Origin of the sequence: Acidovorax sp. PRC11 (assembly GCF_031844105.1) — a bacterium.
Classification (GTDB): Bacteria; Pseudomonadota; Gammaproteobacteria; order Burkholderiales; family Burkholderiaceae_C; genus Paracidovorax.
Map to the genome: position 1 here is coordinate 1 of NZ_JAUZUQ010000029.1, position 51,954 is coordinate 51,954.

51 protein-coding genes are annotated in these 51,954 nt (G+C 69.2%); 12 read left to right on the top strand and 39 right to left on the bottom strand.

The window, feature by feature from the left end:
• On the bottom strand, window positions 1-609 hold a 609-nt coding region (locus Q9R47_RS21955), incomplete at its 3' end, for an MCP four helix bundle domain-containing protein (protein ID WP_311235243.1).
• Between the two features lie 403 nt (window positions 610-1,012).
• Between Q9R47_RS21955 and Q9R47_RS21960 the strand changes: the two genes are divergently transcribed.
• The 3 genes from Q9R47_RS21960 (at window position 1,013) to arsC (ending at window position 3,194) form a co-directional block, all read left to right on the top strand.
• Window positions 1,013-1,339 (top strand): metalloregulator ArsR/SmtB family transcription factor, encoded by a 327-nt coding sequence (locus Q9R47_RS21960; RefSeq protein WP_311235244.1) that lies wholly within the window; start codon window positions 1,013-1,015, stop codon window positions 1,337-1,339.
• Window positions 1,340-1,428: 89 nt separating this feature from the next.
• A complete protein-coding gene (locus tag Q9R47_RS21965) occupies window positions 1,429-2,715 on the top strand; it encodes an arsenic transporter (RefSeq protein WP_311235245.1) in 1,287 nt (428 codons plus the stop codon).
• A 47-nt stretch (window positions 2,716-2,762) separates the two neighbouring features.
• Window positions 2,763-3,194 carry an arsenate reductase (glutaredoxin) gene (gene arsC / locus Q9R47_RS21970; protein WP_311235246.1) on the top strand — a complete coding sequence of 144 codons (432 nt, stop codon included), beginning with the start codon at window positions 2,763-2,765 and terminating at the stop codon, window positions 3,192-3,194.
• 57 nt (window positions 3,195-3,251) lie between these two features.
• Here the strand turns inward: arsC and metC are convergent, their stop codons facing one another.
• The 3 genes from metC to Q9R47_RS21985 all read right to left on the bottom strand — a co-directional run bounded on the left by metC (window position 3,252) and on the right by Q9R47_RS21985 (window position 6,781).
• Window positions 3,252-4,460 carry a cystathionine beta-lyase gene (gene metC / locus Q9R47_RS21975; RefSeq protein ID WP_311235247.1) on the bottom strand — a complete coding sequence of 403 codons (1,209 nt, stop codon included), beginning with the start codon at window positions 4,458-4,460 and terminating at the stop codon, window positions 3,252-3,254.
• Window positions 4,461-4,475: 15 nt separating this feature from the next.
• Window positions 4,476-6,089 (bottom strand): rhodanese-like domain-containing protein, encoded by a 1,614-nt coding sequence (locus tag Q9R47_RS21980; protein ID WP_311235248.1) that lies wholly within the window; start codon window positions 6,087-6,089, stop codon window positions 4,476-4,478.
• Between the two features lie 101 nt (window positions 6,090-6,190).
• A complete protein-coding gene (locus Q9R47_RS21985; protein ID WP_311235249.1) occupies window positions 6,191-6,781 on the bottom strand; it encodes a cysteine dioxygenase family protein in 591 nt (196 codons plus the stop codon).
• Between the two features lie 96 nt (window positions 6,782-6,877).
• On the opposite strand from Q9R47_RS21985, the gene Q9R47_RS21990 reads away from it, so the two are divergent.
• From Q9R47_RS21990 to Q9R47_RS22000, 3 genes are all read left to right on the top strand, one after another.
• Entirely contained in the window at window positions 6,878-7,762 is an 885-nt protein-coding gene (locus Q9R47_RS21990; protein WP_311235250.1) for a LysR substrate-binding domain-containing protein, read from the top strand.
• 113 nt (window positions 7,763-7,875) lie between these two features.
• The gene (locus Q9R47_RS21995) at window positions 7,876-8,895 is read left to right on the top strand and encodes a tripartite tricarboxylate transporter substrate binding protein (protein WP_311235251.1); all 1,020 of its coding nucleotides are present in this window, start codon (window positions 7,876-7,878) and stop codon (window positions 8,893-8,895) included.
• Between the two features lie 40 nt (window positions 8,896-8,935).
• Window positions 8,936-9,766 carry a creatininase family protein gene (locus tag Q9R47_RS22000; RefSeq protein ID WP_311235252.1) on the top strand — a complete coding sequence of 277 codons (831 nt, stop codon included), beginning with the start codon at window positions 8,936-8,938 and terminating at the stop codon, window positions 9,764-9,766.
• Between the two features lie 61 nt (window positions 9,767-9,827).
• Here Q9R47_RS22000 and Q9R47_RS22005 read toward each other — a convergent pair whose 3' ends face one another.
• From Q9R47_RS22005 to Q9R47_RS22040, 8 genes are all read right to left on the bottom strand, one after another.
• Window positions 9,828-10,502: a histidine phosphatase family protein gene (locus Q9R47_RS22005; protein WP_311235253.1), complete on the bottom strand. Its 675-nt coding sequence runs from the start codon at window positions 10,500-10,502 to the stop codon at window positions 9,828-9,830.
• Window positions 10,503-10,615: 113 nt separating this feature from the next.
• Window positions 10,616-11,635, bottom strand: a complete 1,020-nt coding sequence (locus Q9R47_RS22010; RefSeq protein ID WP_311235254.1) for a threonine dehydratase — start codon at window positions 11,633-11,635, stop codon at window positions 10,616-10,618.
• Window positions 11,632-12,288 (bottom strand): LysE family translocator, encoded by a 657-nt coding sequence (locus Q9R47_RS22015; RefSeq protein WP_311235255.1) that lies wholly within the window; start codon window positions 12,286-12,288, stop codon window positions 11,632-11,634. The genes Q9R47_RS22010 and Q9R47_RS22015 overlap by 4 nt, the downstream gene beginning before the upstream one ends.
• Window positions 12,285-13,022, bottom strand: coding sequence for a VOC family protein (locus Q9R47_RS22020; protein ID WP_311235256.1), 738 nt, complete (start codon window positions 13,020-13,022; stop codon window positions 12,285-12,287). The genes Q9R47_RS22015 and Q9R47_RS22020 overlap by 4 nt, the downstream gene beginning before the upstream one ends.
• The gene (locus tag Q9R47_RS22025; protein WP_311235257.1) at window positions 13,019-13,903 is read right to left on the bottom strand and encodes a PhzF family phenazine biosynthesis protein; all 885 of its coding nucleotides are present in this window, start codon (window positions 13,901-13,903) and stop codon (window positions 13,019-13,021) included. The genes Q9R47_RS22020 and Q9R47_RS22025 overlap by 4 nt, the downstream gene beginning before the upstream one ends.
• 158 nt (window positions 13,904-14,061) lie before the next feature.
• Window positions 14,062-14,682, bottom strand: a complete 621-nt coding sequence (locus Q9R47_RS22030) for a glutathione S-transferase (protein WP_311235258.1) — start codon at window positions 14,680-14,682, stop codon at window positions 14,062-14,064.
• Window positions 14,683-14,686: 4 nt separating this feature from the next.
• Window positions 14,687-15,883 (bottom strand): PLP-dependent aminotransferase family protein, encoded by a 1,197-nt coding sequence (locus Q9R47_RS22035; protein ID WP_311235259.1) that lies wholly within the window; start codon window positions 15,881-15,883, stop codon window positions 14,687-14,689.
• 142 nt (window positions 15,884-16,025) lie between these two features.
• Entirely contained in the window at window positions 16,026-16,625 is a 600-nt protein-coding gene (locus Q9R47_RS22040) for a LysE family translocator (RefSeq protein ID WP_311235260.1), read from the bottom strand.
• Between the two features lie 181 nt (window positions 16,626-16,806).
• Between Q9R47_RS22040 and Q9R47_RS22045 the strand changes: the two genes are divergently transcribed.
• A complete protein-coding gene (locus tag Q9R47_RS22045) occupies window positions 16,807-18,279 on the top strand; it encodes a PLP-dependent aminotransferase family protein (RefSeq protein WP_311235261.1) in 1,473 nt (490 codons plus the stop codon).
• A gap of 46 nt (window positions 18,280-18,325) precedes the next feature.
• On the opposite strand, the gene Q9R47_RS22050 is transcribed toward Q9R47_RS22045, so the two are convergent.
• The 5 genes from Q9R47_RS22050 to Q9R47_RS22070 form a co-directional block, all read right to left on the bottom strand.
• Window positions 18,326-19,552, bottom strand: coding sequence for an HDOD domain-containing protein (locus Q9R47_RS22050; protein ID WP_311235262.1), 1,227 nt, complete (start codon window positions 19,550-19,552; stop codon window positions 18,326-18,328).
• Window positions 19,553-19,624: 72 nt separating this feature from the next.
• Window positions 19,625-20,911 carry a flagellar hook-associated protein FlgL gene (gene flgL, locus Q9R47_RS22055; RefSeq protein ID WP_311235263.1) on the bottom strand — a complete coding sequence of 429 codons (1,287 nt, stop codon included), beginning with the start codon at window positions 20,909-20,911 and terminating at the stop codon, window positions 19,625-19,627.
• Window positions 20,912-20,953: 42 nt separating this feature from the next.
• On the bottom strand, window positions 20,954-22,885 hold the full coding sequence (gene flgK / locus Q9R47_RS22060) for a flagellar hook-associated protein FlgK (protein ID WP_311235264.1): 1,932 nt from the start codon (window positions 22,883-22,885) through the stop codon (window positions 20,954-20,956).
• Window positions 22,886-22,901: 16 nt separating this feature from the next.
• Window positions 22,902-23,804 carry a flagellar assembly peptidoglycan hydrolase FlgJ gene (gene flgJ / locus Q9R47_RS22065; protein ID WP_311235265.1) on the bottom strand — a complete coding sequence of 301 codons (903 nt, stop codon included), beginning with the start codon at window positions 23,802-23,804 and terminating at the stop codon, window positions 22,902-22,904.
• A 48-nt stretch (window positions 23,805-23,852) separates the two neighbouring features.
• Entirely contained in the window at window positions 23,853-25,019 is a 1,167-nt protein-coding gene (locus Q9R47_RS22070) for a flagellar basal body P-ring protein FlgI (protein WP_311235266.1), read from the bottom strand.
• Window positions 25,020-25,126: 107 nt separating this feature from the next.
• On the opposite strand from Q9R47_RS22070, the gene Q9R47_RS22075 reads away from it, so the two are divergent.
• Together Q9R47_RS22075 and Q9R47_RS22080 are read left to right on the top strand one after the other, a co-directional pair.
• The gene (locus Q9R47_RS22075) at window positions 25,127-25,600 is read left to right on the top strand and encodes a helix-turn-helix domain-containing protein (RefSeq protein ID WP_311235267.1); all 474 of its coding nucleotides are present in this window, start codon (window positions 25,127-25,129) and stop codon (window positions 25,598-25,600) included.
• Window positions 25,597-25,788, top strand: a complete 192-nt coding sequence (locus tag Q9R47_RS22080; protein WP_187185473.1) for a HipA N-terminal domain-containing protein — start codon at window positions 25,597-25,599, stop codon at window positions 25,786-25,788. Before Q9R47_RS22075 ends, Q9R47_RS22080 begins: the two co-directional genes overlap by 4 nt.
• A 214-nt stretch (window positions 25,789-26,002) precedes the next feature.
• Here Q9R47_RS22080 and Q9R47_RS22085 read toward each other — a convergent pair whose 3' ends face one another.
• The 7 genes from Q9R47_RS22085 to flgB form a co-directional block, all read right to left on the bottom strand.
• Window positions 26,003-26,716, bottom strand: coding sequence for a flagellar basal body L-ring protein FlgH (locus Q9R47_RS22085; protein ID WP_311235268.1), 714 nt, complete (start codon window positions 26,714-26,716; stop codon window positions 26,003-26,005).
• A 41-nt stretch (window positions 26,717-26,757) separates the two neighbouring features.
• A complete protein-coding gene (gene flgG / locus Q9R47_RS22090) occupies window positions 26,758-27,540 on the bottom strand; it encodes a flagellar basal-body rod protein FlgG (protein ID WP_311235269.1) in 783 nt (260 codons plus the stop codon).
• A 72-nt stretch (window positions 27,541-27,612) separates the two neighbouring features.
• Window positions 27,613-28,353, bottom strand: a complete 741-nt coding sequence (flgF, locus tag Q9R47_RS22095) for a flagellar basal-body rod protein FlgF (RefSeq protein WP_311235270.1) — start codon at window positions 28,351-28,353, stop codon at window positions 27,613-27,615.
• A 64-nt stretch (window positions 28,354-28,417) separates the two neighbouring features.
• Window positions 28,418-29,695: a flagellar hook protein FlgE gene (gene flgE / locus Q9R47_RS22100; RefSeq protein WP_311235271.1), complete on the bottom strand. Its 1,278-nt coding sequence runs from the start codon at window positions 29,693-29,695 to the stop codon at window positions 28,418-28,420.
• A gap of 61 nt (window positions 29,696-29,756) precedes the next feature.
• Window positions 29,757-30,407 (bottom strand): flagellar hook capping FlgD N-terminal domain-containing protein, encoded by a 651-nt coding sequence (locus Q9R47_RS22105; RefSeq protein ID WP_311235272.1) that lies wholly within the window; start codon window positions 30,405-30,407, stop codon window positions 29,757-29,759.
• A gap of 24 nt (window positions 30,408-30,431) precedes the next feature.
• Window positions 30,432-30,836 (bottom strand): flagellar basal body rod protein FlgC, encoded by a 405-nt coding sequence (flgC, locus tag Q9R47_RS22110; RefSeq protein ID WP_201498970.1) that lies wholly within the window; start codon window positions 30,834-30,836, stop codon window positions 30,432-30,434.
• A 55-nt stretch (window positions 30,837-30,891) separates the two neighbouring features.
• The gene (gene flgB / locus Q9R47_RS22115) at window positions 30,892-31,335 is read right to left on the bottom strand and encodes a flagellar basal body rod protein FlgB (protein WP_311235273.1); all 444 of its coding nucleotides are present in this window, start codon (window positions 31,333-31,335) and stop codon (window positions 30,892-30,894) included.
• Window positions 31,336-31,586: 251 nt separating this feature from the next.
• Between flgB and flgA the strand changes: the two genes are divergently transcribed.
• From flgA to Q9R47_RS22130, 3 genes are all read left to right on the top strand, one after another.
• Window positions 31,587-32,387 carry a flagellar basal body P-ring formation chaperone FlgA gene (gene flgA, locus Q9R47_RS22120; protein WP_311235274.1) on the top strand — a complete coding sequence of 267 codons (801 nt, stop codon included), beginning with the start codon at window positions 31,587-31,589 and terminating at the stop codon, window positions 32,385-32,387.
• A gap of 92 nt (window positions 32,388-32,479) precedes the next feature.
• Complete coding sequence (gene flgM, locus Q9R47_RS22125; RefSeq protein WP_311235275.1) at window positions 32,480-32,821, top strand: flagellar biosynthesis anti-sigma factor FlgM; 342 nt, start codon at window positions 32,480-32,482, stop codon at window positions 32,819-32,821.
• A gap of 83 nt (window positions 32,822-32,904) precedes the next feature.
• Window positions 32,905-33,306 (top strand): hypothetical protein, encoded by a 402-nt coding sequence (locus Q9R47_RS22130; protein ID WP_311235276.1) that lies wholly within the window; start codon window positions 32,905-32,907, stop codon window positions 33,304-33,306.
• A gap of 109 nt (window positions 33,307-33,415) precedes the next feature.
• Here Q9R47_RS22130 and Q9R47_RS22135 read toward each other — a convergent pair whose 3' ends face one another.
• From Q9R47_RS22135 to Q9R47_RS22205, 15 genes are all read right to left on the bottom strand, one after another.
• Window positions 33,416-34,132 (bottom strand): RNA polymerase sigma factor FliA, encoded by a 717-nt coding sequence (locus Q9R47_RS22135; protein WP_311235277.1) that lies wholly within the window; start codon window positions 34,130-34,132, stop codon window positions 33,416-33,418.
• A gap of 4 nt (window positions 34,133-34,136) precedes the next feature.
• Window positions 34,137-34,934 carry a hypothetical protein gene (locus tag Q9R47_RS22140; RefSeq protein ID WP_311235278.1) on the bottom strand — a complete coding sequence of 266 codons (798 nt, stop codon included), beginning with the start codon at window positions 34,932-34,934 and terminating at the stop codon, window positions 34,137-34,139.
• Entirely contained in the window at window positions 34,927-36,477 is a 1,551-nt protein-coding gene (gene flhF, locus Q9R47_RS22145; RefSeq protein ID WP_311235279.1) for a flagellar biosynthesis protein FlhF, read from the bottom strand. The genes Q9R47_RS22140 and flhF overlap by 8 nt, the downstream gene beginning before the upstream one ends.
• Window positions 36,474-38,555, bottom strand: a complete 2,082-nt coding sequence (gene flhA / locus Q9R47_RS22150; RefSeq protein WP_311235280.1) for a flagellar biosynthesis protein FlhA — start codon at window positions 38,553-38,555, stop codon at window positions 36,474-36,476. Before flhA ends, flhF begins: the two co-directional genes overlap by 4 nt.
• Entirely contained in the window at window positions 38,552-39,724 is a 1,173-nt protein-coding gene (locus Q9R47_RS22155; protein ID WP_311235281.1) for an EscU/YscU/HrcU family type III secretion system export apparatus switch protein, read from the bottom strand. The genes flhA and Q9R47_RS22155 overlap by 4 nt, the downstream gene beginning before the upstream one ends.
• Before the next feature lie 111 nt (window positions 39,725-39,835).
• Window positions 39,836-40,492 carry a protein phosphatase CheZ gene (locus Q9R47_RS22160; protein ID WP_311235282.1) on the bottom strand — a complete coding sequence of 219 codons (657 nt, stop codon included), beginning with the start codon at window positions 40,490-40,492 and terminating at the stop codon, window positions 39,836-39,838.
• Between the two features lie 2 nt (window positions 40,493-40,494).
• Window positions 40,495-40,881, bottom strand: a complete 387-nt coding sequence (gene cheY / locus Q9R47_RS22165; RefSeq protein ID WP_011797421.1) for a chemotaxis response regulator CheY — start codon at window positions 40,879-40,881, stop codon at window positions 40,495-40,497.
• 65 nt (window positions 40,882-40,946) lie between these two features.
• Window positions 40,947-41,885 (bottom strand): flagellar motor protein MotB, encoded by a 939-nt coding sequence (gene motB, locus Q9R47_RS22170; RefSeq protein ID WP_311235283.1) that lies wholly within the window; start codon window positions 41,883-41,885, stop codon window positions 40,947-40,949.
• A gap of 29 nt (window positions 41,886-41,914) precedes the next feature.
• Window positions 41,915-42,775: a flagellar motor stator protein MotA gene (motA, locus tag Q9R47_RS22175; RefSeq protein ID WP_311235284.1), complete on the bottom strand. Its 861-nt coding sequence runs from the start codon at window positions 42,773-42,775 to the stop codon at window positions 41,915-41,917.
• A gap of 149 nt (window positions 42,776-42,924) precedes the next feature.
• The gene (locus Q9R47_RS22180; RefSeq protein WP_311235285.1) at window positions 42,925-46,734 is read right to left on the bottom strand and encodes a glycosyltransferase; all 3,810 of its coding nucleotides are present in this window, start codon (window positions 46,732-46,734) and stop codon (window positions 42,925-42,927) included.
• Window positions 46,735-47,019: 285 nt separating this feature from the next.
• Window positions 47,020-48,174 carry a dTDP-4-amino-4,6-dideoxygalactose transaminase gene (gene rffA, locus Q9R47_RS22185; protein ID WP_311235286.1) on the bottom strand — a complete coding sequence of 385 codons (1,155 nt, stop codon included), beginning with the start codon at window positions 48,172-48,174 and terminating at the stop codon, window positions 47,020-47,022.
• A 34-nt stretch (window positions 48,175-48,208) separates the two neighbouring features.
• On the bottom strand, window positions 48,209-49,663 hold the full coding sequence (locus tag Q9R47_RS22190; protein WP_311235287.1) for an FAD-dependent oxidoreductase: 1,455 nt from the start codon (window positions 49,661-49,663) through the stop codon (window positions 48,209-48,211).
• Between the two features lie 31 nt (window positions 49,664-49,694).
• Window positions 49,695-50,489, bottom strand: coding sequence for a class I SAM-dependent methyltransferase (locus tag Q9R47_RS22195; RefSeq protein ID WP_311235288.1), 795 nt, complete (start codon window positions 50,487-50,489; stop codon window positions 49,695-49,697).
• Between the two features lie 24 nt (window positions 50,490-50,513).
• Window positions 50,514-51,170, bottom strand: coding sequence for a class I SAM-dependent methyltransferase (locus tag Q9R47_RS22200; protein WP_311235289.1), 657 nt, complete (start codon window positions 51,168-51,170; stop codon window positions 50,514-50,516).
• On the bottom strand, window positions 51,157-51,873 hold the full coding sequence (locus Q9R47_RS22205) for a WbqC family protein (RefSeq protein ID WP_311235290.1): 717 nt from the start codon (window positions 51,871-51,873) through the stop codon (window positions 51,157-51,159). The genes Q9R47_RS22200 and Q9R47_RS22205 overlap by 14 nt, the downstream gene beginning before the upstream one ends.
• Between the last annotated feature and the right edge of the window lie 81 nt (window positions 51,874-51,954).

Here is a 51,954-nt window from a genome sequence, read left to right on the forward strand (position 1 = left end):
GATCGCAGCGGACAGCACCGCCAGCACGATCATCGTGTTGCCGGCGGCGTTGGCCTCCTTGCTGGAGGACTCGGCCATGTCCGTGGTCATCTTGCGCTGGTAGGCGATCATGTCCTCCACGGCCTGGAAGTAGGTGTTCTGCGCGGTGCGCATCTCACCCATCACTACCGTGCGCGCATTCGCCATGTCGTTGGCCAGCCCGAGCTTCGCGGCCTTGTCCACGGTGCCGAGGAACTGCGGCCGGGCTTCGGAGATGCGGCCCATGAGCGCGCGGCCTTGGGTGGAAACCACCCGCTGCTGCAGCGCGGCCATGATCTGCGAGGTGTCGGAGACCACGCCATCGAGCCGCTTCTTCTCCTCGGCCATGGCGGCCTCGTCTTCCAGCAGTGCCAGATTGCGGACAGCACGGGCGACGACGTTGGTGTTGTCCTTGACCTGCTGGAGTTGCAGCAGGATGTCCAGCCGGTCCTGCGACAGGGCATGCAGGGTCTTGCCGGTCGTGTCGAGCTGGAACCGGCCGTAGGCAGCGACCATGAAGCTGATGCCGATGACGATGGCGAAACCGATGCCGAGCATGGCGCCCAGCCGGATGTTTTTCAGGAAATGCACGTGTCCTCCCGGGGAATACGTTTTGTTAAGGATTTCCGGAAAGTTATCACCACGATAGACGCTGCTTATTGAATTTTTTAATGTGGTTGAACCTTCCGAACTAGAGAATAAAAACGCTCAACTTTTCCCGCAAGGACAGGGAAAACCCGAGAACGCGGCGCAACAAGGCATTGCAGCTCATGCGCGAGGAAAGTGCATGGCCCCTGCAGGGGGCAAATGCGAGGTCTGCGGAAAATGCGGCCGTGGCGGAAGCGCCCAGGTGTCGACCCCCGACAGGTCATGTACCCCACTGCAGGGGGGACATGACGGAAGTCGTTGATTTCAAAAGCGTTTATCGGTTCCTTGGCCGGTAGCCACTGCGATCACGCTTGCCATTCGTCAATAATTCAACCATAGTTGAAATATGGAAGAAAAAATCGCCATCCGATCGCTTCTGGCCCTGGCCCAGACCGTCCGCCTGCGGGCGTTCCGCGCGCTGGTCGTGGCGGGCACAGGGGGCATGACGCCCGGCGCCCTGACCCAGGCGTTGGATGTGCCCGCCACCAGCCTGTCGTTCCATCTGAAAGAGCTGGCCAACGCGGGCCTGGTGTCCCAGGAACGGCAGGGGCGCAACCTCATCTACCGTGCCGCCTTCGACCAGATGAACGGCCTCATGGCCTACCTTACCGAAAACTGTTGCGGTGGCGGGTCGTGCGCGGTGGTCGATGGCCCATCCGCTTGCGGATGCTGACCTGCATTTACGCGCCCCGTCGATTCCTTGCCCTGCCTTTGCGCACCACGCAGGCGTAGCCGTGCCCCGTCCCGTTTCCTGAACGTCCCATGCTCCCCGCCGCCCTGATCTTCATTGCCACGCTCGTCCTCGTCATCTGGCAGCCGCGGGGCCTGGGCATCGGCTGGAGTGCTTCGCTGGGAGCGGTCGCCGCGCTGCTCTCCGGCGCCGTGCACCTCTCGGACATTCCCGTGGTGTGGGCCATCGTGTGGAATGCCACGGCCACCTTCGTGGCGGTGATCCTCATCAGCCTGCTGCTCGATGAAGCGGGCTTCTTCGAATGGGCGGCTTTGCACATGGCGCGCTGGGGCGGTGGCCAGGGGCGGCGGCTGTTCGCGCTCATCGTGCTGTTGGGCGCTGCCGTGTCGGCGCTGTTCGCCAACGATGGCGCTGCGCTGATCCTGACCCCCATCGTCATGGCCATGCTGGTGGCGCTGGGCTTCTCGCCCGCGGCCACGCTGGCTTTCGTGATGGCCGCGGGCTTCATCGCCGATACGGCGAGCCTGCCGTTGGTGGTTTCCAACCTGGTCAACATCGTGTCGGCCGATTACTTCGAGATCGGCTTCAACCGCTACGCATCGGTGATGGTGCCGGTGAACATCGCCGCCGTGCTGTCGAGCCTCGTCGTGCTGCTGCTGGCCTTCGGGCGCGATGTCCCGGCCCGGTACGACGCATCGCAGCTCAAGGTGCCAGCCGATGCCATCCGTGATCCGCAGACGTTCCGGGCCGGGTGGGTGGTGCTGTGCCTCCTGCTGGTGGGATTCTTCGGTCTGGAGCCGCTGGGCGTTCCGGTCAGCGCCGTGGCGGCCGCCGGAGCGGCCGTGCTGCTGGCGGTCGCGTGGCGGGGCCGGGTGATCAACACCAGTGACGTGCTGCGTGGTGCACCGTGGCAGATCGTCGTCTTCTCGCTGGGCATGTACCTCGTGGTCTACGGGTTGCGCAACGCAGGGCTCACGGCCCATCTTGCGGCCCTGCTCGACCAGCTCGCGGGCATGGGCATCTGGGGGGCAGCGCTGGGTACCGGCTTCCTTGCCGCGGGTCTTTCCTCGGTGATGAACAACATGCCCACGGTGCTGGTGGGTGCGCTGGCCATCGATGCATCGCATGCCGGCGGCGCGGTGAAGGAGGCCATGGTCTACGCCAACGTGATCGGCTGCGACCTGGGCCCCAAGATCACGCCCATCGGCAGCCTGGCCACGCTGCTGTGGCTGCATGTGCTTGCCAAAAAGGGCACCCGCATCGCCTGGGGCTACTACTTCAAGGTGGGCACCGCCATGACCCTGCCCGTGCTGGTCATCACCTTGGCAGCCCTCGCCATCCGCCTGGGGGCGGGCTGAGGCCCATGCTCGCCAGCCATCCTTCTCCCTTCGCGAGGATCACTCCCATGAGCAATGTCACGATCTACCACAACCCCGACTGCGGCACCTCGCGCAACGTGCTCGCGCTCATCCGCAACAGCGGCGTGGAGCCCACGGTCATCGAATACATGAAGACCCCGCCCGACCGGGCCACGCTGGAGCGCCTGATCGCCGCCATGGGCACCCCCGTGCGCGATGTGCTGCGCGAGAAGGGCACGCCCTACGCGGAACTGGGCCTGGCCGACCCGAAGTGGAGCGATGCGCAGTTGATCGACTGCATGCTGCAGCACCCGATCCTCATCAACCGGCCCATCGTGGTGACGCCCGTCGGCACGCGCCTGTGCCGCCCGTCGGAAGCGGTGCTGGACATCCTGCCCGACCCGCAGCAGGGTGCGTTCTCCAAGGAAGACGGCGAACCCGTTATCGACGCGAAAGGCCAGCGTGTCCAGAAATCCTGACCTGCCGAACATCGATCCGGTACGGCTGCGTCCGATCGACCTGCAGCGCCCCCGGCATCAGGGATTGCCGGGGCTGCTCGCATGGAAGGCCTGCCCGAGATCGTCCAGCAGGTCCTGCGGATCCTCCAGCCCCACATGCAGGCGCACGACCGGCCCTCGGCCGCTCCAGTCGGTGACCGTGCGGGCGGTGGCCATCGCGGCCTGGTTGACCAGGCTTTCGTAGCCGCCCCACGAGGCCCCGAGGCCGAAGAGCGCCAGCCCGTCGATGAAGCGGTCCACCTGCGCGGCCGGGGTGCCCGGCTGCCACTCGAACGAGACGAGGCCGTTGGTGCCGTCGCAGTCGCGCCGCCACAGGGCGTGGCCCGGGTCCTCCGGCAGGGCCGGGCAGAACACCTGGCGCACCTGCGGCTGCGCCTGCAGCCAGCGGGCCACCTGCAGCGCATGGCGCTCGTGCATCTGCAGCCGTGCCGACAGGGAGCGCATGCCGCGCAGCACGAGCCAGGCGTCGTCGGGGCTCACCGCCATGCCGAAGGCGTCGCAGCGATCCGCGAGCGGCTGCCACGCCGCCTCGGTGGTGGAGACGGTGCCCATCATCACGTCCGAATGGCCCGAAAGGTATTTGGTGGCGGCCATCACGGACACGTCCGCCCCCAGCGCGAGCGGGCGGTACTGCAGGCCCGATCCCCAGGTGTTGTCCGCCACCAGCAGCGCGCCGTGGGCATGGGCGATGCGTGCCAGTTCCGGCAGGTCGCACATCTCGTAGACGAGCGAAGCGGGGCATTCGGCATACACCATGCGCGTGTCCGGCCGCAGGCCCTGTTCGATGCCGCGGCCGTCCGCCGCGAAGAAGCTGCAGGCGATGCCGTAGGGTTCGAGGAAGCTGCGTGCGAGGTGCCGCACGGGCTCGTACACGCCGTCGGAGAGCAGCACGTGGTCGCCGGGCCGCAGGTACGACAGGAACACCATGCCGACCGCCGCCAGCCCCGTGGGAAAGAGCCGCGTGCGGTGCGCGCCTTCGAGTTCGCTCACCGCGTCTTCCAGCGCGAAGGCGGTCGGCGTGCCGCGCGCACCGTAGGTGAACACGCGCTCGCTGCCGCGGCGCGCCCGCAGGTCGCGCTGCTGCGCGGTGTTTTCGAACAGCACGGTGCTCGCGCGCACGATCGGCGGATTGACCGCGCCGCCGCCGGCATAGCGCGGCGCCTTGCCGCTGTGCAGCAGCCGGGTCTGCGGGCCCGGGGCCTTGTTCTTCTTCGCGGGGGCGTCCATATGGCGCGGCTCCGTTCAGGCCTGGCTGCCGGCCGCTGCATCTGCCGGAGCGTCCGGCAGGCGGAAGGCGTTCAGTTCGTCGGCATCGAGCTGCGCGACGAGACCGGTCTCCCATTCCAGGTAGCGGCGCGCCGCCTCCTTGTTGCCGTCGTGGCGGTCGTGCACGAAGAAGAGGTGGTCGATGCAGTCCGCGTCGCCGGGCAGATCGGGCGTGGCCTCCACGCGCCCGCCTGCGGCCTGCCAGGCCGCGAGGCCGCCTTCGAGCAGCAGCGGGGGCTGCGCGGTGCGGCAGTCGGCGAGCGCCCAGGCGGCCAGCGCGGGCTCGTCGGCGACCACGGCGATCTGGCGCGCCTCGCCGGCCAGGTCCCGTTCCAGGCGCGGCCGGATGGACCAGCGCGCGCCCGGGATGTGCGCCGCGCGGAAGGCCATGCCGGGGCGCAGGTCCACGAGCGCGATGTCGCCGCGCTCCAGGCGCGCGGCGAGCTCCTGCGCGGTGATCCGGCCCAGCGGCGGGGCCTCCGGGGTTTCGGCAGCGGCCGGCGCCGCCAGCGCGAGGCCGCTCTCCAGTCCGCCGGCGAGCACGCTCGCGTCGTGGCCCATCTGGCGCAGCCAGCTCGCCACGGTGGGCGCGCGCGTGCCGTCGGCGTCGAACAGCACCAGCCGCGCACCGCGCACGCCCACGTACTGGTCGAGCGCCTGCATCAGCTGGCCGCCCGGCGTGTGCTGCGCGCCCGGCAGGCTGCCGCGCGCGAATTCCTCGGGCGTGCGCACGTCGCAGAGGAACAGCGTGCGCCGCGGGTCCGCCGCCCAGCCGCGCACGGTCTCCGCATCCACGGTGGGCACGCCGAAGCGCGCGGCCAGCCGCTGCGCCGCTTCGCGCAGCGTGGCGCTGCCGGAACCGTCGGGGTAGCGGCGCATGCCGCCGTGCTCCAGCACATGGTCCGTAAGGTACCAGCCCTGCGTGCCGTTCTCCAGCGCATAGACCGGGTTGGGAATGCCCAGATTGATCAGCGTCTGGGCGCCGATGATCGAGCGGGTCCGGCCCGCGCAATTGATCACGATGGGTGTGGTGTCGTCGGGCACGAGCGAACGCACGCGGTAGGGCAGCTCGCCGTTGGGGCAGCAGGTGGCCGTGGGGATGTTCATCTTGCGGAACTCCGCCACGGGCCGGCCGTCCAGCACCGCCACGGGCGTGCCGGCGTCCAGCATCGCCGCGAGCTGTGCCGCGCTCACGCGGGGCGTGTGGTAGGCGCGCTCGGCCAGCTCCCCGAAGGTCTTGGAGGGCAGGTTGACGCCCGCGAACAGCACGTGGCCCGCGGCCTTCCAGCCCGGCGCGCCGCCGTCCAGCACCGACACCCGGGTGTAGCCCAGCGCCTGCAGCCGCTCGGCCGCACGCCAGGCGACGCTCTCCGGCGCTGGGGCGCCGTCGTCGTACACCACCACGCGCACGCCGGTGCGCGGCACCAGGCGCCGCACGTCCAGTTCCAGCCGGCTCCAGGGCAGCGGCGTGGCGTAGAACAGATGGGCTTCGCCGTACTGGCCGTGTTCCCGCACGTCGAGCAGGGCGATTTCCTCGCCGTCGTGCAGCCAGGTCTTGAGCAGGGAAGGGGCGATGCGTTCGATCGTCATGGAGTGCGTGGCCGCACCGCGCCGGGCGGCGCCTCGCGGCGGCCGCACGGTCCGGATCGGCAATGAAAGGGTGGGGAAGGGAAGGAGGTGCCGGCGCCGGGTCAGCGGCGCGTCTGCACGCCGATGCCCATGGTCGTGCAGGTGCCCTGCTCGAGGTCGTAGCTGGTGCGCTGCGTGAGCGTTTCGAGCGCGCGGCCGTACATGTGCAGGTGGCGGATGACCTGCTCGCCCTCGATCTGCACCGAATGGATGTCCTCCGGCATCAGCGCCACGCCCCGGCCCGGCGCCACCAGCACGCGGCCGCTCTCGCGCAGCGTGCCGACACCGGGCACGGAGCCGTCGTCGGTGCGCTCGTAGAGGCGGTTCACCTCGGTACCCTCCACGGCCGCGATGCAGGCCCAGGTGGTGTGGTTGTGCGGCACGATGAGCTTGCCGGGCCGCATCACGTTCAGGTAGAGCGCGTAGCTCTGGTCCGGGTCTTCGGCGATGAGGTAGCGGGCCTGGGTTTCGCCGGCCTCGGGCGCGGGATAGTCGGCCGCCTGCCAGAGTTCGGGGCGGGCCGCGATGCCTTCCAGGGACGCCAGCACGGCGTCCAGCGCGGGCCGCGTGGGCTCCCGGCCGCCGAGCGCCTCCTTCATGCGGCCGATGGCGTCGCCGACGGCCTGCGTGCGCTGTTCGCGGATGGTTTCCATGGGGAGTCTCCTTGTGTGTCGTGCAGGCACTCTAGCCGCCGCGGAATGCCCGAACAATCCCGCCCGCGCGAGAAAAACCATCAGTACCATTAATGGATGACCACGCTCGACCTCGAACTGCTGCGCTCGCTCGTGGCCATCGTGCAGCACGAGAGCTTCGGCGCCGCGGCCGTGCAGCTCGACCGCACGCAGTCGGCCATCACGCAGCAGATGCAGCGGCTGGAGGAGCAGATCGGGCACCCGCTCTTCGAGAAGCGCGGCCGGCAGAAGCGGCTCACGGACCACGGCGAGCGGCTGCTGGTGTACGCGCGCCACCTGCTGGCCCTCAACGACGAGGCGCTGCGGCACCTGCAGCAGGGCCACCTGGAAGGCACGCTGCGCATTGGCGCGCCGCACGACGTGGCCGACACGATGCTGCCCTCGCTGCTGTCGGAGGTGGTGCGCCATTCGCCGATGCTGCAGCTGGACGTGCACGTGGGGCGCAGCCCCTTCCTCATGGAATCGCTCAAGCGCGGCGAGATCGACATGGCGATCTCCAACCGGCTCGATGCCGACCTGGAGGGCGTGCTGCTGCGCAGCTCGCCGACCGTGTGGCTCTGCGGGGCCGCCTACGTGCACGATCCCGGGCGGCCGCTGCCGATGATCATGGCCGACGGCCCGAGCATCTTCCGGCGGCTGGCCGAAGAAGCATTGGACGATGCCGGCGTGCCCTGGGTGGCGCGCTACACCTCCAGCAGCCTCATCGGCATCCGGGCGGCGCTGCGCGCGGGGCTGGGCGTGACGGCGCGCGGCGTCGAGCAGCTCGACGGCGAACTGCGCGTGCTGGGCCCGGCCGAAGGGCTGCCGGCCCTGCCGGACGTGGTCTACCGCCTCTACGTGCGCAGCCGCGTGGTGAATCCGCTCACGCGGCGGGTGTTCGCGCTGATCCGCGACCGGCTGGAGGGCGGCGGGCCGCTGCCGGCGCCTGCGCACGCCCGCTGAGCCGGCGGGCCGGCCGCATCCATCAGAAAAGCTTATCGGATTTCCTGGGCGGGTACCTCGATCCGCCGGCACGTGGCTGACATCATGAATCCAACCACACCAGGAGACCCGCCATGTTCCGTATCCCCGATTCCCGATCGTCCCGCCTGTGCCGCGCCGCCACCGGCCTCGTGCTGGGGCTGGCCTGCGCCCTGGCCGCCACGGCGCATGCGCAGGTGCTGCCGAAGGCCGGCGACTTCCCGAACCAGCCGATCCGCCTCGTCTCGCCGTTCCCGCCGGGCGGCGGCAACGACTTCCACATGCGGCTGGTGAGCAACGAACTCGCGGCCATCACCGGGCAGCCGGCCGTGGCGGAGAACCGCGCCGGCGCGGGCGGGAACATCGGCGCGAAGTACGTGGCAGACAGCAAGGCGGACGGCTACACGGTGCTGCTGTCGCAGGTGTCCACCATGGCGGTGAACCCGGCGCTCTACCGCGCTCCCGGCTTCGATCCGCTCAAAAGCTTCGTGCCGGTCACCCAGGTGAACGCGGCGCCGCTCGCGATCGTCGTGGCCGCCAACTCGCCGATCAAGACGATGGCCGACCTGCGCGCGAAGGCGCGGGCCGACGGCGAACGGCTGACCTACGCCACGCCCGGCAACGGCACGCTCTCGCACCTCGTGGGCGTGGTGCTGGAGAAGGACGCCGGCATCGCGCTCACGCACGTGCCCTACCGCGGCGCGGGCCCGGCGCTGGCCGACCTGATGGGCGGGCAGGTCGCGCTCATGATCACCTCCACTTCTTCCGTGGCCAGCCACATCCAGCAGGGCATGGTGCGCGCGATCGCCGTCACCAGCCCGCGCCGCATCGGCGTGTTCAAGACCGTGCCGACGCTGGAAGAGCTGGGCATGAAGAACATGACCTACGAGGACTGGTACGGCTTCTTCGTGCCGGCCGGCACCCCGCCCGAACGCGTGGCGTACCTGCACGAGGCCATCACGCGCGCGCTCAAGAGCCCTGCGGTGGACCGGAAGATCGTGGAGGCCGGCGGCGAGGCCGTGGCCGGCACGCCCGAACAGCTGGCGGCGCAATTGCGGGAGGATCTGCAGCGATGGGCGCGGGTGGTGAAGCTGTCGGGCGCCTCGGTAGACTAGCGGCGGGGTGCCGGGAGCGGCGATGCCCTACCATCCCTCCATGGCGTATCCCTCCCGTTTCTGGGCTGAACTGTCCACCCGTGATTTCTCCGAGGCGCAGGCCTCGGGCCTGGCGGCGCGCACCGTGGCGGTGCTGCCGGTGGCGGCCGTCGAGCAGCACGGGCCGCACCTGCCGCTCGGTGTGGATGCCACGCTGCTGCATGGCGTGATCGATGCCGCGCTGCCGCTGCTGCCGGCGGATCTGCCGGTGCTGTTCCTGCCGCCGCAGGACGTGGGCTTCAGCACCGAGCACACGTCGTTTCCCGGAACGCTCACGCTGTCGCCGGCCACGGTGATCGCGCTCTGGAGCGAGCTGGGCGCCTGCGTGGCGCGCGCGGGCGTGAAGAAGCTGCTGCTCTTCAACGGCCACGGCGGGCAGGTGAGCGTGATGGACATCGTGGCGCGCGAGCTGCGCCAGCGCCACGGCCTGCTGGTCTACAGCGCGAGCTGGTTCAGCCTGCCGCTGCCCCAGGCGGTGCAGGGGCTGTTCAGCGCCGAGGAGCACCGCTTCGGCATCCACGCCGGGCAGATCGAGACCTCGATGATGCTGCACCTCGCGCCGGGCACCGTGCGCATGGCGCATGCCAAGAACTTCCGCTCCACCTCGCAGGACCGGGCGGAGCGCTATGCCCTGCTGGGCAACGGCCGCAGCGCGAAGATGGGCTGGGCGATCGAGGACTACCACCCGTCGGGCGCGGTGGGCGATGCGGCCGGCGCCACGGCCGAGAAAGGCCGCGCCGTGGTCGAGGCCGCAGCGGCCCAGCTGGCGGTGCTGCTCGGCGAGATCCACGACCTGCCGGACGGCACGCTGGCTGCCCCGCCCGGGCGGTGATGCGGCGCCGGGCCGCGGCGTGGGTCGGGCGCGGCCCGGGCCGTGGCCTGCTTCCGCCCGCTCAGGCGTGCGTCGCCCAGCCCGCGTGCTCGGGCGTGTCGAGGTGCGGCAGCGCGTTGAAGGTCTGCAGCATCAGCCGCTTCGGGGCGATGCTGAATTCGGTCACCGCGGTATTGCGGATGCGCATGTTGAGCGCGATCGTCACCTCCGGCGGGGTGGAGAGCACCGCGCCCACCGCCGTGGAGATCGGCCCGCCGCTGGAGACCAGCAGCACGTTCTGGCCCGCGTGGTGGCGCCGGACGTGGTCCAGCACCGTGCGCACGCCGTCCGAGAAACCCGTCCAGCTCGGCATGCCGGCCGGGCTGATGGTGCCGCCCATCCATTGCGCGAGCGCATCGCAGAGCAGGCGGAAATGCTGCCGGTACAGCTCGGGCGTGTCGGCGGGCGGCAGGGGCTGGGGATGGATGGCCGCGATCAGGGCGGCGCTGTCGTATTCGTTGAGCGTGGGCAGGGCCTGCAGCGGCTCGGGGGCCGCCTGCAACCCTTCGGCGATGCCCGCCAGCGTCTGCGCATGGCGGCTCAGGGTGCCGGTGTAGACGGCATCGAAGCGCATGCCGCGCTCGCGCCAGTAGGCGCCCAGCCGCGCCGCCTGCTCGTGGCCGCGGGCGCTGAGCTGGTCGTAGTCCTGGGCGCCGAAGGAGGCCTGCGCATGGCGCACGAGGTAGAGGGTTCCCATGCACGGCAATGTGGCAGAGCGGCCGGCCGCGCCGTGTCGCGGCAGCGACGGGGTGTCGCGGAGGCGCCGCAATCCGTGTCTCCGGCCTTCGCCGCCGGAGGGCCGCGCCTCCGTCAGTGGCCGGCCGCGGCCAGCACGCCCGCGAACGCCTGCGCGTCCACGTTGCCGCCCGTGAGCGGCAGCCCGACCACCTGGCCCGCGATGCGGCCCTGCTCCTGCAGCGCGGCGGCCAGGGCGGCGGCGCCCGCGCCCTCGGCCACGTTGTGCGTGTCGGCGAACAGCGCGCGCATGGCGGCTGCCACCTCGTCGTCGGTCACGCGCACCACGCGGTCCAGCCCGGGCGCGAGGATGGCCAGCGCCTCCGGGTCCGCCACGCGGCAGGCCATGCCGTCCGCGAGCAGCGTGGAGACGGGCGCCTCCACCACGCGGCCGGCCGCGATCGAGTCCGCATAGGTGGTGGCGTGGGCGCTCACCACGCCCACGATGCGCACGCCGTGCCCCAGCGCCCGCTTGGCGGCGAGGGCCGAGCAGGCGCCGGAGCCCTGGCCGATGGGCACGTAGGCCACGTCCATGCGCGGCACCGCGCGCAGGAACTCCCACCAGTAGGTGGCCACGCCGCGCAGCAGGTCGGCGTGGAAGCTCGGCACCATGTGCGCGCCGCGCTCGGCCGCCAGCTGCATGGCATGCTCGCGCGCTTCCTGGAAATCCTGGCCGTGCTCGATGAGCGACACGCCCAGGGCGCGCATGGCGGCGTTCTTCTCCACCGAGTTGCCATGCGGCACGACGATGGTGCAGGCCACGCCGTGGCGGCGCGCGGCCCAGCCCATGCTCTGGCCGTGGTTGCCGCGGGTGGCGCTGATCACCTCGCGCGGCATGTCCCCGCGGCGCGCGAGCTGGTCGAAATAGGTGAGGCCTCCACGGATCTTGAACGCGCCCACGGGCGTGTGGTTCTCGTGCTTGATCCAGCATTCGGCGCCCAGGCGCTCGCCGAGCAGCGCCCAGCGGTACTGCGGCGTGGGAGCGAACTCGGCATAGACCACGTCCGCCGCGGCCTCGATGTCGGCGAGGCCCGGCAGCGCCGCGTGGGTGCGGGCGGATGCATCGAGCGCGGAAGCGGGCAGGGCGGCGTTCATGGCGTGGCCTTTCGTTCGGTGAAGAGGATCTTGAGGGCGAGCACGCCGAGCACCGTGCCCATGAGGTAGCGCTGCGCGCGCATCCAGCCGGCGCTGCGGTGCAGGAAGCGGGCGACGCGCGCGGCGAACAGCACCAGCAGGGCATTGACCAGCGCGCTGATGGCGATCTGCAGGGTCCCCAGAGTGAAGGTCTGCGCGAGCCACAGGCCGCGCTCCGGATGCAGGAACTGCGGGAAGAACGCGACGTAGAACATCGCCACCTTCGGGTTCAGCGCGCTCGTGAGAAAGCCCATGAGGACGAGCTTGCGCGGCCCGTCGTGCGGCAGGTCGCGCGCCTCGAACGGCGCGCTGCCCCCGGGCTTCACGGCCTGCCATGCCATCCACAGCAGGTAGGCCGCGCCCGCGATGCGCAGCACGTCGAAGGCGAGCGGCACGGCCACCAGCAGGGCCGACAGGCCCAGCGCCGTGGCCAGCAGGTGTACGCCGAAGCCGGCCACCACGCCCGCGAGCGAGAGCAGGCCGGCGCGCGGCCCCTGGGTGAGGCTGCGCGAGACGCAATAGACCATGTTGGGGCCGGGCGTGAGCACGAGCACCAGCGCCGCGAGCGCGAAGAGCAGGAGTTCCTGCGGGGTGAAGGCGAGGGCGGACATCATGGGCGGTTCTCCGAAGGCAGGGTTGCGCAGGTGACGGTGCCGAGCGGCGTGGCGAAGGTCGCCACGAGGCGCGGCGAAGGCGACCGGGCGGCGGGCGCGCGCAGCAGCCCCTGCACGCCCGCCGCGGCGCACGCGCTCTGCAGCGCCGCCGCATCGGGGTGCTCCAGCGCCAGCGACAGCAGGGTGACGCCGCTGTCCGGCAGGCTGTGGCACGGATGGCGCTCGCCCCACTGGATCAGCGTGGGCAGGCAGCCGTCCATCAGCCGGGCGCCATCGGGCCGCACGGTGATGCGCCACTCCAGCAGGCCGAACGGCGTGGGGCGCCCGGCGGTGATGACCTCGCCCCGGTCCACGCCGCGCGCGGCCAGCGCGGCGTGCGCGGCGGCGATGTCGGGCACCGAGGCCACCCAGTGCACCAGTTGCGGGCCGTGCCGCGCCACCTGCGCGCGCAGGGCTTCGTCGTCCATGTCGAACCATCGTTGGCGGCCCGGCGGCAGCGTGGGCCGGGCCTGCGGATCGATCGCGATGATCTCCAGGTAGGCGCGCGGGTGCGCGGGGCCGGAGACGTTCAGCAGCCGGTTGTGCGTGCCCATGAGCGGGTGCGCGCCGCCGGCCGCCGGCTCCACCCCCAGGGTCCGGCGGCACCAGCGGCTGCCCTCGTCCAGCGAAGCGGCCACCACCACGAGGTGGTCGAGGCACGCGGCCTGGGCCGGATCGAACGTCGAAGGGCTCACAGCAGCACCTGCCCGTCCACGCAGGTGACGGAGCCGCCGCCCACCCAGATGTGCTCGCCGTCCTGCTCGACGTGCACGCGCCCCGCGCGGCCCAGGGCGGTCCCCTGGCTGGCGATGTAGCGCGGCGGCGCGAGGTGGGCGCCGATCAGCCATTGCGCGAGCGCGGCGTTCAGGCTGCCCGTCACCGGGTCTTCGGCCAGGCCGTTGTTGCCGGGGAAGAAGGCGCGCACCTCGAAGTCCGGCAGGTCCGCGCCCGCCGGCGCATGGCTGCCGATCACGCCGACCTTGCCGCGCGGGCCCACCACGCCGACGTCGAGCGCGCCGAGCACGGCCCCGTCGGGGCGCAGCGCGAGCACCGCCTCGGCCGAGGCAAGCAGCACGCCGCGCCAGTTCGGGCCGTTGTCGCACCAGGCATGGCCCACGATGTCGGTGCGCGCGATCCCCAGCCCGCGGGCGATCCGTTCCACGTCGGCTTCGTCCAGCGGGCCGCTTTTGAGCAGCGGCGGGGCCGCGAAGGCCAGCCGGTGGCCGTCCTGCCGCAGCGTCACCGCGCCCACGCCGCATTCCTGCACGATGCGGCCCGGCGTGCGCGGCTGCCCGCCGGCCTCCAGCCAGGCATGGCAGCTGCCGAGCGTGGGATGGCCCGCGAAGGGCAGCTCCCGGCCGGGGCAGAAGATGCGCACCCGGTAATCGGCGCCCGCCGCGCGGCCTTCCTCGCTGGGCGGCAGCAGGAAGGTGGCTTCGGAGAGGTTGGTCCAGTTCGTGAAATGCTGCATCTCCTCGGTGGAGAGGCCCTCGCCGTCGAGCACCACGGCCAGCGGATTGCCGAGGTAGGGGCGTTCGGTGAAGACGTCGACTTGCTTGAACGGGCGCTGGCGCATGGGGGCTCCTCGGAAAGAAACGGACAGACAACGAAAGAAAAGCGGCCGTGCGACTGGACGCCTCTGGCCCGGCACGGGCGCGGCCCTCCCCGGCGGCCGTCCTGGCCGCCGTGCGATGCGGGAGCTGGCGCCCGGCCGGAGGGCCGGATGCCAGCGCGTCAGGCGAGCGGCTGGTCCAGCACGCCCAGGGCGCCGCTGCGCGCGCGCAGCGCGGCGAACCAGCGCTCCAGGTGCGGCCGGGCGGGGCGGTCCTGCGGCAGTCCCCACCAGCGGTGGATCTCGCAGCCCACGGGGATGTCCGCCATGGTGAAGCGGTCGCCCGCCAGGTAGGCATGCCGGGCCAGGTGCGCGTCGAGCAGTTCCATCAGCGGCTCGGTGGCCGCCACCGAGCGGGCGATCGCCGCCGGGTCGCGCTGCGCCGCGGGCGTGCGGACCCACTGCAGGAACGCGTCGCGGCCGGCCGGGTTGAGCGTGGTCTGCTGCCAGTCCATCCACTGCTCGGCGAGGAAGCGCGTGGGCAGGTCCTCGGGGTACAGGTCACCCGGCGCATGGCGCGCGCAGAGGTAGCGCACGATGGTGTTCGATTCCCAGAGCGTGGTGCCCTCGTTCTCGATGAGCGGCACGAGGCCGTTGGGATTGAGCGAGAGGAACTGCGCTTCGCGCACGAGCCCGAACTGGCCGCCCGCGTCGGTGCGCTGCAGCTCCAGCGACAGCTCCTGCGCGGCCCACACGACCTTGCGCACGTTGATGGACGATGTCCGTCCCCAGAGCCGCAACATCGCGTCAGGCCTCCACGGCCTGCGGCAGGCGCGCGCGGATGGCGGCCGCCAGCGCGGCGATGCCGTCCTGGATCTGCTGCGCGCTCGCGGTGACGAACGACAGGCGCAGCGTGCGCGTGTCGGGGTTGTCCGCATAGAAGGCCGCGCCGGGCACGAAGGCCACGTTGCGCTCCACCGCCTCGGGCAGCAGCTCCAGCGCGCTCATGCCTTCCGGCAGGCGCGCCCAGAGGAACATGCCGCCGTCGGGCCGGTTCCAGGTCACGCCCAGGCCCTGCATTTCCCGGTCCATCGCGGACAGCATCGCGTCGCGCTGCTGCTTGTAGAGCGCGCGGATGGTGGGCACGTGGCGGTCCAGGAAGCCGCCCTTCATCACTTCGGACACCATGCGCTGGTTGAAGCCCGGCGTGTGCAGGTCGGCCGCCTGCTTGGCCTGCAGCAGCTTGGGGTAGAGCGCGTGCGGCGCCACCAGGAAGCCCAGGCGCAGGCCGGGGGCCAGCACCTTCGAGAACGAGCCCAGGTAGATGCAGCCTTCCGGATTGCGCGCGGTGAGCGGCAGCGGCGGGGCCTGGTCGAACCACAGATCGCCGTAGGGGTTGTCCTCCACCAGCGGCAGGCCCAGCTCGGCGGCCTTGGCGGAGATCGCCACGCGGCGCGCCTCGCTCATCGTGCGGCCCGTGGGGTTCTGGAAGTTGGGCAGCAGGTACATGAAGCGCGCGCGGCCATCGCCCGTGCCGGCCTTGGCGGCGAGGTCGTCCACCAGCGGGCCCTCGTCGTCGCTCGCCACGCTGTGCACGTCGGGCTCCATGGGCGTGAAGGCCTGCAGCGCGCCGAGGTACGTCGGGGTCTCCACGAGCACGCGGCTGCCCGCGTCGATGAGCACCTTGGCCACCAGGTCGAGGCCCTGCTGCGAGCCGGTGGTGATCAGGATCTGGTCGGGCGACACGTCCCAGGGCAGGAAGTCGGCCACGGCCTCGCGCAGCGGCAGATAGCCCTCGCTCGCCGCGTACTGCAGCGCCGAGGCGCCGTCCTGGCCCAGCACCGCCGCGCACGCCTGCGCGAAATCGTTGACCGGGAAGGTCTTGGGGGAGGGCAGGCCGCCCGCCAGGCTGATGATGCCGGGCTTCTCGGTCACTTTCAGGATCTCGCGGATCACCGAGGGGTTCATCTTGGCGGCGCGTTGGGCCAGGGTCCAGGTCGTCATGGAAATCATCTCCTGCGGCACGCCCCGGAAGGAAAGGGGCCGTGCCTCGTGCGTGTCGTCGTTATCGAAAAAAGCCGTCGTGCGGCCGGTCGGAGGGGCAAGGGGTGGGCCCCGCCAGGAAAAGAGCTTAACTGCGCGGCGCTCAAGCCGTCACCATCCAGGCGGCGGTGGCCGCCAGCACCGCCGCCATGCCGCGGTTGAACCACAGCAGGCGGTGGCCGCGGGCCAGCCACTGGCGCAGCAGCGCACCGGTGGCGGCATAGAGGAAGTTGCTCGCGAGGGCGAACGCCACCATCACCGGCACCACCACGGCCAGGCGCGGCAGGCTGTCGGGCCGGCCGGCCACCCAGCCCGCCACGATGGTGAGCGCCAGCAGCCAGGCCTTGATGTTCACGAACTGCAGGGCCGCGCCCGCCCAGAAGCCGATGTCCATGCGGGCCGCGTCGGCGTCGGCGAGCCGGCCGCTGCGCGAGAGCTTCCAGGCCAGCCAGAGCAGGTAGGCGATGCCCACCGCCTTGATGGCGGTGCGCAGTGCCGGGGCGGCCACCACCAGCCCGCCGACGCCCGCGGCGCACACCAGCAGCAGCGCCGTCCAGCCGAGCGGCACCGCGCACACGAAGCGCATCGCCGGGCGCAGGCCGCGGTTCGCCGCGATGGCGGTGGACAGCGTGGTGTTGGGGCCGGGCGAGAAGCTCATGGCGGCCGCCAGGATCAGAAGCGCGGTGAATTCGACCAAAGGCATGGGCAGGGACGGGATGGCGGGGTGGATACGGTGTGGCGTGTGGACCACTGTAGGCAGAATTCCGATACAGTACCGATACAGACAGCTGCACAAGCTCATGCGCTGTGCTGGTGCGAGGGCCGACACAGTTCCGGCCTGCGTTCTCCCGCACCCTCCCGCCCGATCCCTGGAAAGAACCCGCATGCTCACCCGCACGCCCGAACGCACCCTGACCGAGCAGCTCGCCGATCGTTTCGCGGAGCGCATCCGCAGCCGGCTGCTGCCGGTCGGGGCGCGGCTGCCCTCGGTGCGCGAGTGCGCCCGGCAGCAGGGCGTGAGCACCCACACCGTGGTGGCCGCCTACGACCAGCTGCTCGCGCAGGGCCTCGTGGAGGCCCGCCGCCAGCGCGGCTTCTTCGTGCGCGACGCGGTGCAGAAGTCCCCATCCTCCCTGCCGGGTCCGGCCGCGGGCACGGCGCCCGGCAAGGGCAGCGGCCCGGCCGGCGGCGGCTCGCCCCTGGGCGCCGCCGTGCTGCCGATGTCGGGCTCGCGCATCAACGCGACCACGCTGATCCGGGGCATGTTCCACCAGGCGTCGTCCAAGCCGCAGCCCGGCGCCGGCGTGTTCCCGCCGGGCTGGCTGGAGGATGCCCGCTTCATGCCCGCCGCGGTGCGCCGCGTCACCGCGGGCCGCGCCCTGCAGGACGGATCGCTGGTCTACGGCGAGCCGCGCGGCGACGCCGGCCTGCGCTCGGCGCTGGCGCGGCGCCTCGCGGACCTCAACGTGCCCGTGGAGCCGGAGCGGATCATCACCACCGTCGGCGCCACCCACGCGCTGGACATCGTCAGCCGCACGCTGCTGAAGGCCGGCGACCCGGTGATGGTGGAGGAGCCCGGCTGGTCGGTGGAGTTCGCGCGGCTCGACGCGCTCGGCATGCGCGTGCTGCCCGTGCCGCGCGGACCGCTCGGGCCGGACCTGGACGTGATGGCGCGCTACTGCGAGGCCCACGCACCCAAGCTGTTCGTGAGCGTGAGCGTGCTGCACAACCCCACGGGCTACAGCCTCTCGCCCGGCCACGCGCACCGCATCCTGCAGCTCGCCCACCGGCACGGCTTCCACATCGTCGAGGACGACACCTACGGCCACATCGCGCCGGACCATGCCACGCGGCTGTCCGCGCTCGACGGCCTGCGCCGCACCATCTACGTGAACGGCTTCGCGAAGATCCTCGCCCCCAACTGGCGCGTGGGCTACCTCGCCGCGCCGCCCGAGCTGGTCGAGCGGCTGCTGGACACCAAGCTGCTGTCCACCCTCACCACGCCTTCCATCCTGGAAAAGGCCCTGGCGCTGTGCATCGAGCAGGGGCAGCTGCGGCGCCATGCCGAGCGCATGCGCCTGCGGCTGGCCCAGGCGCGCGCGCGCAGCGTGCAGGTGGCGCTGGAGGCCGGCCAGCGTTTCGCGGCCGAGCCCGCGGGCATGTTCGGCTGGGTGGAGACGGGCGTGGACACCGACATGCTCGCCCAGCGCATGCTCGACGAGGGCTACCTCATCGCCCCGGGCGCGCTGTTCCACGCCACGCGCCGGCCGTGCACGCTCATGCGCATCAACTTCACGACCACGCAGGATCCGGCGTTCTGGAAGGCGTTCCGGCGGGCCGCGGGCACGCAGGGCTGACCGCCACCCAGGCGCGGCGCGGCCTGCGGACACGCCGCCGCGGAGGTCAGCGGCCCGGCCGCTCCACTTCCAGGTCCGAGATCACGCGCAGCAGCGCGCGGTTCACCTCTTCCAGGTCCAGCTCCTGGGCCTCGCAGAGCTGGCGGACCGCGGCGGCATCCTCCGATTCGAGCGCGCAGGCCATCTCCAGGCTCGCGGCGTACGGGCCGGTGTGCAGCACGGCCGCGTCGTAGATGCGTTCGGAGAGCGGAAGGCGCCGCAGCACGGTGCCGAGCGGCTCGGAGAGCAGTTCGCCGAGCTGCGAGAGCAGGCCGCAGAGGTACACCTCGCGGCGCAGGTCGTTCTCCACGCCGGCATCGAGCAGCCGCTCGGTCAGGTGCGCGCGGATCACCATGGATTCGCGGATGGGCTGCAGGTTGGGGTCGGTGCTCGCGTGCGGCAGCTGGTCTCCCAGCCAGCGCTGCAGCGAGCCGTAGCCCATCATCACGAGGCCGCGCCGCAGCGAATCCACGCCCGTGCGCAGGCCGAGCGCGGCCGAGTTGGTGTAGATCATGAAGCGGTAGGCGAGCACCGGATCCTCGCCGAGGATCTGCTCGAACGCCTCCAGCGACTGTTCCGCATCGATCGCCCGCATGAGCTTGAGCACCGTGGCGTGCGCCGGCTGCGGCTGCTGGTGGCGCAGGCTGTAGAGCACGTCTTCCGACGGCCAGCCCGCGATCGCGAGCGCGCCGTGCCGGTCCAGGCAATGCTCCATGAGCGGACGGCTCGCGACGTTCTCGTACATCTGCCCCGCGATCACCGGGCTGGGTTCGGCGGCCGCCCCGCGGATCGCGCCGCCGGCCGCGCGCAGCGCCGCCATGGCGTCGGCGGCGGAGAGCGTGAGCAGGCTGTTGTCGAAGCACGAGGCCACCTCGGCGGGCGGCAGGCGTTCCAGCGGGCCGCGCCACACCAGCTTCAGGCCCCGCTGGTGCGCGGCGCGCACACGGGTGAACAGGTCGGCGTCGGCGAGCCAGGCGTCGGGCACGCTGATCCAGGGCGAGCCGCGCGGCGCCTGCGCGAGCAGGTCGATGAGCAGCTGCGGGCTCTGCGGCGACAGCAGCAGCGGCGGCGAGGACGCGCTCCAGAGCTCCTGCAGCGTGCGCAGCAGGTGGGGCGCATCGACCACCGCCTCGCCCGCGGTGTGCACGTGCAGCTGCACGGCCGTGAGGCGGCGCGCCGCGTTCCAGAGGGGACGGTATCCGAGGATCAGGCTGCCGAGGACGGATTGGACCATGTGTGGGCTTTGCGGTGCGGCCGGGCCCGGCGGAGTGCGCGGGACCCAGGTTCCCCGCTTGTCTCGTTCGGCTTAGCCGATGTAATTGAACAGCGACAGCTTCTGCACCTGCGCATAGGACTGCAGCGCCGCCTGGTAGCCGGTCTGGTTGTTCTGGAAATCGGAGATGCCCTTGATCATATCGAGATCCTCCGCGCGCGAGCGGTCGGCCTCGAGCTGGTCCGCGCGCTTGTCCTGGTCGCCCGTGATGCGGTCGGCGCGGTTGAGCAGTTCGCCCGCGTAGCCGCGCATGTTGTGGATGCGCTCCAGGCCGATGTCGATGTTGTTCAGCGCCTGCCCCACGGCCTGCGCGGCGGCGTTGCTGTTGCTGGCACTGCCGATGTCGCGCACGGCCTGGTCGATGCTGCTGAAGATGCTGGCGCTCGGCTTGAGGGAGATCGTGTCGCCGTTGGCTGGCGAGAAGTTGTAGGTGCCGTCGGCCTGCCTGGTGGGCGTGCCGGTGATGTTGAACGTCACCCCCGGAATGCCGGTCACCGCGATCGACACGGGCTTGTCCGTCGGGAAGTCCGGCACCGTGACGGGCGCGGACGCCACCCCCGTCGTGGTGTTGGTGATCGTGTAGGTGGCCGTGGTGGTGCCGGCCGTGGCGCCGGGGCCCACGCCGCTGAAGACGATCTGGTAGTCGTTGCCCGTCACGAGCGCGGTGTTCACCGCCTTCACGCCATCGGTGGTCAGCGCGCGGCCGTTGGGGATGTCGCTCACCGATGCGGTGTAGACGCCGTCGCGCTTGGGCTGGAACATGAAGGCGGATTCGCCGTCCAGCGCCATCGGCAGCGAGGTGGCCGATCCCGAGGCCTGGCCGGGCAGCCCCGCGAAGCTGTAGTCGGGACTGCCGGACTGCGGTCCCAGGAAGGGTGCGAGGGCGCTGCCCAGCGCGCCCAGCAGCGGCAGGCCGTTCGTGTCCTTGCGGTTGACCATGTCGGAGAGCTGCTCGCGCAGCCCCTGCACCTGGTTCATGATGGTCTTGCGGTCCTCGGGCTTGAGCGAACCACCGCCCGCGCTCACGATCAGCTGGCGCAGCTCCTGCACGATGTCCACCGCCTGGCCCAGCGTGGATTCGGCCTGGGTGACGGTGTTGCGGGCGTTCTCCAGGGCCCGCTGCTCGCTCTGCACGCGCGAGATGCGCGTGATCGCGCGTTCGGCCTGGGCCGCGGCCACCGGGTCGTCGCTCGCGCGCACCACGCGCTTGCCGGAGGTAAGGTTCTCCTGCAGGTTGGAGAGCGCGGTCTGGCGCTGCGACAGGTTGCGCAGTGCGTTTTCGTACTGGTTGGCGCTGGCGGTGCGGTAGAAGGTGCTCATGGCGTGCTCCGGGGGGCCGGGGGCGTTGTGGCGCGGGCGGCGTCAGCGGCCCATCGTCTGGATCAGGTTGTCGAAAATGCTCTGCGCGATCTGCAGCACCTTGGCCGAGGCCTGGTAGGCCTGCTGGTACTGGATCAGCTTGGCGGCCTCCTCGTCCAGGTTCACGCCCGCCACGGCGGAGCGGTCGCGTTCGAGGTTGGTGGAGATCGTGGAAGAGACGTCCGAGGCGTACTTCGCGTTCTGCATGCGCGTGCCCACCTGGGCCATGAGCCCGGCGTAACCGTCGCTCATCGTGGCGTCATCGAACATCTTCAGGTCGCCGAGCGCATCGATCGCCGAGGCGTTGCCGGCATTGCGCTTGTAGGCGTCGCCGTATTGCGCGTCCAGCGCGTTGCCCACCTTCACGGTGTCGCCGGTGCCCGGCGTGCCCTTGAGGGTGATCTGCCAGCCGTCGATGGTGATGGGCTGGCCCGGCGTGTAGGCGAGGCCCGTGGTGCCGGTGGCCGGCACCGTCGACCCGGTCACGCCGTAGGTGGTCGGAGGGCCTGCGGTGAAGGTGAGGGTGACGCCGTTCGGTGTCGGGGGGGGCGTGTAGGGGCTGGTGGCCGCCTTCACGGAGCTGAGCTGCAGCGAGCCGGCGTTCGCCGCGCCCATGGCGGCGTTGACGGGGCTCGCGGCGGCGAGATCGCGCGGCGACAGCACCTTGGCCTCGATGTCCCGGGCCGCGCTGCTGAACGGCCGGAACATCACGCGCTCGCCGGCCCCGCCCGCGGCGGTCAGGTTGAACGTGAGGCCGTCGATCTGCTGGCTGGACAGGTCCGCCAGGCTGGTGAAGCCGGTGGCCTTGCCGTCGGAAAGGCGCACCACCTGGCCGGCGGGCGGCGTGGTGAAGCGCACCTCGTAGTCGGAGGCCGCGAACTTCGTCGAGTCCGAGAACGCCACGGTGCCGGCCGCCGAGCCGCTGGTGTAGCCCGGCATGCTGGCGGGCACGGTGAACAGGTCCTTGCCGGCCTGCCCGTCCAGCGTGAGGCCGAGCTTGTGCTGCGCGTTCATCGTCATGCCGATGGCCTGCGCCATGCGGCCCAGCAGGTTGCGGCCCTCGGCCAGGTCGTTGTTGTGGAAGCGCAGCAGGCCGGAGAGCTCGCCGCCGCCGAGCATGCCGTCGTCCAGCTCGATGGGTTTGATGCCGGGCGGGCTGAAATACACCTTGAGCTGGCCGCTGCCCGGGAACATGCTCGATTCCTGCACGTCCAGCGGCGTGGCCGTCGTGCCCAGCACCAGCGGCTGGCTGCCCGCCACGAACAGGCCCACCGTGCCGTCGTCAGCCGCCACCTGGGTGGTCTGCACGTAGCGGTTGATCTCGCGGATGATCTGGTCGCGCTGGTCCAGCAGGTCGTTGGGCGTCTGCCCATTGCCTTTCACGCGTGCGATCTGCTCGTTCACGCTCGCCATCTGCTTGGCCAGGGCGTTGAGCGCGTTCACGTCGCCCGTGAGCTGTTCCTTCACCGTGTACTGGATCTCGTCCAGCCGCCCGGCCGACGAGCGCATGCGCGCGGCGGTCTCGTCCATGCGGGTGATGGAGACCGTGCGCGCGGTCATGTCCATGGGCGAGGCCACCACGTCCTTGAACGAGTTGAGCATGTCGGTGATGGCCGCGCCCAGCCCGCTGGTGCCGCCGCCGAACACGTCCTGCATCTGCGACAGCCGCTCCGCGCGGGTCTTGTCGGCAGACTGCACGGAATCCGCCGCTGCCGCCTGCCGCGTCAGCAGCTCGTTGTGGTTGCGCAGGATGGTCTGCACGTCCACGCCCTGGCCGATGTAGCCGCCACCCGTGAACTGCCCCTGCACGGTCTGCAGCGACAGCGTCTGCCGCGAGTAGCCCGCGGTGTTGACGTTGGCGATGTTGTGGCCCGCGGTCTGCAGGGCCACCTGGTTGGCGAGGAGCGCGCGCGCTCCGACGTTCAGCAGGCTCATAGGTGTTCACACGCCTTCATGCCGAGGGCCCCACGCGCAGCGTGCTGTGGATGGCCCGGCTCAGCTTGTGCGCGTATTCGGGGTCGGTGGCGTAGCCGGCCTTCTGCAGCTCGGCCGCGTAGGCCACGGCCGAATGCGTCTTGCTGCGGGCCTTCTCGTAGCGCGGGTTGTCGTTGATCAGGCGCGCGTAGTCCTTGAAGGAGTCCTCGTAGGAGTCGTAGGCGCGGAACTTGGCCGTCACCTTGCGCGGCGTGCCGTTGACGTATTCGGTGGTGGTGATTTCCGCCACCTTGCCCGTCCAGCCCTTGCCGGCCTTGATGCCGAACAGGTTGAACGAATTGCTGCCGTCCCTGCTGCGGATCTCGCTCTTGCCCCAGCCCGTCTCGTGGCCGGCCTGGCCGAGCATGAAGCTCGCGGGAATGCCGCTCTCCTGCGCCACGCGCTCGGCGGCCTCGCGGTGGTGCTGCACGAAGCCGTCGCGGCCCTTGGGGGCCGGCGCATACGCGTTCGCCGCCGCGGCGGCGCGGGCCGCGGAGGGGGCCTGCAGGCTCAGCGTGGACGGCGGGGAAAACGCCGGCGCGGCCTCCTGGCCGCTGCCGATCTGGCGGGTGAGCTGGCGCTGGATGGCTTCGGAGAGGCCGCCCGGCAGGCCCGACATCTGCACCGAGAACTGCTGGTCGAGCATGTCCTGGCCCAGGTTGCCCTGCTCGCCCTCCATCAGGCCCGACTTCATCGTCGCCTCGCGCATGCTCTTGATCATCTCGCGCATGAACAGCGACTCGAACTGCTTGGCCGCTTCCTTGGCGGCCTTCGGGTCGTTGCTTCCGGCCTGGAACTTCAGCGCGTCCAGCGAGCGGGCGTCCACCGCCAGCGCGTTGGAGGCCGTGGCGGGGGCGGAGGAGGTCAGGCTGAGCGACATGGTGGTCTCCCGGCGGTCAGGCGGAGGCGGAGGCGGACGCGGCGGCCATCAGATGACCTCCAGCTCGGCGTTGAGTGCGCCCGCGGCCTTGATGGCCTGCAGGATGGCCAGCAGGTCCTGCGGCGTGGCGCCCAGCGTGTTGAGCGCGCGCACCACGTCGGCGAGCTGCGGCGACGGCGGCATCTGGATGATGTTGCCCGGCTCCTGCTTCACCGTGATGTCGCTCTTCTGCGCGACCACCGTCTGGCCCTGCGACAGCGGATTGGGCTGGCTGATCACCGGCGTGGAGCTGATGGTGATCGACAGGTTGCCGTGCGCGATCGCGCAGGGGCCCAGCGTCACGGCCTGGTTGAACACGATGGAGCCCGTGCGGGCGTTGATCACCACCTTGGCCGCCGGCGTGGCGTCGGCCAGCGGAATTTCCTCCAGGTCGGCGATGAAGTTCACGCGCCCGCCCGGGTCCTGCGGGGCGCGCACCTGCACCGTGCGGCCGTCCAGCGCAGTGGCGATGGACGCGCCCTTGCCGAGCTTGTCATTGATGGCCCGCGCCACCTTGCGCGCGGTCTGGAAATCGGAGGCGTTGAGCCCGAGGTTGATCGTGTCGCCGTCGTTCAGCGGCGTGGGCACCGCGCGTTCCACCTGCGCGCCTTCGGGAATGCGCCCCGCGCTCAGGTGGTTGATCTGCACCTTGCTGCCACCGGCCGCCGCGCCCGCGCCGCCCACGACGAGGTTGCCCTGCGCCAGCGCATAGATCTCGCCGTCGGCGCCGCGCAGCGGCGTGGCGATCAGCGTGCCGCCCTTGAGCGACTTGGCATTGCCCATCGAGGACACGCTCACGTCGATGAACTGCCCGGGCTGCGCGAACGCCGGCAGCTGCGCCGTCACGATCACCGTGGCCACGTTCTTGAGCTGCGGCGCGGCCGTGCCCGGCGGCAGGCTGATGCCCATCTGCTGCAGGTAGTTGGTGAGCGCCTGCGTGGTGATCGGCATCTGCGTGGTCTGGTCGCCCGTGCCGTCCAGCCCCACGACGAGGCCGTAGCCCGTCAACTGGTTGCTGCGCACCCCTTGCACGGCCGCCACTTCCTTGATGCGCAGCGCATGCGCGGGTGCCATCGCCCCCAGCAGGGCGAGCGCGGCGAGGCCATGCGCGATCCCCAGCCGCAGGGCGGCCCGGTGCGCGCGTGCGAGGAAGGAGGTGGGGGCAGGAGACTTCATGGCACCGATTGTGGGATCGGACGGCGCCGGGGGATGGAGGGAAAAGGCGCCGGATCACCCCGCTTTCTTGGCTGGATGCAGGGTCGCTCTCGTGGCGGCTCATCTAATTGATCGTTTCGATTCAGATGGGTGTCGGCGCCGCGATGCTCACGATCGAAGGGATCGTTTCTATTTTTTGGACTCCATCGGCGCATGGATCAAAATCTAAACGCTCACTTCTATATGGATGCTCGATGAAGAACCGATGGATCACCAGCGTCGACGACATAGGCCAGGTCATTCACGCCGCGCGCAAGACCCATGGCGTCCGCCAGGACGACTTGGCTGGCAGCGCCGGGGTGAGCCATGTGTACCTGCGCGACCTGGAAAACGGGAAGGCAACCGTCCAGATGGGGCGCGCGTTGAAAGTCCTGGAAGAACTGGGCCTCCGGGTCATGGTGGAGATGCCCGACGACGTTCATGCGCGGCTGGCTGCCGTGCAGGAGAAGGACGCCGCTCTGCAGGCGACAGGATCCGGGCCGCGTAAAGCGGAGAAAGGCACCGCGCAATCGCCACGATCCGCCAAGGTGCATCGCCAATGAGCCGGCGCACTTTGGCCGTTTCCATCAATGGCGAACCGGTGGGCGACCTGAGCGAGCAGAACAACCTCTGGGGCTTCCAGTACGCGTCCAGCTGGCTGTCCCGCCGCCAGCCCTATCCGCTGTCTCCCTCTTTGCCGCTGGTTCCCGAGCCGCTGCTGGATGGCGCCACGGTCCGGCCGGTACAGTGATCGCGCGGTTGCCGGAGGCCGCAGACGGGCTGATCCGGCAGATGACCGAGGAATATGGATCCATGCGGATCCTCGCTCGGGTCACGTCCGGAACCCGGGCCGCCGAACTGCACCTGCTGCGTGCGATCCGCCACGTGGTGATCGCCGACATGCTGGCGCGCATGAGGTAGCTCCTGCCAGCCGTTGCGCGGGCCAGGCCGCGCGCTTCAGGCCTTCAGAACGGCGCCACCGAATTGAACGCCCGCGCCAGCCACCCCATGGCCTGCGCCTCGGCCGGGGAGCCCCGTCCGCGCGACTGCACGCGGGCGTTCGCCACCAGGGTGGAGCTGACCACGCTGCCCGGCTGCAGCGAGCGCGGATCCACGGTGCCCGAGAAGCGCAGCACGTCCACGCTCTCGGCCACGCCGATCTGCTTCTCGCCCGCGATCACGAGGTGGCCGTTGGGCAGCACCTCGACCACGGTGGTGGTGATGGTGCCCGTGAAGGTGTTGCTGCTCTGCAGGTCGCCCTTGCCCTCGAAGTTGTTGGTGCTGTTGCCGCCCAGCTTCAGCTTGCCGAGATCGCCCGCGCCGATGAAGGGGAACGCGCTCACGCCGGCCGTGTTGGCGGCCGAGCGGTCCACCTTGGAGCTGGACTTCTGCGAGGCGGAGATCGTCTCCACGATCTGGATGGTGACGATGTCGCCCACGAGCCGCGCGCGGCGGTCCTCGAACGCCGGCCGGTAGCTGGCCGCGTGGAACAGGCTGCCGGTGGCCGGACCGGTCGCGCGGGGCACCGTCTGCACGGCGATCGGGGCCTGGGTGGGCGGCATGTCGATCGGCGGCGGCGGGTTGACGGTGGCGCAGCCGGTGGCGGCCAGCAGGGCGGCCACGGCGGCGAGGCGCGCGAAGGGAAGGCGAAGGAGGAGGGGAGCGGCGGTGTGCGGCATGGTCGTTGCCTCGGAAGTCTGGAGGAAAGAAGGTGCGCGCATCACAGCTGCGCGAGCTTGGCCAGCATCTGGTCGGACGTCTGGATGGCCTTGGAATTCATTTCATAGGCGCGCTGGGTCTGGATCATCGACACCAGCTCTTCCACCACGTTCACGTTCGAGGTTTCGAGGAAGCCCTGGCGGATGATGCCCAGGCCGTTGGTGCCCGGCGTGCCCTGCTGGGGCTGGCCCGAGGCCGCCGATTCCTTGAACAGGTTCTGCCCGACCGGCTCCAGGCCGGCCGAGTTGATGAAGCTCGCCATGGCCAGCGTGCCGATCTGCTGCGGCGCGGTCGTGCCCGGCACGGTGGCCGAGACGATGCCGTCCGTGCTGATGCTGATGCCGGTGGCGTTGGCCGGCACGGTGATGCCGTTGGCCACGGGCAGGCCGCTGGACGTGACCATGCGCCCCTGGGAGTCGAGCTGGAACGAGCCGTCGCGCGTGTAGCCGGCGGTGCCGTCGGGCATCGTCACCTGGAAGAAGCCGTTGCCGTTGATCGCCACGTCCAGGTTGTTGTTGGACTGCGCCAGGCTGCCCTGCGTGAAGTTGCGGCTGGTGGCCACCGTGCGCACGCCCAGGCCCAGGTGCAGGCCGGTGGGCAGCTGGTTCTGCTCGGTGGTCTGCGCGCCCACCTGGCGCAGGTTCTGGTACATCAGGTCCTCGAACACCGCGTTGTTGCGCTTGTAGCCCGTGGTGGAGACGTTGGCGAGGTTGTGGGAGATCACGTCCAGCTGCGTCTGCTGGGCGGACATGCCGGTCTTGGCGATCCAGAGCGAATTGATCATGGCGGTTCCTCGGGGGATGCGGGCGTGGAGTGCGTGCGGGGCGGTGCGGTGGCGTCGGCGGGCGGTCGGCCGTCAGCCGTTCAGGTTGAGCAGCTGGGCGGCCGTCTTGTCGTTGTTCTCGGCCGTCTGCAGCAGGCGCATCTGGGCTTCGAACTGCCGGGAGGCGGAAATCATCCCGACCATGCTTTCCACGGCGTTCACGTTCGAGCCCTCCAGCGCGCCGGACAGCAGCCGCCCGTTCGGATCGTTGGGCATCGGGTCGCCCGACGCGGGCCGGAAGAGAGCGTCGTCGCCGCGCTTGAGCGGGTCTTCCAGCGTGGGCGTGGCGAGCTTCAGGCGGCCGATCGGCGTGGCCTGCTGGCCCGCGACGCGCGCGGTGATGGTGCCGTCCGAGCCGAGCGACACGTCGGCGCCGGGCGGCACGTCGATCGGACCGCCGCCGTCCGACAGCACCGTGAGGCCGTTGGAGGTGCGCAGCTGCCCCTCGGCCGTGACCTCGAAGCTGCCGTTGCGGGTGTAGGCCTCGGTGCCGTCCAGCCCCTGCACCGCGAACCACGCATTGCCCACCGCCATCGCGTCCAGGTTGCGGCCGGTGCGCTGCACCGGGCCCGGCGTCTGCACGTGGCCCGAGGTCGCCTCCAGCGCGAACACGCGGGTCTTGGAGCCGTCGCCCTGCACGGGCACCGCGCGGAACGTGGACATCTCCGCGCGGAAGCCGTTGGTGGAGGCGTTCGCGAGGTTGTTGGCCAGCACCGCCTGCCGTTGCGCGGCGGCGCTGGCGCCCGTCATGGAGGTGTAGATGATGTGGTCCATCGCTCGGCCTGCAGGAAGAGGGAATGCGTTCGGGGATCAGTGGCGGGTCAGGGCGGGCCGGACGTCAGCGCAGGTTCACCAGCGTGGACATCACCTGGTCCTGCGTCTTGATGGTCTGCGCGTTGGCCTGGTAGGCGCGCTGGGCGGTCATCATGTTCACCAGCTCGGCCGTGAGGTCCACGTTGGAATCCTCCAGCGCGCCGGAGCGCAGCCCGCCGAACTTGCCTTCGGTGGGCGTGCCCAGCACCGGCTGGCCCGACTGGAACGTTTCCACCCAGTTGTTGTTGCCCACCGAGGCCAGGCCCTGCGTGTTGCGGAAGCTGGCCAGCGCCACCTGCCCCTCGGCGCGCGTCACGCCGTTGGAGTAGCGCGTCATCACCGTGCCGTTGTTCTCGATGCTGATGCCCGTGAGTTCGCCGGCCGTGTAGCCGTCCTGCGACAGGTTCGACACGGCGAAGGCCTTGCCGTACTGCGACACGCCGTCGAGCTTGATCTGCACCGTGTAGTCGGCCAGGCCGTTCGGGTTGGGCGGCGTGGGCTTGACGGTGAGCGGCATCTGGAAGCCGGTGTCGGGCGCGGTCGCGGCCGGCGAGACGATCTTGCCGCTCGCGTCGAACTTGATCTGGCCGATCGGCGTGGCCACCACCGGCGGGTTGGCCGTGGCGTCGTCCAGCTTGTCGTACACGTCCCAGGTGTTGGCGCCGTTCTTCTGGAAGTACAGGCTCACCGGCTTGGCCACGCCCTGGCTGTCGTACACATTGATCGACGTGCCGTAGGTGGAGCGCGGCGTGGCGGGCACGGGCGGCGTGGCGGTGGCGTCGCCGGCGGCATCGGGCGCGCGGGCGTCGAGGTTGAATTCCGCGGTGATCGCCGTGGTCTGCTTGGCGGGAATCGGCTTGGAGGTGGGGAAGGTGAGCGGGGCGGCGTTGCTCGCCGTGCGCTTGCCCGTGACCGGGTCGAGCGCATAGCCCATCACCTGCGCCTTGGTGTTGGTCACCAGCTGGCCGTTGCTGTCGAGCTTGAAGTTGCCGGCGCGGGTGTAGGCCCGCGAGCCGTCGGGCTGCTGCAGCGTGAAGAAGCCGTCGCCGTTGATCGCCACGTCCAGGCTGTTGCCGGTGACGGAGATGTTGCCCTGGTTGAACTGCTGCGACACCGCGCCCAGCTCCACCCCGATGCCGGCGTTGGTGCCGCCCGCGGAGCCGATGGCGTTGGCCACCATTTCGGCGAATTCGGCGCGCGAGGCCTTGAAGCCCACGGTGCCGGAGTTGGCGACGTTGTGGCCGATCACGTCCAGGTTCTTGCTGGCGGCGTTGAGGCCGGACAGGCCTTGCTGGAAGCTCATGGTGTTCTCCTCGGGAGGCGGAAAAGGGGTGTTGTCGTGTGGGGATGGATGCGCGGGGCCGTCAGAGCACCGAGCGGATGTTGGCGTAGTTCACCGTGCTGCCGGTGTCCAGGTTCAGCGTGAGGGCACCGGCGTTGGAGCCCGTGCCCAGCACCTTGGCCTGCATGAGCGGTGTCGCCTCGACGGCGCCATCCTTGGTGGAGGCCACCACGCGGAACTTCAGGTCGCTGCGGGTGCCGGTGTACTTGCTGCCGTCCCAGGAGAAGTCGTGGCGGCCGGCCGCGCTCGCGCCGACGTCCACCGTGTCGACCACCTGGCCGCCGGGCGTGACGACTTCCACCTTCACGTCGGTGGCGGCGCCCTTGAGGTCGAAGGTCCCGGTGCCGGCGCTGTCCTTGAAGGTCATCTTGTCGCCTTCGGTGAGAACGGTGCGGCCGATCATCATCGTGCCCTGCAGCGTCTGCATGGTCGTGAACTGCTCGGCCATGGTCTGCATGCTCAGGTTGAGCTGCTGGATGCCCGTCACCGTGTTGATCTGCGCCATCTGCGAGGTCATCTGGGCGTTGTCCAGCGGGTTCATCGGGTCCTGGTTGTTGAGCTGCGCGACCAGCAGCTTCAGGAACCGGTCCTGCGCGGCGGCCGGATCGGTGGCGGAGTTCGAGCCGGAGCCCGAGTTCACGGTGGCCGTGGAGCCGACGGGGTTGAGGATCATGGTGAGGACCTTCGGGGAAAGGGGTTACTGGCCCATCTGCAGCGTCTTGAGCAGCAGCGACTTGGTGGTGTTCATGACCTCGACGTTGTTCTGGTAGGAGCGCGAGGCCGAAATCATGTTGACCATCTCTTCCACCGCGTTCACGTTGGAATGGGTCACGTAGCCCTCCGCATCGGCCTGCGGGTGGCTGGGGTCGTGCACGCGCTTGCCCGGCGTCTGGCTTTCGCTGATGGCGCTCACGCGCACGCCGGCAGCGCCCTCGTCGCCCATGGGCGCCGTCTGGAACACCACCTGCCGCGCCTTGTAGGCCTGCCCGTCCGGGCCGGCCACGGCATCGACGTTGGCGAGGTTGCTGGCCACGATGTTGAGACGCTGCGCCTGCGCGCTGATCGCGCTGCCGGAGACGCCGAAGATGGAGAACATGGACATGGCGGGAATCGCTTTCTGGTGCGGGGCCGGTCGTGCGGGGGCGGGGCTCGGCGGCTCACTGGCCCTGGATCGCGCTCAGCATCGTGCGCGCGTTGCCGTTGATGAAACGCAGCGTGGCCTCGTAGCGCACGGCGTTGTCCGCGAACGCGGCCCGCTCCCGGTCCAGGTCCACGGTGTTGTTGTCCATGCTCGGCTGGGTCTGCACCGTGTAGCCCATGGCGCTGCCGGAGCCCATGCCCGTCGTGGCGGCCGGCAGGGGAATGTGGCGCGGGTCGCTGGTGCTCTGCTGGCGCTGGATCGCGCGCTCGGCCGTGCTGAAGGTGGCGCCGGTGCCCTGGCCGGTGGCCTCGCGCAGCGCGTCGCCGAAATTGAAGTCGCGCGCCACGTAGCCGGGCGTGTCGGCATTGGCGATGTTGCTCGCGATGGCGCGCTGGCGCTCGGCACGCAGCATCAGCGCGTTGCCGTGGAAATCCAGCCGTTCGGTCAACTTGTCGAGCATGGGGGCACCTTGCGGAAATCGGGGTTCGGGGCCGGCCGCGGCGCAGGGGCCACGGGTTCTCGGCGTGGGACCGATTATGGAAACGGGCCCGTTTTTCTAAAGCGCGAAGAACGCAGGGATTGGCGCGCAGTTCGGTCCATCGCCACGGCCCGCACGCCCTAGAGTGCAGGTTGTGCAATGGCCCCCGGACCGCCCCCGTCCGCGGCGGCTTCCCGTTCCATTTCCGCAGCGCCGCTGCCCAGGAGGCCTCCATGTTCCGCAACCCCCGCCTGCCGTCCTCGCAACGCTCCCGCTCCGCCCCGCGCCCGGCCGGCGCGCTCGCCCGCATGGCCGGCGCCGCGCTGCTCGCCTGGGGCGCGGCCGCCGCGGCCCTGGCGCAGGCCGTGCCGGGCACGCCCGGAGTGGACGCCACGGCCGACCTGGGCGGCATCACCCAGCGCTGGCTCGACGATGCTCTGCAGCGCAACCAGATGTCGGGCGGCGGCGCGCTGCCGCTGCGCATGGAAGTGAGCGTGGGCCAGCTGGATTCCCGGCTGCGCCTCGCGCCCTGCGCCCGGGTCGAGCCCTATCTGCCCGCCGGCTCCCGGCTCTGGGGCCGCACGCGGCTGGGCCTGCGCTGCGTCGAGGGTCCCACGGCGTGGAACGTCTTCCTCCCCGTCACCGTGAAGGCCTTCGGCCCCGCCTGGGTGCTCACGGGCAACGTGGCCTCCGGTGCCGTGCTGACGGAGGCCGACGCCACCCAGGCCGAGGTGGACTGGGCGGCCGAGACCACGGCCATCGTCGCCAATCCCGAGAACTGGGTGGGGCAGGTCGCCTCGCGCCAGCTCATGGCCGGCCAGGCGCTGCGCCAGCACATGGTGAAGGCCCCCACGCTCTTCCGTGCCGGCTCGCCGGTGCGGGTCGTCGCCCAGGGGCGCGGCTATTCGGTCACATCGGCGGGCCAGGCCGTCACGAACGGCTCCGTCGGCGAGACCGTGCGCGTCCGCATGGATAATGGCAAGATCGTGGCCGGCATTGTGACCAACGATGGAACGGTCGAGGTCGCCCTGTGACGTCCTGTTTCCGAAGAAAAGCCTAAAGTCCGCGCCATGATGGTCGAAAACATTGCTACTGTGCCCCACATCCGACGGGGTGGGAGAGTGCGATGAAGATCAGTCAGAACCCGGAATTGCCGAACGCGCTGACGCAGCAGGTCCAGGCTGCGAAGCAGCAGGCCAAGGCGGCCGCCCCGGCCCCTGCCGCCGAGGAAGCCACCAAGACCGCGACCACGGTCGCCGCCGCGGGCGGCACGCCCGTGACGTTCTCCAGTGCCGCCAAGGCGCTGGATTCGTCGCTGCGCAGCAGTGCGGATTTCGATGCCAACAAGGTCAAGGCCGTGCGCGCGGCGATCGAAAAGGGCACCTTCACGGTCGATGCCGAAGCCATCGCCGACAAGCTGCTCTCGAACGCGCAGGAAACCATCGCCCACTCCCCCAAGTCCCATTGAACGGCTGATCCCGTCTCAGGGCGCCCGCCGCACCGCACGCGGCACGCGCGCCCCCCATGGGTCGGTCGGCACAGGATCGACCCATGCACCCCTCCTCCGCTGCCTCCGCCGCCCCCGAAACCCTGCTCTCCACCGTCGAGTCGCTCCTGGCCGATGTCGGTGCGCTGTTGCTGCAGGGCGATGCCCCGGCGCTGGAGCGCTGCGCCCCCCTGCTGCGCCAGGCCGCGCTCGACCTCTCGCGCGCCCTGGACAACCGCCCCGCCACCGCGCCCGCGCTGCCGCCCGAATGGGCGCGCCGGGTCCAGGCCGTGCGCGGGCAGCTCGCGCTGCAGCGCGAACAACTCGCCCGGCTCGCCGCGATCACCGAGCGGCAGGTGGCCTCGTTCCTGCCGCCGGACCGGAACGGCACCACCTACGGCAGCGGCAGCCCTTCGGGCACCGGCATGCGCGGCAGCGCGGCCCGGATCTACCGGTCGCAGAGCTGAAACGACGAAGGCCCCCGAAGGGGCCTTTTTGCGGACCGGCCGCCGCGCGGGGCACGGGCGTTGGCCGCATGGGGGGCTGACGGGCAGGGCGTGGTGCCCGGCCCGGCCGTCAATGGCTGCGCATCTTCGCGCGCAGCCGCGCGATCGACTGGCTGTGCAGCTGGCAGATGCGCGATTCGGTCACGCCGAGCACGGCGGCGATCTCCTTGAGGTTCATGTCGTGCTCGTAGTACATGCCCATGATCTGCTGCTCGCGTTCCGGCAGGGACTTGATCGCCGCCACCAGGGACGAGCGCAGCCGCTGGTCGCGCAGCATGGCCATCGGGTCGGCCGCGCTGTCGGCCACGTGGCGGTCGAGGAAGCCGTCCTCGTCGTCGTCCCCGCGCGTCATGTCCTCGAGGTAGACGAGCTGGGTGCCGCGCACCTTGCTCAGCAGCGACTGGTATTCGGCCAGGCTCAGTTCGAGCTCGGTGGCGATCTCCGATTCAAGCGGGCTGCGGCCGAGCTTCTGCTCCAGCCGGTGCACGGCCTGCTCGATCTCCTTCTGGCTCTTGCGCGAGCTGCGCGACATCCAGTCGCCCTCGCGCAATTCGTCGAGCATCGCGCCGCGGATGCGCTGGGACGCGAAGGTCTCGAACTGCACGCCCTGCGTCACCTCGTAGCGCGACAGGGCCTCGCTGAGCCCGATCATGCCCACCTGGATCAGGTCGTCCAGCTCCACGTTCGGAGGAAGCTTCGCGATCATGTGGTGCGCGATGCGGCGGACCAGCGGCGCGTGCTGGCGTATCAGTGCATCGCGGTTGAGCTGTCCTTTGGCGGTGTACATCGGATCAATGGCTCCGTGCGAAGGGCTGGGCCGGCCCGTGCGCCCCGAAGGACGGGGCGGTGGCGACCGGCGCGGCGCCCATGGTGCCCGCGTTTTCGAGCAGTTGCAAGGCCAGGCGCTGCAGGTCCTGCGGGTGGTTGGCCCGCAGGGTGGCCGTGTGCAGTTCGCTGCCCAGGTGCCGCTCCACGCAGCGCTGCAGGGCGGCGAGCGTGGCATGCGCCCGGGCCATGCCCGCGGGCCGGTCGGTGGGCAGCACCGAGGCGACGGTGCAGGGCACGCCGGCGTGCAGCGCCATGTGCTTGAGCTGGCGGTAGCTGCTCACCGCGTGGTCGCTGCCCTCGGCGATCAGCAGCGGCACCGTCCCGGTATCGCGCACCAGCGGGGCGAGGGCCTCTGCGGGTGCGTAGATCGCCAGCACCTGGTAGGCGCGGAAGAACGGCTGCAGCGTCTGCTGGGCCGTCAAGGCGTCGGCGCTCTGGCGCGCCAGCCGCCGCAACCCGTAGGCGGCAGGCAGCACGGCCAGCGAGGTGGCCGCGGCGGCCCCGGTGTCCAGCGGTGCGCCGTCCTGCCAGGACGGCTCGGCGAGCAGATGGGCCAGGCCGGGCGCGGCATCGGTCTCGCGCGCGGTGCCGTCCAGCACCGCCACGGGGTAGCCCATGCGCTGCAGGGCCGAGCACACCTGGAAGAACGTCTCGAGCCCATAGGCCGCATCCGGCTGCGCCAGGATGGCGATCGTGCGCAGCGGGGTCTGCGGCACGAGGCCCAGCAGGCTCGCGCCCTGGTGAAAACCGGTATCAAGCATTGACCAGTCCCCTTTCCATGGCCATTTCGGGCGAGTGCGAGAAGAAGAAGTTCAGGTCCGACGCCTTCGGATCGAACGCCGACTTGGCAGGCGCCCGCATCGAGGTGGCGATGAGCTTGTGCGCGTCGGCGGCTTCCCAGTCCTCCGGAACCCGCTGGCCATTGGTCACGCCGCGCAGCACCATCTGGTGGCGGATCAGCGCGTCGACGGCCGGGCCGAGCTTCACCGCTTCGTCCACCTTGGAGAGGATGGCCTGCTGCGAGCCGTCGGTCTTGAAACCGGTGAGCACGTCGTCCAGCGTGTCGCCGTGGCAGCCCGCATTCAGCACCAGCAGGCGGTTCACGCCGGGCAGGTCGAGCACGTCGAGCATGTCGCGCTTGCGCGGATCGCGCGGCGCCACGCCGGTCGTGTCGATCAGCACCATCTTCTTGCCGGCCAGCAGGCCCAGCAGGTCCTGCAGGGCGGCGCGGTCGTGCGCCAGATGGGCCACCACGCCCAGCATGCGGCCATAGGTGCGCAGCTGGTCGTGGGCACCGACGCGGTAGGTGTCGAGCGTGATCAGGCCGACGCTGGCCGGGCCGTGCACCCGGGCGCACAGCGCGGCGAGCTTGGCCGTGGTGGTGGTCTTGCCGACGCCGGTGGCACCGACCATCGCGTACACGCCGCCTTCTTCGTAGAGGGGACGCTGTTGCGCGTCGGTCCGCAGGTTGCGCTCCAGAACGTCCATCAGCCAGCGCACGGCATGGCCCGCGCCCATCTCTTCGGGCAGGCGCTCCAGCACGGCCCGGGCCAGCGACGGCGAATAGCCGGAGCGGATGAGCTTGAGCATCAGGTTCGACTGGATCGGGTTCTGCCGTGCCTGGCCCAGCCAGGCGAGGGTGTTGAAGCGGTCCTCGATCAGGTCCTTCATCGCCTGCAGCTCGTTCATGACGTTCTGCTGGCCGGACTCCTGCGCGAGCGACGGCACCGGGGCCTGCGCGCGGCGCTCGCGCACCGGCGGCTGGGCGGGCAGGCCCATCGGAATGGCGTGCAGCGGGTTGTGGCGCTGCACCGGCGCGGCGGGGGCCGCGGCACGCTCGGGCATGCGCGGGGCGGCCGGGCGGGCCTGTGGAGCGGCGCGCTCGAACAGCGGCGCGGGTTCGGCGGCGGCCGGCGCGCCGCCCAGGGCCTCGTGGCGGCGGCGCAGCATGCGCTCGCGCACGTAGTCCTGGAACGAGAGGGTGCTCATCGCCAGCTGCTCGGTGTCCTGTGCCACCGGGTTGCGCGGCGGCTCGGCGCGCTGGGTGGTGCGCGTCGGGCGGTTCGACTGCACCGGGTTGGCGGCCATGTCGGCGGCGCGTTCCTGCAGGCGGGACGCGGGCGGGGCGGTGGGTTCGGCGGCGGCGTTCTCCAGCGACGAGAGCGTGTCTTCGGCGGTCGCCATCACTTCCACGCCGCCGGCGATCTGGCGGTTGGAGAGGATCAGCGTGCCGTCCCCGAAGGCCATGCGCGCCTTGGCCAGGGCCTCACGCGAGGTGGCTGCGGTAAAGCGTTTGATGTTCATGCTGCACCTTTGAGGATCGGGCCGATGCGGATGGTGTGGGTTTCAGGGATCTCGCTGTGCGCGAGAACCTGCAGTCGGGGGGCGACGCGGCGCACGAGGCGCGAGACCGCGTTGCGGATGGCGTCGGGCACGAGCAGGCAGGCGGGCATGCCCATCTCTTCCTGGCGCATGGCCACTTCCGCGGCCTTCTGCGTGAGGATGTCGGCCACGCCGGGATCGAGCGAGGGGCCGCCGGCATTGCCCAGGGCCTGCACCAGCAGGCGCTCCAGGCCGGGCTCGATGGCGATCACGTTGAGTTCCCGGGTCGGGCCGTAGATCTGCTGCACGATGGCCGGCGAGAGGGCGATGCGCACGCGGCGCGCCAGCTCCACCGGATCGGCGATGCTGCCGGCGTACTCGGCGAGCGTTTCGATGATGGTGCGGATGTCCCGGATGTGCACGGACTCTTCCAGCAGCAGCTGGAGCACCTTCTGGAACGTTGCGATCGACACCATTTTCGGAACCACTTCCTCGATGAGCTTGGGGGCCAGCTTGCTGACGTGTTCCACGAGCTGCTGCGTTTCGGTGCGGCTCAAAAGCTTCGAGGCCTGCACTTGCATCAAGTGTGACAAATGGGTGGCCATCACGGTTTCGGAATCAACGACGGTAAAACCCGCCATTTGTGCCGCTTCCTTCTGGTGCTCGTCGATCCAGTGCGCCGGCAGGCCGAAGGCCGGGTCGGTCGTCGGCGTGCCGATGAGCGGCGTGCTGATGCCGCCGGGATTGATCGCGAGGAACATGCCCGGGAACGCCTCGCCCTCGCCCACGACCACGCCGCGCAGCGTGATGCGGTACGCGCTGGGCTTGAGCTCCAGGTTGTCGCGCACGTGCACGGCCGGCGGCAGGAAGCCCACTTCCTGCGCGAACTTGCGGCGCACGCCCTTGATCCGGGTGAGCAGGTCGCCCTGGCGGCTCTTGTCCACGAGCGAGATCAGGCGGTAGCCCAGTTCCAGGCCGAGCAGGTCCACCGGCTGCAGGTCGTCCCAGCTGGCCTCGCCGTCGCCGGCCGGGGGCGGGGGCGCCTCGACCGGCTTGGGTGCGTTCGCGCGCTGGTGCAGCAGCCAGGCGGCGTAGCCGAAGCCGCTGCCCAGGATCAGGAACACGGCGTGCGGCATGCCGGGGATCACGCCCAGCAGGATCAGGATGGCGGCGGCCACGCCCAGCACGCGCGGCGACATGAAGAGCTGCTGCACGATCTGCCGGCCCATGTCCTGGTCCTTGCCGACCCGCGACACCACCATGGCGGCGGCCACCGAGATCAGCAGGCCGGGAATCTGCGCCACCAGCGCATCGCCCACCGCCAGCAGGATGTAGCTGTTGGCGGCCTGCCCGGCGGAGAGGTCGTGCTGCAGCATGCCGATCGCGAAGCCGCCCACGATGTTGATGAGCAGGATCAGGATGCCGGCGACGGCGTCGCCGCGCACGAACTTCGAGGCGCCGTCCATCGAGCCGAAGAAGTTGGCCTCTTCCTGCACCTCGGCGCGGCGGCGCTTGGCTTCCTTCTCGTCGATCAGGCCGGCGCTCAGGTCGGCGTCCACCGCCATCTGCTTGCCGGGCATGGCGTCCAGCGTGAAGCGCGCGGACACCTCTGCGATCCGCTCGGAGCCCTTGGTGACCACCACGAAGTTGATCACCACCAGGATGGCGAACACGATCAGCCCGACCGCGAAATTGCCGCCGATCAGGAAGTGGCCGAAGGCCTCGATCACCGCGCCGGCCGCGCCGGGGCCGGTGTGGCCCTCCAGCAGCACGACCCGGGTCGAGGCCACGTTCAGCGACAGCCGCATCAGCGTGGTGAGCAGCAGCACGGTGGGGAAGGCCGCGAAGTCCAGCGGCCGCAGCATGTAGGCGGCCACCATCATCACCATGAGCGCCACGGCGATGTTGAGCGTGAAGAAGGTGTCCAGCAGCCACGAGGGAATGGGTAGCACCATCAGCGCCAGGATGGCGACCACCAGCAGCGGGGCCGAGAGGCCCTGCAGTGCGGAGGCGTTGGTGCCCGCCCACTGGCGGGCGGAGGCGATCGTGGGGGTCTTCATGGCGCGTCACCTGCGGTGGGTGCGTCGGGCGGGGTGGCCTTCGTGTGCGGATCGAGCTCCGGCGGCACGTACGGGTCGGGCTGGGCGTCGGGCATGCGGCCCTCGCCGCGCAGCGCGGCCTTGAGCCGGTAGACGTAGGCCAGGATCTGCGCCACGGCCGCGTAAAGCTGGGCGGGGATGGGCTGCTCCAGCTCGGCATTGGCATAGAGCGCGCGCGCCAGCATGGGCGACTGCAGCACCGGCACGGAATGCTGGGTGGCGATCTCGCGGATCTTGAACGCCAGCAGGTCCGTGCCCTTGGACACCACCTGCGGCGCGCCCATCGTGGATTCGTCGTAGCGCAGCGCCACGGCATAGTGGGTCGGGTTCATCACCACGAAGTCGGCCTTGGGCACATTGCCCAGGCTGGCGCGGCTGGCGATGTCGCGCGCCCGCTGGCGCTGGCGGCCCTTCACCTCGGGGCTGCCTTCGGATTGCTTGTGCTCCTGCTTCACTTCCTCGTGCGACATCTTCTGGCGCGACTTGAAGAAGAAGGCCTGCAGCGGCACGTCGATCACCGCGGCGAGGAACACGACCAGCAGCAGCAGGCCCATGCCGCTGACGATCCACTCGGCCACATGGCGCAGCGCCACGGGCGAGGGCTGCAGCACCAGCATGGCGATCTTCTCGATGCTGGTGCTCATGAAGCTCCAGGCCACCGCGGCGAGGATGGCGGTCATCAGCACCATCTTCATCACGTTCACCATCTGCTGCTTCGAAAAGAGGTTCGTGAAGCCGGAAATCGGGTTCAGCCGCGTGAAGTTGGGCATCACCGGCTTCATGGTGAAGATCCAGCCGCCCGAGCCGATCGCACTCACGACGGTGGCCACGGCGGTCAGCACGGCGAAAGCGAGGCTCGCGGCCACGCCGACGGTGGTCATGTCCTGGAGGCGCTCCAGCATGGAGCCCGTGGCATGCACCGTCTCGGCATTGAACGCGAGGTGGTGCGCGATCGCGCGCTGCAGGTGCTCGATCAGTGTGGGAGCGAGCGCGTAGGTGCTGACCGCGCCCATGCCGAGCACGGCGAGGTGGGAAAGATCACGGGACCGCGCAGCCTGGCCTTCCTCGCGCGCCTGCTGCAGCTTGCGCTCGGTCGCGGGGAGTTGTTTGTCTTGGCTGGAGGAGTCCATGGTGGCATGACGGAGGGGTCATGCCGATTGTCGTGAGGGGCTCCGAAATCTAAAGCGCGAATAGACGGCCCGGGAGGCGCTTATTCGGGCGCGCGGCCTCCCGCCGGGCGTTCAGAAGCCCAGGCTGGCCAGCAGGTCGTCCACTTCCGACTGGCTGGAGACGATGTTGGGGGTGTTTTCCGGGTCCACCACCGGGCCGGCGAGGTGCTCGCGGCGGGGTTCGGGCACGGCGGCAACTGCCGGAGCGGGTGCCGGCGCCGGAATGGCCGCCTGGGCCTGCGGGGGCGCCGTCTGGATCAGCAGCTGCACCAGCTGCTGCTCGATGGTGCCCGCCAGGCTCACCACGCGCGCGATCACCTGGCCGGTGAGGTCGTGGAAGTCCTGCGCCATCATGATCTCGGTGAGATGCACGTCGGCTTCCTTGGTCACGCGTTCCACGTCGTGCAGGAAGTTCATGATCTCGCCCTTGGCCACCGCGGCCACCGGGTCTTTCACCAGCGAGGCGACCACGCGGCGGGTCTCCTCGGCGATGAAGTCGTGCTGGGCCTTGGCCTGCTCGACGCGGTTGAGCACCTTCTCGGCCGCCTCGCCGGTGAGGCGCGCGATGTAGGAGAGACGGCTCTGGGCGTCGGGCAGCTCGCCCATGGAGTCCCGCAGCTGCTCTGCATAGCCCAGTTCCCGCAACGCGTCGTGCAGCTGGCGGGTGAGCTGCCCGATCTTGTTGTGGACATCCGCGGAGTCCGGGGCGTTGTGGTCCGGCGTGTCCATGATCAGAGTCCCAGCTTCTTGAGGATCAGCGTGACTTTCTCTTCCAGCGTCGCCTTGGTGAAAGGCTTGACGATGTAGCCGGCCGCGCCGCCCTGGGCGGCCGCGACGATGTCTTCCTTGCGGGCCTCGGCCGTGACCATCAGGACGGGCAGGTGCTTGAGCTTGTCGTCCTTCTTGATCTCGGCCAGCAACTGGAACCCGTTCATGTTGGGCATGTTGATGTCGGTGACCACGAAGTCGAACTTGCTGTTGCGCAGCTTGTTCAGTGCCACGACGCCGTCTTCGGCCTCGTCGGCGTCGGTAAACCCGCTTTCCTTGAGCAGATTGCGCACGATGCGCCGCATGGTGGAGAAGTCGTCAACGATCAGGAAACGAAGGGCAGTGGTCACGTGGGACCCTTTCGGTCGAAATTGCAGGAGATATTGTCAGGGGCAGCCGCTTTGGTGACAAGACGTTACGGCTGCTGCGTCGATGCAGGATTTTCCCGCTTTTCCGCCGCCAGCTCCGAAACGGGGACCTGCGGGGCTTTCTTGCCCAGCAGCCGTTCCTCGGCTTCCTTGGTCAGGACGGTGATGGTGATGCGCCGGTTCACGGGTGCGCGCGGGTTCTCCGGCTCCAGCAGATCGCTGGCCGCCAAACCTACCACACGGCCCAGCTTGGCGTCCGGCATGCCGGCGGCGACCAGTTCGCGCCGGGATGCGTTGGCACGGTCGGCCGACAGCTCCCAGTTGCTGTAGCCGCGGTCGCCGTTGCCATAGGGGGCGGCGTCGGTGTGGCCGGCCAGGCTGATGCGGTTTTCCACCCCGCCGAGGGCCGCGCCGATTTCCCGAAGAATGTCGCGCATGTAGGGTTTTACCAACGCACTGCCGCTGTCGAACATCGGCCGGTTCTGGTCGTCCACGATCTGGATCTGCAGCCCGTCGGGCGTCACGTCGATGCGGATCTGGGATTTGAACTCCTTCAGCCGCGGATTTTCCGAGATGAGCGCGTCGATCTTGGCCTGCAGCGCCTTGATGCGCATCTGGTCCTGCCGGGCCTGTTCGGCGCGGGCGTGCTCGAGGTTGGTCCGGCGGCTGGTGGCCGCGTCGGAGTCAGAGCGCCGCACCTGGCCGTGCACCTTGGAGAGATCGTTGCCGCCGCCCGGGATGATGCTGGAGCTGTTGCCCGAGCCGTCGCCCCCCTGCATCGCCACCTTGAGCGGCGACGAGAAGTAGGCGGCGATGCCCTGCAGCTCGCCCTTGGCCGTCGAGCCCAGCAGCCACATGAGCAGGAAGAACGCCATCATCGCCGTCACGAAGTCGGCATAGGCGATCTTCCAGGCGCCGCCGTGCGCGGCGTGCCCGCCCTTCTTGATGCGCTTGATGATGATCGGCTGGAGCTTCTTGTCGGCCATGGCGTGACCTTACGGCAGGGTGGGGCGGATCACTTCTTGCCCTTCACGTGGCTTTCCAGCTCGGTGAAGCTGGGGCGGTCGCCCGAGAAGAGCACCTTGCGGCCGAATTCGATGGCCGTGGCGGGGTTGTAGCCCTGCATGCTGGCCAGCAGAGTGGTCTTGATGCACTGGAGTTCCTTGGCGGCGTCCTCCAGCTTCTGCTCCACCAGGCCGCCCAGCGGCTCCACCACGCCATAGGCCAGCAGAATCCCGAGGAACGTACCCACCAGGGCCGAGCCGATCATCCCGCCGAGCACCGAGGGCGGCTGGCCCACCGAGCCCATGGTGTTCACCACCCCGAGCACGGCGGCCACGATGCCGAAGGCCGGCAGTGCCCCGGCCAGCCGGGCCAGCGCCGCCACCGGGGCATGCGCCTCCTGGTGGTGGGTCTCGATCTCGCTGTCCATCAGCGATTCGATCTCGTGCGCGTTCAGGTTGCCCGACACCATCATGCGCAGGTAGTCGGTGGTGAACTCGATCACGTGGTGGTCGGAGCCCACGGTCGGGTATTTCTTGAAGATCTCCGATTCGTGCGGCGACTCGACGTCCTTCTCGATCGCCATCAGACCTTCCTTGCGGGCCTTCTGGAGGATGTCGTAGAGCATCGCCATCAGCTCCATGTAGCGCGCCTTGGTGTACTTGGAGCCCTTGAACGCCATGGGCAGGGCCTTGAGCGTGGCCTTGAGCACCTTGGGCTGGTTGTTCACCACGAAGGCGCCGAGGGCGCCGCCCAGGATGGTGACGATCTCGAACGGCAGGGCGTGCAGCACCACGGAGATGTTGCCGCCGTGCGCGATGAAGACGCCGAAGATGCACCCCAGGCAGACGAGGTAACCGATGATGACGAACATGCTGGTGCGTGCGGATGAGCCGGGCGTGGGAGAGGACCACCGCTTCGGGGAGCGGGGGCGGCAGCGGAGCGGATACGAAACGTATCCATCGTATCAATGGTATCGGACGGCACGCTCCACACTTGAATGGAATCGTTGCCGCTGCGCGCTCACTCCGGCATCCAGGCCCGGAGCCAGTTCTCCAGATGGACCCCCTCGAGCATCCAGTCGCGCTCGACCGCGGCCTTCAGCGCATCGCCCGAGCGCGCGGCGGCGTCCGGGTCCTGCACGTGGGCCCGGATGGCATCCACCCAGTCCTTGAAGCGGTTCTTCACCAGCGTGACCGGCAGCCCGCACCGGTAGGGCCGTGCGTCGCTCGCGATCACGGGGACGCCGCACGCGCCGTACTCCAGCAGGCGCAGATTGCTCTTGCACTCGTTGAAGAGGTTCTGCTCCAGCGGGGCGAGCGCCAGGTCCAGGTTCAGGCTGGCGAGCATGGCCGGGTAGCGCTCGATCGATACCGGGCCGTGGTATTCCCGCACATAGGGCTTGATGCGGTCCGGGCACATCCCGAAGAAGATCCAGTCCACCTCGCGGTGCAGTTCCTTCACCACATCGGCGATCAGTTCCAGGTCGCCCTGGTGGCTGATGCCGCCCGCCCAGCCCACGCGCGGCCGTCCGCCGGTGCGCCGGCTGCCCTGCAACCCGCGCCACCAGCGCGGCGGCAGGCGGTTCTGCACCACCCGCATGTCCGCATGGGTGCCCTCCAGGGCTTCGGCCAGGGCGTCGGTCGAGACGACGAACCGGTCCATCATGCCGACGGAGCGGCGCAACTGCCGCAGCACGTCCTTGGGGATTTCCTGGCGGTGCGCATTCTTGAGGGGCAGATTGGGCAGGTAGTCGTCCAGCTCGGCCACCATGAAGGTCGGGCAAAGGCGTTTGATGCGCTGGATGAGCTGCAGTTGTTCCTCGTTCACCTGGCGCTGCAGCACCAGGGTGTCGGGCTGCAGCCGGTGCAGTTCCTCGGGCGTGAAATAGCGCCCGGCGAACCGCGCGTCGGCGATGCCGCTGCCGTGCATGGCGCGCACCGGCTCGATCACCCGGTAGTGGCCGCAGCCGAAATGGTCGGCGGCCAATGCCAGCACCACCGGTTGGGGGCGCCATGGCAGGGGGCGGCGGTTGATGGCGGCGTCCGTCTCCACGTCGAAGCCGGTGCCGTGCAGCGAGAGGTTGGCGTTGTAGGCCGGGTCGCGGGCCAGCACGGGCAGCCACTTCTCGTACATGGCGTCCTGCTCGCCCACGAAGCGTGCCCGCTTCGCCGCCTGCGTGGCCCCATCCACGGCGTTCTGGCTCACGCTGCCTTCGTGCAGCACGACGGCGCGGGGTGTCCAGACGACGAGGTAGCCGGCCTGCCGCACCTTGAGGCACAGGTCCACGTCGTTGTACGACACCTTGAAGGCTTCCTCGTCCAGCCCGCCGACCTCTTCGTAGACCGAGCGGCGGATCATCAGGCAGGCGGCGGTGACCGCGCTGTAGTTCTGGTCCACCTCCAGGCGGTTCATGTAGCCGGGCGCATCGGCCGGCAGGCCGATGAAGGGATGTTCCGCCGGGCCGCGCAGGCCCAGCACGACGCCGCCGTGCTGGAGGGTGCCGTCGGCGTGCAGCAGCTTGGCCCCGACGATGCCGACCTCGGGCCGCTGCGCATGGTTGAGCATTGCGTCCAGCCAGTCGCCGCGCAGCGTGGCGGTGTCGTTGTTCAGCAGGAGGAGGTATTCGCCCCGCGCGATGCGCGCCGCCGCGTTGTTGATCGCGGAATAGTTGAACGGATGCGGATGGCGCAGCACCCGGATGCGGGGATCGTCCAGCGCCTCCAGCCCGTCGATCCAGGCGCAGGCGGACGGGTCCGTGCTGCCGTTGTCCACCAGGATGATTTCGTAGTTCTGGTAGGCGGTCTTCTCCAGCAGCGAGCTGACGCACCGCTCCACCATGGCGAACTGGTCCTTGGTGGGGATGATGATCGACACGGGCGGCGTGCCTTCGTGCCCGTAATGCACCCGGTAGCGCCCCGGCAGGCTGGCATCGACGCTGGCCCGCTCATAGCCCCGCATGTGCAGGTGCCGCGCGATGGCCGTGATCTCGTCGGGCCGGCTCACCAGCTGCGGCAGCGCGGACACGAGCAGCGGCTCGCTGACATGGCCGATGCACTCGATGCCCCCGGCCATGACCAGCCGCAGGATCAGGTCCAGTTCCGCAGCCTCGGGGACATCCGGATCGAACCCCTCTGCCTGAAGGAACGCATCGCGCCTGAAGAGCCAGTGCCGTGCCATGCCCTGGGGGCAGGAGAGCAGCAGGTCCAGGTTGAAATCGGGGCGGAATACGGTCCCCCACTGGCCCCCCCCGGCGTCCACCAGTTCGTCCGCATAGAGGCATCGATGGTCGGATGCATTCTGCAGTTCCAAGAACAGCGTTTGCAGTCCGTTGTGAATGAAGCACGTGCCTGCCTCGACCATGCAGAGCCACTGCGCATCGCTGCGCGCAGCCCATTCGTTCAGTGCCGCTGCCCGCTCGCCTGGCGGCACTGCGATAACGGAGACCGTGAGATGCCGGGAGGACGTGTCGGCCAGGCTTTGAAGGGTGGCTTCGCGCGCTGCCGCGTCCGTGCCATCGCAGAGCACGGCGATCGCCACCCGGGGGCTGGACGGTGCACTGGCAGCCAGATGGCCGTCGATCAATCGCTGCTGCGCAGCGTTGGGCGTCCGCTGGGCCAGCCAGTCCTGCAGCGAGTATCTCGAAGTCGCCTGGCACTCGTTCTGCTGCTGCCGGTCCAGCGCCATGTTGTGCGCCAACTGGGCCAGCAGCAGATCGACGCGGTCGCATCGCCAATCCAGCGCCTGGAGGGCGGGCTGAATGGGCTCCAGCCGGTCGGCCTGTTCGTAGATCGCCTCCATGCTGTAGAGGAAGGTGGCATCGGAATAGTGAAGGCGGACGGCCGTGCGGCCGAGCTCGCCGCGCCACCGGCGGAAATCCGGGTCGCCGATCAGGCGGTGCAGATCGGCTTCGTACGCTGCCGGTGTGGTCCAGAGATAGAGCGCTGGCGGGATGCAGTCGAACTCCAGCGAGAAACCCGTACCTCTCCAATCCTGCGGTGCAAAGCGCACGATGGGTTTGCCGCATGCGGCCGCCTCGAGCAGTGTGGTGGGTGACGACAGCGGCAGCGAATCCACGTAGATGTCGCAGGCGTGGTAGCAGGCCACCAGCTCCGATTCCGACAGGTAGCCCTGCAGGTGGACTTGCGCCGGGAATCGGGCCTGCAATTCCTCCCAGGGGCGCTGGTTGCCCACGCCGACTGCCAGGAGATGGACATGCGGATGGCGGGCGAGTACGGGGCCGATCATGGCCGCGAGGCTGACGCCTTCAATGGCCCAGAATTTGTAACCTGACGCGGCAGACAGCAGCAGCGTGGCTTCCTGCGGAATGCCGTAGGCGGATTTCACAGCCGAAGCTGCAATATGCCCACGGTCCAGGTGCTCGAAATTCATCGGCAGCAAGGCGCCTCCGATGTGCTGCCTGCCTATGCCGCGGCGCCCTTCCAGCAGATAGGTCGCCGTGTTGAGTGCCACCTGCGTGATGGAAACGCCCAGCCAGAAAACGTGCGAGGCGTGATCCACGGCGATGATGGGCGGCGGGTTTCCCATGGCCGGTACGGCCGCGCAGGGCAGGACGTCGTGGGGGTGGGTCAGCAATATCGCGTAGTCGGCCCGCGCCAGAAGCGCCTGCAGGGCCTGAATGCGTTCGTCCCAGCCAGGCTGCTCCAGCAGGACGATCGTGAGCCGGCCGGCAGCCTGCAGCTCCAGCAACTGCTCGGGAATCGCCGCCCCTGCCTGCCGGGTCAATACGAGCGTGTGTTCGGACCCGGCGTCCAGCTGGCACCAGCGCCACGCGATGCGGCTGTGCCCGCCCACCGAGTGGGCGCTGGTCATGATGGTGAGCAGCCGGCGGGAGGCTTTCGGACCCGATGCGGGCGGGCGGGCTGGGGCGCCTGCTGAAAGATGCTTCCCGGCCTGTGCGATCAGCGATTCGAGTTCCGCAGAGGCGAAGACCCCGCTGTGCTGAAGCCAGGCGTGCGAGGCGCACTCCGAGGCGGCGTCCAGGGCGTCTTGCCATTGCCGTGCTTGGATGCGTTGCCGGACTCGTTCCAGCAATTGAAGAAAGCGGGCGTGGTTGTCCCGGATGAACTGCACTGGTTTCATGGAGCAGGGAGGGCTTCACGCCCCGGCGCGGGAGATTGGGTGGTAGAAGCTTTTCACGGCGCTGGCGACGCGCCGGACGTCGTCGCTGGTCATGCCGGAATATATGGGCAGCCGCAGCAGCCGCTGGGAAATGTCGGTGGTGACCGGCAGGTGTCCGCCACGGCCATGGCGCAGGCCGGCTGGCGAATCATGCAGTGGAACGTAATGGAACACCGCGCCGATGCCCTGGGCGCGCAGGAATCCGGTCAGAGCGGTGCGCTCTTTCAGCGATGCGCACAGGATGTAGAAGATGTGGCCGTTGGCCACTTGCGCAGCCGTCTTCGGCAGTTGGAGAAAGCCCTCTTGCTCGAGCGGTCCGAGCATCTGGAGGTACTTCTCATACAACACGCGCCTGTGGGTGTTGATCCGCTTGGCGTGTTCCAGCTGGGCGTAGAGGAACGCCGCCGTGAGTTCATTCGGCAGGAACGACGAGCCAATGTCGACCCAGGAGTACCTGTCCACTTCGCCCCTGAAGAAGGCTTTGCGGTTGGTTCCCTTCTGCCAGATGATCTCTGCACGCTCGATCAGCGCTGGGTCGTTGATGAGCAGGGCTCCACCCTCGCCGCAGATGACATTCTTGGTCTCATGGAAGCTGAGGCAGCCCATGTCGCCGATCGTGCCCAGCGCCTGGCCTTCGTCGTGCGTGAGGATGGCTTGTGCGGCATCTTCGATGAGCCGCAGGCCATGCTTGCGGCACAGGGCCTTGAGCCTGTCCATGGCGCAGGGAACCCCGGCGTAATGCACGGCCACCACCGCCTTGGTGCGCGGTGTGATGAGTGCTTCCACCAGGCGCTCGTCCAAGTTCAGCGTGTCGGCGCGGATATCGACGAAGACCGGAACGCCGCCGCGCAGCACGAAAGCGTTCGCCGTCGAAACGAACGTGAACGACGGCATGATGATCTCGTCGCCTGGTTGCACATCCGTCAGGATGGCGGACATTTCAAGCGCTGTCGTGCAGGAGGTGGTCAGCAAGGCTTTCCTGCATGACAGATGGACCTCCAGCCACTCCTGGCACTTGCGCGTGAACTCCCCGTCGCCCGCGATCGAGCCGTTCATGACCGCCTGGGCGATGTAGAAAAGCTCCTTGCCGACAATGAACGGCTGGCCGAAAGGGATGCTGGGGTTGTCCATGGATGGGCTTTTCCGTGATGGGCAGGGACCCGGTTCAGGGCTTTGCGTGGCCGTACCGGTACATGTCGAGCATATCGGGCGGAATCCCCCAATCGATGGCACCCACCTGGTCATGCAATTGCTCCAGCTGGCTGCGGTAGGTATCGGCCAGCTGGTCCGGCATGCGGCTTTTTGCGGGCACAAAACCATGCTGGTAGGCCGCGCTGATCTGGTGCCGCACCGCCTTGGCAATCGCCTGCTCGCGGGTCAGCACCCGCAGCGGTGCGCGATCGGGTGCCAGCCAGTTCCACCGCTCATCGGGCAGCGGATCGCCATGGACGAGTCCCGCGAGGTATTGGGAGAGGACCGGCGCCATGTGGAAGCCGTCGCGCTTGGTCCCTGTCGCGACGATGAGGTTGCGAAGCGCAGTCCGCCCCACCATGGGATAACCGTCCTGGCTGCTGGGCCGCCAGCCTACGTTCACCCGCACCAGCGAGGCCCGGTAGAAGTCGCGGTTGATCTGCTCCATGGCCGATTTCAGCAGGGACTCCACGCTGCCAATGCGGGCATGCGCCACGGGCGTTGCCGATGTGAAGCTGCTGGCCCCTATGAGAATGTGATCGGTCGGCCGGTGGGGACCCGTGAAGTAGGGGGCGCTGTAGACCCCGCACGCCAGCCCCCGGTTGGGTGTGCGGATGCAGTGGGTGTGGGGGTTGTCGGGGCTCTCGATTTCCAGGGAGACGCCGACACCGTAGAACACCCGCTGCATGCCGATGTCCAGGTCGCTGCGCTGCAGCAGATCCCAGGCGGAGGCTCCTGTCGCCAAGAGGAAGTTATCCGCCTCCACGACCTCCCCGTTGTCCAGCACCACGCCGGAGACGGCTCCCTGGCCGTGCTGCAGGCGTTGCGCACTTGTCTCCAGGAACCTCACCTGCGGATGGCGTCCGACCACCATGTCGAGCTTCTCCAGCATCAGCCGCGGATTGACCCAGCCTTCGCCCGGTATGAACAGGGCTCGCATGGCGCGTTGCCCCTGGTGCGGCCGGTAATTGGGAATGCTGCGCGGGGAAACGTACTCGTAGGGCTCGCTGAAATCGTCCAGGGCCTTGGCGATGGCCTCGAAGTTTTCATCATCGAGATCGTCGGCGGCATTGTTGTTGATGACGAACGTGCCGGTATCGATGCAGCCACCTCCGCCAAAGCCCGTGCACTGGCCGCAGTCGGCGGGCAGGCATCCGCCGGCGTGGTCGATGATCTGCCGCTCGAAGTTCGGCCACATGCGAGTGGCCAGGTGGCTGAGCTCGAAGCGGAACAGATCCACTGGATGTTCCAGGCCTCCCGCCTCGATTTCCGCGAATGAGTTGAGCATGGCTGCGGCCGCATGGGTGGCGGATCCGGGCCGGGAGCGCGGGCCGATCACGGTGATCCGGTCATTCGGGCCCAGCCGCTGCATGAGCCTGAAAGCCGTGGACAGGGCGACGATGCCATTTCCTATGACGACGGTATGCATATGGCAGCTCTATGGGAACGGAAAGGCTCGGTTACGTCTTGCGCGCGTAGCACAGGCTGGGGTACGTGGGGGCGCGATGCAGCGTATGGCGGTATTGATTGAGGAGGTCGGTGGCATAGGCCTGCCCCTCGGCACGCATGCCTGCCCGGGTCAGCTGCCAGAAGGCCACGATGCCGCCGGGCGCCAGCCGCTTCCAGACCTGCTCAAGTGCCTCGCGTGTGGGAGCGAGCGCATTCACGTCGAAAAACGCCAGACTCAGGATTTCGTTGGGTTGCTCTTCGAAGAAAGCGGGAATGGTTACCCGGCAATCGCCCGCGATAACCCGGTGTTTGCCGTTGTTGTGCCCCATGGCATTGGCGCGTTCATGGACCCGCAGCAGGTGTGACAGGTATTCGGCGTAAGCGGTCCCACCCACGGAGTACGTACCCTCCTGGTGCAGCACAGTCGCGCGGTCCTGTTCGCCGAAACCGGCATATCCCTCGAAGGTATCGAAACAGACGATCCGGCGATTGAAGTGCAATGGTTCGTAGATGGCGCGCAGGTTCTCGCAGAGCACCGCCGTCTGCCCGCGCCAGGTGCCGACATCGAACACGATGCCGGGGATATCCACGATCTGCTGATAAATGTGCGCGACAGCAAGGATGCGTGCGAGAAGGGATCCTCGGAGGAACAGGCCCAGCGAACGCTCCTTTTCCTCGGGCGTGCTCGCGTAGCCATTCATCAGCGCGAAGAGTTCATCCCGGGCCTGAATGCCGTCGGCCGCGGTATGCGTCAGCACCGAAGACTCGTGCTTCTGGGGGTCTGCAGGGGAAGGAGGGGTATTCATGCTGTGTATCGGCTGGCGGCGGCGTCACCCGACCTGTTTGCGGACGAGAATGGTGAATTCGTAGAGCCCATAGTCGTGCAGCAGGGCGACATTGCGGGAGAAACGGTTCTTGCAGTGGCGGAAGATCTCTTCGGGTGCGCAATAGTGCAGGTGCGGCCTCATCTTCTCGGCGTCCGAATACGAAGTGAGGCAGTTGAAGGCAAATCCCCGGCGGCTGCTGCGGTCCAGATCGTCCAGCGTGTCATGGATGAACTTCTCCCACAACGGAACAGGCACGTCCTGGCGCACATTGAACAGGCCGCTCGCCACGCTGTAATCGGCCAGGCGGGAACAGGCTCCGCCGATCCGGAAGCGGGCGTTCGCGACCCCTACGTGGCATGCCCGGGCGGCTTGCACCATGGGCTCACACAGGTCGGTTCCTTCGTAGTCGATGTCCAGTCCTTGCTCGACGAGAAAAGTCAGCAGTGCTCCATAACCGCAGCCCAGATCGTTCAAGGTGACGGGTCCATCGCTTTCCGTGCCGTGGTCGGCCTGAATTATCCGAACGAGCTGTGCGAATCGGAGCTGCTGGGATTCGGCCCCGTTCCAGTCCACGCCCTGGGGGGTGGGGCCGTTGTCACGCAGGCGACGCTCATAGTAGCGCGCAATCCCTTCGTGCAAAGCATGGTCATCGCACGTCACGGCAAGGTTCCTGCTGGATGAGATAGCCAGCGGCTTTCTGCCCGGTGCTCATCAATAGATCGATGACGCTCACGAAATGGTTGAAGGGGCCGTGGGGCTGCTCGTACGGCAGGTATCCAGAGTAATCCATGTAGGTGAGTCCGATGCCGGCGCTGGCAAAGAGCGTGGGATCCAGGTAACTCTTTGCCGCCGGGCCCGACAGATAGCGTGTCGCGCCCACTGCCCTGCAGAGGTGAACGAGGTTTTCCGTTTTGCCGGCAACCTTGCCATAAGAGGAGGACTGGACTATGGGCGTGCGGATGCCAAGCAGTTCCGCCACGCCCTGGATCAATCGGCGATTGATTTCCGACAACAGCCTATGACCGGCGCAGGCATGCAGCATGGTTTGGATGGCCGTCCCATATTCGGGAAATCCTGGGGATTTCCCGTAGCTCATCGCTATCGTTTTCCAGTGCTTTTCGATCCAGTCAGGCGATGAAACCGTGATCTTGTCGATGTTCTGCTCGTACTGCCCCTTGCTTTGTACCGGCACGGTGAGCCAATGCAAACCCTGAGGGGTCTTGATGACGTTGCGATTGCGCCAGTCCCGCCGCGTGTATTGCACGTCGTCATACAGAACGAAAACGTCTGCCTGGCGCATCAGGTCGAAGTACCCCTTCCAGGGAAGGTAGTTCGACTGAACGATGACGGCGGTGGTGTGCATGCAGTGCTCGTCGAAAAAGGCGCCGCGCGTGTCACCTCGCGCTCACGGCATTATGGGGCGCTGCGCTCCAACCGCTTACTT

Excerpts from the sequence above, each read along its gene's own strand:
- Q9R47_RS22180 (WP_311235285.1), bottom strand. The coding sequence starts at position 46,734 with ATGACCAGCGCCCACTCGGTGGGCGGGCACAGCCGCATCGCGTGGCGC.
- Q9R47_RS22040 (WP_311235260.1), bottom strand. The coding sequence starts at position 16,625 with ATGCCTTTGGTCGAATTCACCGCGCTTCTGATCCTGGCGGCCGCCATG.
- flgJ (WP_311235265.1), bottom strand. The coding sequence starts at position 23,804 with ATGTCGCTCAGCCTGACCTCCTCCGCCCCCGCCACGGCCTCCAACGCG.
- Q9R47_RS22160 (WP_311235282.1), bottom strand. The coding sequence starts at position 40,492 with ATGGACACGCCGGACCACAACGCCCCGGACTCCGCGGATGTCCACAAC.
- Q9R47_RS22070 (WP_311235266.1), bottom strand. The coding sequence starts at position 25,019 with ATGAAGTCTCCTGCCCCCACCTCCTTCCTCGCACGCGCGCACCGGGCC.
- Q9R47_RS22190 (WP_311235287.1), bottom strand. The coding sequence starts at position 49,663 with ATGCATACCGTCGTCATAGGAAATGGCATCGTCGCCCTGTCCACGGCT.
- flgK (WP_311235264.1), bottom strand. The coding sequence starts at position 22,885 with ATGAGCCTGCTGAACGTCGGAGCGCGCGCGCTCCTCGCCAACCAGGTG.
- flgM (WP_311235275.1), top strand. The coding sequence starts at position 32,480 with ATGAAGATCAGTCAGAACCCGGAATTGCCGAACGCGCTGACGCAGCAG.
- rffA (WP_311235286.1), bottom strand. The coding sequence starts at position 48,174 with ATGGACAACCCCAGCATCCCTTTCGGCCAGCCGTTCATTGTCGGCAAG.
- flhF (WP_311235279.1), bottom strand. The coding sequence starts at position 36,477 with ATGAACATCAAACGCTTTACCGCAGCCACCTCGCGTGAGGCCCTGGCC.
- Q9R47_RS22045 (WP_311235261.1), top strand. The coding sequence starts at position 16,807 with ATGCTCACCCGCACGCCCGAACGCACCCTGACCGAGCAGCTCGCCGAT.
- flgC (WP_201498970.1), bottom strand. The coding sequence starts at position 30,836 with ATGTCCATGTTCTCCATCTTCGGCGTCTCCGGCAGCGCGATCAGCGCG.
- Q9R47_RS22005 (WP_311235253.1), bottom strand. The coding sequence starts at position 10,502 with ATGGGAACCCTCTACCTCGTGCGCCATGCGCAGGCCTCCTTCGGCGCC.
- flgL (WP_311235263.1), bottom strand. The coding sequence starts at position 20,911 with ATGAGCACCTTCTACCGCACCGCCAGCGCCAACCAGTACGAAAACGCA.
- motA (WP_311235284.1), bottom strand. The coding sequence starts at position 42,775 with ATGTTCGTCATCATCGGTTACCTCGTCTGCCTGGGGTGCATCTTCGGC.
- motB (WP_311235283.1), bottom strand. The coding sequence starts at position 41,885 with ATGGCCGACAAGAAGCTCCAGCCGATCATCATCAAGCGCATCAAGAAG.
- Q9R47_RS21985 (WP_311235249.1), bottom strand. The coding sequence starts at position 6,781 with ATGGAAACCATCCGCGAACAGCGCACGCAGGCCGTCGGCGACGCCATC.
- Q9R47_RS22030 (WP_311235258.1), bottom strand. The coding sequence starts at position 14,682 with ATGTTGCGGCTCTGGGGACGGACATCGTCCATCAACGTGCGCAAGGTC.
- Q9R47_RS22015 (WP_311235255.1), bottom strand. The coding sequence starts at position 12,288 with ATGATGTCCGCCCTCGCCTTCACCCCGCAGGAACTCCTGCTCTTCGCG.
- Q9R47_RS22080 (WP_187185473.1), top strand. The coding sequence starts at position 25,597 with ATGAGCCGGCGCACTTTGGCCGTTTCCATCAATGGCGAACCGGTGGGC.
- Q9R47_RS22135 (WP_311235277.1), bottom strand. The coding sequence starts at position 34,132 with ATGTACACCGCCAAAGGACAGCTCAACCGCGATGCACTGATACGCCAG.
- Q9R47_RS22010 (WP_311235254.1), bottom strand. The coding sequence starts at position 11,635 with ATGAACGCCGCCCTGCCCGCTTCCGCGCTCGATGCATCCGCCCGCACC.
- Q9R47_RS21980 (WP_311235248.1), bottom strand. The coding sequence starts at position 6,089 with ATGACGATCGAACGCATCGCCCCTTCCCTGCTCAAGACCTGGCTGCAC.
- flgF (WP_311235270.1), bottom strand. The coding sequence starts at position 28,353 with ATGGACCACATCATCTACACCTCCATGACGGGCGCCAGCGCCGCCGCG.
- Q9R47_RS21965 (WP_311235245.1), top strand. The coding sequence starts at position 1,429 with ATGCTCCCCGCCGCCCTGATCTTCATTGCCACGCTCGTCCTCGTCATC.
- Q9R47_RS22140 (WP_311235278.1), bottom strand. The coding sequence starts at position 34,934 with ATGCTTGATACCGGTTTTCACCAGGGCGCGAGCCTGCTGGGCCTCGTG.
- flgG (WP_311235269.1), bottom strand. The coding sequence starts at position 27,540 with ATGATCAATTCGCTCTGGATCGCCAAGACCGGCATGTCCGCCCAGCAG.
- Q9R47_RS22035 (WP_311235259.1), bottom strand. The coding sequence starts at position 15,883 with ATGACGACCTGGACCCTGGCCCAACGCGCCGCCAAGATGAACCCCTCG.
- Q9R47_RS22085 (WP_311235268.1), bottom strand. The coding sequence starts at position 26,716 with ATGCCGCACACCGCCGCTCCCCTCCTCCTTCGCCTTCCCTTCGCGCGC.
- flgE (WP_311235271.1), bottom strand. The coding sequence starts at position 29,695 with ATGAGCTTCCAGCAAGGCCTGTCCGGCCTCAACGCCGCCAGCAAGAAC.
- flgA (WP_311235274.1), top strand. The coding sequence starts at position 31,587 with ATGTTCCGCAACCCCCGCCTGCCGTCCTCGCAACGCTCCCGCTCCGCC.
- Q9R47_RS21960 (WP_311235244.1), top strand. The coding sequence starts at position 1,013 with ATGGAAGAAAAAATCGCCATCCGATCGCTTCTGGCCCTGGCCCAGACC.
- Q9R47_RS22155 (WP_311235281.1), bottom strand. The coding sequence starts at position 39,724 with ATGGACTCCTCCAGCCAAGACAAACAACTCCCCGCGACCGAGCGCAAG.
- Q9R47_RS22050 (WP_311235262.1), bottom strand. The coding sequence starts at position 19,552 with ATGGTCCAATCCGTCCTCGGCAGCCTGATCCTCGGATACCGTCCCCTC.
- flhA (WP_311235280.1), bottom strand. The coding sequence starts at position 38,555 with ATGAAGACCCCCACGATCGCCTCCGCCCGCCAGTGGGCGGGCACCAAC.
- Q9R47_RS21995 (WP_311235251.1), top strand. The coding sequence starts at position 7,876 with ATGTTCCGTATCCCCGATTCCCGATCGTCCCGCCTGTGCCGCGCCGCC.
- flgB (WP_311235273.1), bottom strand. The coding sequence starts at position 31,335 with ATGCTCGACAAGTTGACCGAACGGCTGGATTTCCACGGCAACGCGCTG.
- Q9R47_RS22205 (WP_311235290.1), bottom strand. The coding sequence starts at position 51,873 with ATGCACACCACCGCCGTCATCGTTCAGTCGAACTACCTTCCCTGGAAG.
- arsC (WP_311235246.1), top strand. The coding sequence starts at position 2,763 with ATGAGCAATGTCACGATCTACCACAACCCCGACTGCGGCACCTCGCGC.
- Q9R47_RS22105 (WP_311235272.1), bottom strand. The coding sequence starts at position 30,407 with ATGATCCTCAACCCCGTCGGCTCCACGGCCACCGTGAACTCGGGCTCC.
- Q9R47_RS21990 (WP_311235250.1), top strand. The coding sequence starts at position 6,878 with ATGACCACGCTCGACCTCGAACTGCTGCGCTCGCTCGTGGCCATCGTG.
- metC (WP_311235247.1), bottom strand. The coding sequence starts at position 4,460 with ATGGACGCCCCCGCGAAGAAGAACAAGGCCCCGGGCCCGCAGACCCGG.
- Q9R47_RS22025 (WP_311235257.1), bottom strand. The coding sequence starts at position 13,903 with ATGCGCCAGCGCCCGTTCAAGCAAGTCGACGTCTTCACCGAACGCCCC.
- Q9R47_RS22000 (WP_311235252.1), top strand. The coding sequence starts at position 8,936 with ATGGCGTATCCCTCCCGTTTCTGGGCTGAACTGTCCACCCGTGATTTC.
- Q9R47_RS22195 (WP_311235288.1), bottom strand. The coding sequence starts at position 50,489 with ATGAATACCCCTCCTTCCCCTGCAGACCCCCAGAAGCACGAGTCTTCG.
- Q9R47_RS22130 (WP_311235276.1), top strand. The coding sequence starts at position 32,905 with ATGCACCCCTCCTCCGCTGCCTCCGCCGCCCCCGAAACCCTGCTCTCC.